The sequence below is a fragment of the Candidatus Tumulicola sp. genome (assembly GCA_036490475.1).
GTDB lineage: Bacteria > Vulcanimicrobiota > Vulcanimicrobiia > Vulcanimicrobiales > Vulcanimicrobiaceae > Tumulicola.
Window position 1 is genome coordinate 1 of sequence record DASXDT010000004.1, and the last position, 57,671, is coordinate 57,671.

58 protein-coding genes, 5 tRNA genes and 1 pseudogene (1 of these 64 running past the window's edge) are annotated in these 57,671 nt (G+C 58.0%); 12 read left to right on the forward strand and 52 right to left on the reverse strand.

Annotated features, from left to right (window positions below):
• Positions 1 to 503 precede the first annotated feature (503 nt).
• The 9 genes from VGF98_02840 to VGF98_02880 all read right to left on the reverse strand — a co-directional run bounded on the left by VGF98_02840 (position 504) and on the right by VGF98_02880 (position 12,460).
• Positions 504 to 923 (reverse strand): hypothetical protein, encoded by a 420-nt coding sequence (locus VGF98_02840; protein ID HEY1680562.1) that lies wholly within the window; start codon positions 921 to 923, stop codon positions 504 to 506.
• Positions 924 to 1,540: 617 nt separating this feature from the next.
• The gene (locus tag VGF98_02845) at positions 1,541 to 2,380 is read right to left on the reverse strand and encodes a hypothetical protein (GenBank protein ID HEY1680563.1); all 840 of its coding nucleotides are present in this window, start codon (positions 2,378 to 2,380) and stop codon (positions 1,541 to 1,543) included.
• A gap of 1,753 nt (positions 2,381 to 4,133) precedes the next feature.
• Positions 4,134 to 4,652, reverse strand: a complete 519-nt coding sequence (locus VGF98_02850; protein HEY1680564.1) for a GNAT family N-acetyltransferase — start codon at positions 4,650 to 4,652, stop codon at positions 4,134 to 4,136.
• Positions 4,653 to 4,989: 337 nt separating this feature from the next.
• Positions 4,990 to 6,042, reverse strand: coding sequence for a hypothetical protein (locus tag VGF98_02855; GenBank protein ID HEY1680565.1), 1,053 nt, complete (start codon positions 6,040 to 6,042; stop codon positions 4,990 to 4,992).
• Positions 6,043 to 6,255: 213 nt separating this feature from the next.
• The gene (locus VGF98_02860; protein ID HEY1680566.1) at positions 6,256 to 6,924 is read right to left on the reverse strand and encodes a hypothetical protein; all 669 of its coding nucleotides are present in this window, start codon (positions 6,922 to 6,924) and stop codon (positions 6,256 to 6,258) included.
• A gap of 135 nt (positions 6,925 to 7,059) precedes the next feature.
• Positions 7,060 to 7,467 (reverse strand): sigma factor, encoded by a 408-nt coding sequence (locus VGF98_02865; protein HEY1680567.1) that lies wholly within the window; start codon positions 7,465 to 7,467, stop codon positions 7,060 to 7,062.
• 394 nt (positions 7,468 to 7,861) lie between these two features.
• On the reverse strand, positions 7,862 to 8,908 hold the full coding sequence (locus tag VGF98_02870) for an NHL repeat-containing protein (protein HEY1680568.1): 1,047 nt from the start codon (positions 8,906 to 8,908) through the stop codon (positions 7,862 to 7,864).
• Between the two features lie 308 nt (positions 8,909 to 9,216).
• Positions 9,217 to 10,257 (reverse strand): hypothetical protein, encoded by a 1,041-nt coding sequence (locus VGF98_02875; protein HEY1680569.1) that lies wholly within the window; start codon positions 10,255 to 10,257, stop codon positions 9,217 to 9,219.
• A 1,816-nt stretch (positions 10,258 to 12,073) separates the two neighbouring features.
• Positions 12,074 to 12,460, reverse strand: a complete 387-nt coding sequence (locus tag VGF98_02880; GenBank protein HEY1680570.1) for a hypothetical protein — start codon at positions 12,458 to 12,460, stop codon at positions 12,074 to 12,076.
• Positions 12,461 to 12,787: 327 nt separating this feature from the next.
• On the opposite strand from VGF98_02880, the gene VGF98_02885 reads away from it, so the two are divergent.
• The 3 genes from VGF98_02885 to VGF98_02895 all read left to right on the forward strand — a co-directional run bounded on the left by VGF98_02885 (position 12,788) and on the right by VGF98_02895 (position 14,673).
• Positions 12,788 to 12,913, forward strand: a complete 126-nt coding sequence (locus VGF98_02885; protein ID HEY1680571.1) for a hypothetical protein — start codon at positions 12,788 to 12,790, stop codon at positions 12,911 to 12,913.
• 14 nt (positions 12,914 to 12,927) lie between these two features.
• Positions 12,928 to 13,590, forward strand: coding sequence for an alpha/beta hydrolase (locus VGF98_02890; protein HEY1680572.1), 663 nt, complete (start codon positions 12,928 to 12,930; stop codon positions 13,588 to 13,590).
• A 381-nt stretch (positions 13,591 to 13,971) separates the two neighbouring features.
• On the forward strand, positions 13,972 to 14,673 hold the full coding sequence (locus VGF98_02895) for a hypothetical protein (GenBank protein HEY1680573.1): 702 nt from the start codon (positions 13,972 to 13,974) through the stop codon (positions 14,671 to 14,673).
• A 39-nt stretch (positions 14,674 to 14,712) separates the two neighbouring features.
• Here VGF98_02895 and VGF98_02900 read toward each other — a convergent pair whose 3' ends face one another.
• From VGF98_02900 to VGF98_02920, 5 genes are all read right to left on the reverse strand, one after another.
• Positions 14,713 to 15,678 (reverse strand): hypothetical protein, encoded by a 966-nt coding sequence (locus VGF98_02900; protein HEY1680574.1) that lies wholly within the window; start codon positions 15,676 to 15,678, stop codon positions 14,713 to 14,715.
• A 458-nt stretch (positions 15,679 to 16,136) separates the two neighbouring features.
• Positions 16,137 to 16,850, reverse strand: a complete 714-nt coding sequence (locus VGF98_02905) for a carboxymuconolactone decarboxylase family protein (protein HEY1680575.1) — start codon at positions 16,848 to 16,850, stop codon at positions 16,137 to 16,139.
• Positions 16,851 to 16,929: 79 nt separating this feature from the next.
• On the reverse strand, positions 16,930 to 17,997 hold the full coding sequence (locus tag VGF98_02910) for a 3-keto-5-aminohexanoate cleavage protein (GenBank protein ID HEY1680576.1): 1,068 nt from the start codon (positions 17,995 to 17,997) through the stop codon (positions 16,930 to 16,932).
• 370 nt (positions 17,998 to 18,367) lie between these two features.
• Entirely contained in the window at positions 18,368 to 19,372 is a 1,005-nt protein-coding gene (locus tag VGF98_02915; protein HEY1680577.1) for a hypothetical protein, read from the reverse strand.
• Positions 19,373 to 19,497: 125 nt separating this feature from the next.
• Entirely contained in the window at positions 19,498 to 20,589 is a 1,092-nt protein-coding gene (locus tag VGF98_02920) for an NHL repeat-containing protein (protein HEY1680578.1), read from the reverse strand.
• Positions 20,590 to 20,685: 96 nt separating this feature from the next.
• Between VGF98_02920 and VGF98_02925 the strand changes: the two genes are divergently transcribed.
• A complete protein-coding gene (locus VGF98_02925; GenBank protein ID HEY1680579.1) occupies positions 20,686 to 21,198 on the forward strand; it encodes a hemerythrin domain-containing protein in 513 nt (170 codons plus the stop codon).
• Between the two features lie 624 nt (positions 21,199 to 21,822).
• Here VGF98_02925 and VGF98_02930 read toward each other — a convergent pair.
• Positions 21,823 to 23,055, reverse strand: a complete 1,233-nt coding sequence (locus tag VGF98_02930) for a choice-of-anchor tandem repeat GloVer-containing protein (GenBank protein ID HEY1680580.1) — start codon at positions 23,053 to 23,055, stop codon at positions 21,823 to 21,825.
• 22 nt (positions 23,056 to 23,077) lie between these two features.
• A complete protein-coding gene (locus VGF98_02935) occupies positions 23,078 to 24,004 on the reverse strand; it encodes a hypothetical protein (GenBank protein ID HEY1680581.1) in 927 nt (308 codons plus the stop codon).
• Positions 24,005 to 24,556: 552 nt separating this feature from the next.
• On the opposite strand from VGF98_02935, the gene VGF98_02940 reads away from it, so the two are divergent.
• Positions 24,557 to 24,913 carry a hypothetical protein gene (locus tag VGF98_02940; GenBank protein ID HEY1680582.1) on the forward strand — a complete coding sequence of 119 codons (357 nt, stop codon included), beginning with the start codon at positions 24,557 to 24,559 and terminating at the stop codon, positions 24,911 to 24,913.
• A gap of 35 nt (positions 24,914 to 24,948) precedes the next feature.
• Here VGF98_02940 and VGF98_02945 read toward each other — a convergent pair whose 3' ends face one another.
• A complete protein-coding gene (locus VGF98_02945) occupies positions 24,949 to 25,293 on the reverse strand; it encodes a carboxypeptidase-like regulatory domain-containing protein (GenBank protein HEY1680583.1) in 345 nt (114 codons plus the stop codon).
• A 68-nt stretch (positions 25,294 to 25,361) separates the two neighbouring features.
• A complete protein-coding gene (locus VGF98_02950) occupies positions 25,362 to 25,697 on the reverse strand; it encodes a hypothetical protein (protein HEY1680584.1) in 336 nt (111 codons plus the stop codon).
• Between the two features lie 711 nt (positions 25,698 to 26,408).
• Here VGF98_02950 and VGF98_02955 point away from each other — a divergent pair.
• Complete coding sequence (locus VGF98_02955; protein ID HEY1680585.1) at positions 26,409 to 27,650, forward strand: DUF2079 domain-containing protein; 1,242 nt, start codon at positions 26,409 to 26,411, stop codon at positions 27,648 to 27,650.
• A gap of 763 nt (positions 27,651 to 28,413) precedes the next feature.
• The gene (locus tag VGF98_02960) at positions 28,414 to 29,424 is read left to right on the forward strand and encodes an aldo/keto reductase (protein HEY1680586.1); all 1,011 of its coding nucleotides are present in this window, start codon (positions 28,414 to 28,416) and stop codon (positions 29,422 to 29,424) included.
• Between the two features lie 264 nt (positions 29,425 to 29,688).
• Here the strand turns inward: VGF98_02960 and VGF98_02965 are convergent, their stop codons facing one another.
• Both VGF98_02965 and VGF98_02970 read right to left on the reverse strand, forming a co-directional pair.
• Positions 29,689 to 30,348, reverse strand: a complete 660-nt coding sequence (locus VGF98_02965) for a hypothetical protein (protein HEY1680587.1) — start codon at positions 30,346 to 30,348, stop codon at positions 29,689 to 29,691.
• Between the two features lie 2 nt (positions 30,349 to 30,350).
• Entirely contained in the window at positions 30,351 to 31,034 is a 684-nt protein-coding gene (locus tag VGF98_02970) for a hypothetical protein (protein HEY1680588.1), read from the reverse strand.
• A 515-nt stretch (positions 31,035 to 31,549) separates the two neighbouring features.
• Here VGF98_02970 and VGF98_02975 point away from each other — a divergent pair.
• The gene (locus VGF98_02975) at positions 31,550 to 32,449 is read left to right on the forward strand and encodes a hypothetical protein (protein ID HEY1680589.1); all 900 of its coding nucleotides are present in this window, start codon (positions 31,550 to 31,552) and stop codon (positions 32,447 to 32,449) included.
• Positions 32,450 to 32,665: 216 nt separating this feature from the next.
• Here VGF98_02975 and VGF98_02980 read toward each other — a convergent pair whose 3' ends face one another.
• The 3 genes from VGF98_02980 to VGF98_02990 are packed head-to-tail and all read right to left on the reverse strand — an operon-like array spanning position 32,666 to position 35,538.
• Positions 32,666 to 33,616 carry a hypothetical protein gene (locus tag VGF98_02980; GenBank protein ID HEY1680590.1) on the reverse strand — a complete coding sequence of 317 codons (951 nt, stop codon included), beginning with the start codon at positions 33,614 to 33,616 and terminating at the stop codon, positions 32,666 to 32,668.
• Positions 33,613 to 34,551, reverse strand: coding sequence for a hypothetical protein (locus VGF98_02985; protein ID HEY1680591.1), 939 nt, complete (start codon positions 34,549 to 34,551; stop codon positions 33,613 to 33,615). The genes VGF98_02980 and VGF98_02985 overlap by 4 nt, the downstream gene beginning before the upstream one ends.
• 18 nt (positions 34,552 to 34,569) lie before the next feature.
• Positions 34,570 to 35,538, reverse strand: coding sequence for a glycine-rich protein (locus VGF98_02990; protein ID HEY1680592.1), 969 nt, complete (start codon positions 35,536 to 35,538; stop codon positions 34,570 to 34,572).
• Positions 35,539 to 35,815: 277 nt separating this feature from the next.
• Between VGF98_02990 and VGF98_02995 the strand changes: the two genes are divergently transcribed.
• Positions 35,816 to 36,565, forward strand: a complete 750-nt coding sequence (locus tag VGF98_02995) for a hypothetical protein (protein HEY1680593.1) — start codon at positions 35,816 to 35,818, stop codon at positions 36,563 to 36,565.
• Positions 36,566 to 36,767: 202 nt separating this feature from the next.
• The gene (locus VGF98_03000; protein ID HEY1680594.1) at positions 36,768 to 37,259 is read left to right on the forward strand and encodes a hypothetical protein; all 492 of its coding nucleotides are present in this window, start codon (positions 36,768 to 36,770) and stop codon (positions 37,257 to 37,259) included.
• A 198-nt stretch (positions 37,260 to 37,457) separates the two neighbouring features.
• Here the strand turns inward: VGF98_03000 and VGF98_03005 are convergent, their stop codons facing one another.
• The 10 genes and pseudogenes from VGF98_03005 to VGF98_03050 form a co-directional block, all read right to left on the reverse strand.
• Complete coding sequence (locus tag VGF98_03005; GenBank protein HEY1680595.1) at positions 37,458 to 38,519, reverse strand: hypothetical protein; 1,062 nt, start codon at positions 38,517 to 38,519, stop codon at positions 37,458 to 37,460.
• Between the two features lie 2 nt (positions 38,520 to 38,521).
• Positions 38,522 to 39,595: a hypothetical protein gene (locus VGF98_03010; protein HEY1680596.1), complete on the reverse strand. Its 1,074-nt coding sequence runs from the start codon at positions 39,593 to 39,595 to the stop codon at positions 38,522 to 38,524.
• Between the two features lie 183 nt (positions 39,596 to 39,778).
• Positions 39,779 to 40,738 (reverse strand): hypothetical protein, encoded by a 960-nt coding sequence (locus VGF98_03015; protein ID HEY1680597.1) that lies wholly within the window; start codon positions 40,736 to 40,738, stop codon positions 39,779 to 39,781.
• Between the two features lie 101 nt (positions 40,739 to 40,839).
• Complete coding sequence (locus VGF98_03020) at positions 40,840 to 41,490, reverse strand: Crp/Fnr family transcriptional regulator (GenBank protein HEY1680598.1); 651 nt, start codon at positions 41,488 to 41,490, stop codon at positions 40,840 to 40,842.
• Between the two features lie 881 nt (positions 41,491 to 42,371).
• Positions 42,372 to 42,971, reverse strand: coding sequence for an urea carboxylase-associated family protein (locus VGF98_03025; GenBank protein HEY1680599.1), 600 nt, complete (start codon positions 42,969 to 42,971; stop codon positions 42,372 to 42,374).
• The gene (gene gntA / locus VGF98_03030) at positions 42,941 to 43,738 is read right to left on the reverse strand and encodes a guanitoxin biosynthesis heme-dependent pre-guanitoxin N-hydroxylase GntA (protein ID HEY1680600.1); all 798 of its coding nucleotides are present in this window, start codon (positions 43,736 to 43,738) and stop codon (positions 42,941 to 42,943) included. Before gntA ends, VGF98_03025 begins: the two co-directional genes overlap by 31 nt.
• Positions 43,735 to 44,703 (reverse strand): glycosyltransferase family 2 protein, encoded by a 969-nt coding sequence (locus VGF98_03035; protein ID HEY1680601.1) that lies wholly within the window; start codon positions 44,701 to 44,703, stop codon positions 43,735 to 43,737. The genes gntA and VGF98_03035 overlap by 4 nt, the downstream gene beginning before the upstream one ends.
• A gap of 245 nt (positions 44,704 to 44,948) precedes the next feature.
• Entirely contained in the window at positions 44,949 to 45,518 is a 570-nt protein-coding gene (locus tag VGF98_03040; protein HEY1680602.1) for an isochorismatase family protein, read from the reverse strand.
• A 115-nt stretch (positions 45,519 to 45,633) separates the two neighbouring features.
• Positions 45,634 to 45,942 (reverse strand): hypothetical protein, encoded by a 309-nt coding sequence (locus VGF98_03045; GenBank protein ID HEY1680603.1) that lies wholly within the window; start codon positions 45,940 to 45,942, stop codon positions 45,634 to 45,636.
• A gap of 288 nt (positions 45,943 to 46,230) precedes the next feature.
• Positions 46,231 to 46,500: pseudogene (locus tag VGF98_03050) on the reverse strand (HU family DNA-binding protein).
• 138 nt (positions 46,501 to 46,638) lie between these two features.
• Between VGF98_03050 and aroA the strand changes: the two are divergent.
• Positions 46,639 to 47,886, forward strand: coding sequence for a 3-phosphoshikimate 1-carboxyvinyltransferase (gene aroA, locus VGF98_03055; protein HEY1680604.1), 1,248 nt, complete (start codon positions 46,639 to 46,641; stop codon positions 47,884 to 47,886).
• On the opposite strand, the gene VGF98_03060 is transcribed toward aroA, so the two are convergent.
• From VGF98_03060 to VGF98_03075, 4 genes are all read right to left on the reverse strand, one after another.
• Positions 47,869 to 48,210 (reverse strand): hypothetical protein, encoded by a 342-nt coding sequence (locus tag VGF98_03060; GenBank protein HEY1680605.1) that lies wholly within the window; start codon positions 48,208 to 48,210, stop codon positions 47,869 to 47,871. The two genes, aroA and VGF98_03060, sit on opposite strands and share 18 nt — an antisense overlap.
• Before the next feature lie 2 nt (positions 48,211 to 48,212).
• Positions 48,213 to 48,533 (reverse strand): FmdB family zinc ribbon protein, encoded by a 321-nt coding sequence (locus VGF98_03065; protein ID HEY1680606.1) that lies wholly within the window; start codon positions 48,531 to 48,533, stop codon positions 48,213 to 48,215.
• A gap of 57 nt (positions 48,534 to 48,590) precedes the next feature.
• A complete protein-coding gene (locus VGF98_03070; protein ID HEY1680607.1) occupies positions 48,591 to 49,094 on the reverse strand; it encodes a hypothetical protein in 504 nt (167 codons plus the stop codon).
• A gap of 65 nt (positions 49,095 to 49,159) precedes the next feature.
• Positions 49,160 to 50,317, reverse strand: coding sequence for a M20 family metallopeptidase (locus tag VGF98_03075; protein HEY1680608.1), 1,158 nt, complete (start codon positions 50,315 to 50,317; stop codon positions 49,160 to 49,162).
• A gap of 83 nt (positions 50,318 to 50,400) precedes the next feature.
• Between VGF98_03075 and VGF98_03080 the strand changes: the two genes are divergently transcribed.
• Positions 50,401 to 51,177 (forward strand): hypothetical protein, encoded by a 777-nt coding sequence (locus VGF98_03080; GenBank protein HEY1680609.1) that lies wholly within the window; start codon positions 50,401 to 50,403, stop codon positions 51,175 to 51,177.
• Between the two features lie 12 nt (positions 51,178 to 51,189).
• On the opposite strand, the gene VGF98_03085 is transcribed toward VGF98_03080, so the two are convergent.
• The 15 genes from VGF98_03085 to recO form a co-directional block, all read right to left on the reverse strand.
• Entirely contained in the window at positions 51,190 to 51,651 is a 462-nt protein-coding gene (locus VGF98_03085; GenBank protein ID HEY1680610.1) for an OsmC family protein, read from the reverse strand.
• A gap of 4 nt (positions 51,652 to 51,655) precedes the next feature.
• Positions 51,656 to 52,159 carry a hypothetical protein gene (locus VGF98_03090; protein ID HEY1680611.1) on the reverse strand — a complete coding sequence of 168 codons (504 nt, stop codon included), beginning with the start codon at positions 52,157 to 52,159 and terminating at the stop codon, positions 51,656 to 51,658.
• A gap of 21 nt (positions 52,160 to 52,180) precedes the next feature.
• A tRNA-Ser gene (locus VGF98_03095) sits at positions 52,181 to 52,271 on the reverse strand.
• Positions 52,272 to 52,291: 20 nt separating this feature from the next.
• Positions 52,292 to 52,768, reverse strand: a complete 477-nt coding sequence (tadA, locus tag VGF98_03100; GenBank protein ID HEY1680612.1) for a tRNA adenosine(34) deaminase TadA — start codon at positions 52,766 to 52,768, stop codon at positions 52,292 to 52,294.
• Between the two features lie 142 nt (positions 52,769 to 52,910).
• Positions 52,911 to 52,987: transfer RNA gene (locus tag VGF98_03105), tRNA-Arg, on the reverse strand.
• An 8-nt stretch (positions 52,988 to 52,995) separates the two neighbouring features.
• Complete coding sequence (locus VGF98_03110; protein HEY1680613.1) at positions 52,996 to 53,232, reverse strand: hypothetical protein; 237 nt, start codon at positions 53,230 to 53,232, stop codon at positions 52,996 to 52,998.
• 55 nt (positions 53,233 to 53,287) lie between these two features.
• A tRNA-Met gene (locus VGF98_03115) sits at positions 53,288 to 53,359 on the reverse strand.
• Between the two features lie 113 nt (positions 53,360 to 53,472).
• Positions 53,473 to 53,546 (reverse strand) — tRNA-Arg (locus VGF98_03120).
• Between the two features lie 26 nt (positions 53,547 to 53,572).
• Positions 53,573 to 53,662, reverse strand: a tRNA-Ser gene (locus VGF98_03125).
• Between the two features lie 48 nt (positions 53,663 to 53,710).
• The gene (locus tag VGF98_03130) at positions 53,711 to 54,265 is read right to left on the reverse strand and encodes a TQO small subunit DoxD (protein ID HEY1680614.1); all 555 of its coding nucleotides are present in this window, start codon (positions 54,263 to 54,265) and stop codon (positions 53,711 to 53,713) included.
• Positions 54,262 to 55,401, reverse strand: coding sequence for a glycosyltransferase (locus VGF98_03135; protein HEY1680615.1), 1,140 nt, complete (start codon positions 55,399 to 55,401; stop codon positions 54,262 to 54,264). Before VGF98_03135 ends, VGF98_03130 begins: the two co-directional genes overlap by 4 nt.
• Entirely contained in the window at positions 55,398 to 55,706 is a 309-nt protein-coding gene (locus VGF98_03140; GenBank protein ID HEY1680616.1) for a hypothetical protein, read from the reverse strand. The genes VGF98_03135 and VGF98_03140 overlap by 4 nt, the downstream gene beginning before the upstream one ends.
• A 19-nt stretch (positions 55,707 to 55,725) precedes the next feature.
• Positions 55,726 to 56,721, reverse strand: coding sequence for an endolytic transglycosylase MltG (gene mltG, locus VGF98_03145; GenBank protein ID HEY1680617.1), 996 nt, complete (start codon positions 56,719 to 56,721; stop codon positions 55,726 to 55,728).
• Entirely contained in the window at positions 56,718 to 57,140 is a 423-nt protein-coding gene (gene ruvX, locus VGF98_03150; protein ID HEY1680618.1) for a Holliday junction resolvase RuvX, read from the reverse strand. The genes mltG and ruvX overlap by 4 nt, the downstream gene beginning before the upstream one ends.
• A gap of 1 nt (position 57,141) precedes the next feature.
• On the reverse strand, positions 57,142 to 57,671 hold the 3' portion of the coding sequence (recO, locus tag VGF98_03155) for a DNA repair protein RecO (protein HEY1680619.1). 238 nt of this gene lie beyond the right edge of the window; the window shows 530 of its 768 coding nt (coding positions 239–768); its start codon lies off the right edge, out of view; the stop codon is at positions 57,142 to 57,144.

Sequence of the window (57,671 nt, forward strand, 5' to 3'; positions counted from 1 at the left end):
CTCCGGCGTCGTACTCACCAACGATGGCGACGATCTGCGCTTCCGTGAAGCGACTCTTGCGCATGCGTGGATCTCCTTACGTGCCCGTTTGGGCGGAAATCCACAGTAATCCCTGGCTCCCGATTCAGGGCCTATCCCAACTGGGCATTCAGCTACTTGAATCCTCCGAAGACCCATCGGTCGAGGTGGCTGCGAATTGGGCGTTGCGAGCGACAAGCACAACCGCATGGCTTCTAGGCGGCTCAATCGCCTGGAGATTTCAGGAATAGCCATCGGAATGTGAATATCATGAACACCACCGGATAAAGCAAGAGCATTTGCACGAGCAGCAAGATGAACGATGTCTTTTCGATGGCGGAGGGACCGAAATAAATACGCGCATCCGAAGATCTCATGAAAGCGAATCCAGCACCGAGTGCTTCATAGTCGGCGGTCCGCAGCACAGGGAAGATCTTACTGGGCTGGACGTCACTATGCATCGACGCATTCGGGGCGCGGCAGTTTTAGGGCGTTGGCAGGCGAAAGCCATTGACAGCCAACGTTAAGCCGAGAGCGAACATTGTCAGAGCGACGGAATAGTACGTTGGGCGCGAGCTCTTGCTGGTGTGCCGCATTGAAGGCAATGATAAAAAGACAAATACTATCACGAACAGTGCAATGCCCACCGTAAAAAGCGACAAAACGCCAAACAATGTCGCTTGGAACAGCGCTGCCAAATAAGCGACTACATCACCTTGCGCCGTAGCTACCAGGTACGTATAAAACAAAAGTAGTCCCTCGCTAAAACCAAATGCAGCTGAGGCGGCGGTACAACAGGCAAACGCGAGTTTTGAATCCGTAGAGGGCGTTAGCAGCCGGAAAAACACGCAGGGCGCCGTACAAATGGCCGCGAGGACGGTCAAGGCACCGACCACCTGAATCATAAAGTTGGAGCGCAGAACTTTCTCTGCGTCCCCTCTTGGGGCGATAAAACTTGGCCGATTAGGCTCAGCGCACGATTTCTCATCTGTCCAGATTTTTACATGGATCGCATGTCGCCTACTGAGCGAGTGCAATCTTTCGTGAATCTAATCCCGGCTAGACCGCCGCGGCAATGGAACGCGGAGTGACGGGGAGGAGCGCGGTTTCTAGACTAGCCAAAGTCATCGACGTTCTCGGCGCTGATCGGCCAACTTCTTAATTGCCTGGCCGGTGCCGAACCGAGGTCGAGAGGTGCCCTTTGCGATGCTCCTCCACGCGCGTTCGCTCAATCCTAATCCGGAAGCGATTTGCCGTTGCGGCAATCTGCGCAAGTACACGATATCTGAGACAATATAGCCGTCTTCATATTCGCACGGACGTTCTTCCCCTAGCGTCGCGCCCTCATCGCCGCTTAAGCGATCCACTTCTTTGCCGATTCGCTTCACAGGCGTCGAACGAACACGCAATCGGCCGAGCAAACCAATAGTGTCCCGCCCGGCTGGTTGACCGTGCGCATCAGCGGCCTTTGTTTCGGGGTGATCCTAGTAACCAACGATATAATCCTGAAGCATCGTAACTCCTATCGTCCGGCCATCGCCGTATAGTGCCAATCTAATCGGACCGGCTTTCCCGACTTGAAATCTACCCATGGCAATCGCATCGATTTGCGCGCATCCTTTTCGAACGGTGCCATCGGAGTCGTCCCGTCATCACGATCCGGCACGACGGTCTGCACGAACCCGAACGGCTTCACGCGCATATCAAAGTTGCGATCCTTGTTGAACGTTCTGCACAGGCGTTCCAAGATCGCCGGCTGGGCAACCTGGAACTTGCGCCGCAGCGGTACATCGAAAGCAATCAACGGCGTCGCGCGGCGCCGTTGCATCGGATTGGCCTCGACATGCTGCATCAAGATCGATAGCCAGATCCGCCGAGCGAGTTTGGGCGTCGATTCGTTTGCCGAACGCCCGATGATTGCCCCTAATCCGCTTTCCGATGCTTTGATGATCTGAATACGATTGCCGGGCCGAAGGCGATACAGGACGCAGCGCTTCGCCGATACCGCATAGCATTGCAGATCCGGATACTGCGGGTATTCGACCTTGAGCAGATTCGGAACGAGCTTCGGATCGTACGCGTTAAGGCAATTGAATCGCTTTACGATTGCATCGATTGCTGCATCCGATAGTCCTGGAATGCCCGATGCCGCATTCGATGCTCGAACGATTGCGAGGCTATCGGTATCGCAGAAGGCATGGGTGCCTCCAGCCTTCGTTACTTCGTGTTCGGCTAGTGCAAGCATCAATCGAGCGCCGCCCGTAACCAGCGTTGCAAGAATGGGATTCGTATAGGCTCCGGGACGTTCATCATGCACGTTCGGTGCTTCGAATGCGATATCCGAATAGGCAAGGCCGGGCATATCAGATTCGTTGTCCTTACGCGGGGAGACATTGATCTCAGCATAAATGCCGTAGGGCCCGCCCGCTGCCAGTTCCTTAAGACCGCGATCCAATGCCGCCAGCCTACGGTCGCCCTATGTCAATCCGAAAGAGCCCGAGTGCTGATCGATAAAATGAGATCCTGGAACTGGTAATCAGGGCCCCCGTCGGGGAAGCTCGACCCAGGGATCGGTACGACATGCACGGCAACGCCCGTAACGCGCATTTCCATTCCTAAGTCCTGAAGTCGCATCACCCTGGTCGCTCCGTATATCGATTTCTGCGCACCTTTGACATAATCGTGCGCCGCAAAAATGAACGGCTCATAGCCATGCCACATGCCCTTCGGCTCCAAGAGGTTGCGTTCGTTTGTCGATGCCTTTTTGTCTGACCTCGCAAGTACAAGGTCTATAACTACAAGATGGTTCCCAACGTCGTAATGCGGAAGTAGAGAAAGTTGATACGTAACACCTCGCGGTGACTTCAGAAGCACAAATGTTGGCGAGAGACCCTTGACCGAGTACCGCAGGGTTAATTGAGGCGGTTGGCCCTTCGCAATAGGGATTGCCGCAGCAAACGCCGGGGTGAAGAGTGAGGCGGCCCAAAAGATAGACAAAACAAGTAAGGTGCTGATCCGGTTAGTGGGCGACATGGCGGTCCAATTGGCGAATGGACTCGTCGTTCCATGCCGAGGACCGTTCCCGAAACAGCTAGACGGGCCGGTCAAAACCGGAAGTTGCAAAGCCCTTGCAGCATCGGAAGGTCAGCTTGCCCGGCACACCTTTGCTTGTTCGCTGGGGGATCGATAGAAAGTGCCCCACGGCCTTCGGTGTGCTTTTCTCCGGTCGTCGTAATACTGAACACAGTTCCGCTGCTATCGCTATTCTCACCACCGACCTAGTCGTGCCGTCGGTTCGCGACCGAATCGATTGACTTTCAGTACGCACTGACGTCCTCGGGTATGCTCGATTACCTAAGCCTGGCGCCTTACTACGACTACTAGGGTTTACTCGTCCGCCGTCGTGGCCTAGGCGGAAATTACACCACTACGCGAGCTAACCCCCTTGCGACGCTGCGACGGAAATGCCAAACGTCGCCGGACGGTGCCGTAAGAGGTGGGCCGGGCTTTGAAGCCGAGGACGGCGTCTCTTCTGGGACCGCATGGCTCTTGTCGATACGACCACTCGCTGGAATCTGGATGCCACAAGATGCGGCAGCCGGATAGTTCGCTGCCCGGACCAACGGCTGAACGTCAGTACCATCTGGAGTCGCAATGGCGAGCCCTGCCCGTATTAGCTGTTCGTGAACTTCGAACGCTAGGCCGTCGCAAGAGCTCGCATGGATCTTGCCATCGATAGTACGGAGAATGAAGCCGCGAGTTCGCTGGTCTGGGCGAAGTGATAAAAGGGACTGCTTGATAATCGCATGTTCCTGCGGCGAAAATCGAGGGTCGATGATCGAGTCGACCTGGGAGTCGGGCACAGCGCGCGGAGTGGGCGTCGGTGTTGGGTCGGAGTAAGCTATCGATCTGTCAAAAAACAATACCAGGATCAGAACGATTACGAGGCTGCGCCAAGCGAACATGCGAGACTTGTTTCGCTAAGATAAAGCTCATTCCGTGGAGCGACGTAAAAACGTCGCGCAAGCCTGCGCTCGGTAGGGCAAAACCGAAAGCTTGAAACCACTTTGTCTTGGAGCGCCTAGCCCGTCGCCGAGCGCTACCGGAGCCTAGAGCTAGTTCAGCAGCAACTTATTGAACCAAACACTCATCGGATCAATCGCATCGTCGATGCGGAATCCGAGCCGTTCGAGAAGTTTAACCGACGGGAGATTGCGTGAATCGACCGACGCACGGGCTGTACGAACGTGTAACGTCACTCGTAGGAAGTCGAGCATCGCATTCACGGCATCGATCGCAAGCCCATGTCCCCAAAATGCCCGCCCGAGAACGTAGGCAATGTCCGCGTGCGAGCGCGATATCGGCACGGACGCTTGAACGACACCGACCGGCCGACCGTCCTCACGTTGCTCCACTGCCCAGTTCAGCCAAAGTTCCTTTCCGTCCGGGCTTCTGCGACTCTCCAGGCGCCGATAGCGTCCTTGCATAGCGGTGAGCGTCTTCGGTTCTTCCCGACCGGTATATCGCCATAGATCAACATCTCGGAAAATCGGAAAGAGCGCATTGGCGTGATGCGCGACAAGCGGGCGTAGTATCGTAAGTCGAGCGTTCAAAGTGGGACAGTAGTCCGTCATGAGAGACTATATGTTCGACTACTGGTCACGGGATCCACTCCGCAGTGTAGCAGCAATACCTACGCGTCTCGGCGCATCGCTGGCCGAAAGACAGCACCGCTAGAGTTGGAGGCCACTGCTTGCTGCGTGGCCGCGAATCGCTTTACTGCGAGCCGCGGCTCGGCAGGGGGCACCACGTTTCGACGCCTGCTTCAATCCCATTCGGCGCGACGCCTCGATTCGCGACGCGAAACAACACGCTTCGGCCAGGGGAGCGATAGCCGTTCGGTCTTCCCGTGGATCGCCGCAAACGAGACGCGACCTTAACGTCGGACCTAGTTTGCAGGAAAGAGCTGGGTTACGGTGCGACCGCGACACCAATCGGCTTCGCGATACCGTTTGTCACGGTCATCACGGGCTTGAACTTTTGATAGACTGAGACGCTTCCCAGATCGCTTTGACCGACGCCGAGATTGGCTACGAACAGCTTATTCGAACTGTCGATCGTGAGGGCGACTGCAGAGTCCTGTGTAAGTGTTTTGATTGGAGTGCCTCCTCCGGGAGCATAAACTTCAACTTTGTTCGTGCCTAGGCCACTAATTGCGTAAAGGTTACCAGACGAGTCAAAGTCCAGAGCCGATGCAGGCGCGGACAGTGATATTGTTTGCGAAGGCGAGGTGGCATTCGGCGGGTAGACTGCGATATTGTTGCCAATCGCGATGTATAAATCACCTTGTTGATCGAACGCCAGGGTATTTATTGAACTCGACTGCGCTGGGATGGTCCAGTACGGTTCAGTTTGCCCGGGAGCAAATGCTTCGATCTCATAGCTGCTAGTTGCGACGGTAGTCTGGACTGCCAGGTCGCCCGATTTGTCAACCGCGAAGTACCCCGCACGTAAACCCTTTAGGCGACGCGTTACTTTCTGTTGCAATGAGCCGTATTCGCAGACGTCGCCACGTTCGCAAGTGGTATACAAGTTATCTGAGCTGTCGAGAGTAATGTTGCCGAAGCCGGACGTTTGTTTCAGCGTTCCGATGACCTTCGCGCCGCGATTGCTATAAATGTTCAAGGTGTTGCCGAGCGACGCAACCAGATCTCCTTTGGAATCGATAGCAATCCCTTTCCGACCTTTTCCGGACCCGCCGAGATCGATCGTCCGCAACAGCTTCTTTCCGTTACCAGCGTAAACGGCGACCTCATACTGTCCCATGTAGTTTGCATCCAGAACATACAAGGTATTTTTTACCATTGCGTTTGCGGTTGCCCTCGATGCTTCCGGCGCACTCAGAAGAGAACCCGACTGTGGTCCACTGGTTCCCGGCGTCACACCTGATGTCGGGCCGGCGCAACCTGCAAGGGAAATGGCAAGCACGACTCCACTTGCTAGACAATAGCGCTTAAAATTCACGGTGACCTTTCTGTGAGCAACGCAATTTAGCGGCAATGCTTAACCCGCCCGCCTGTTGGCATGATAGGTTCGCCTTCCAGCGTCGTCAAGTCTTGGCTTCTGGTAAACGAACCCTGGTCCTCGATACGCATTTCGGAGGCCATTGGATCGCGACGCCGCCGCTCGCAGTTTGAGCGCGTTAGGCGCCCTCCGGCAAGCGCTATCCTTGGGCAATTAACGGACAGGCCCGCGATGTAGTGGAGCATCTACGCCATTCATGGCCGCCTTGATCGCATCAATCTGCGCGCCTGTGAGAACGTCCGAAGATAACGTGACTACTTCATCCCCAGAAAACCAGACTTGTGCCGGATACCTTTTCATTTCGACGGAGCGCCCAGAATCGTCGCTCTTCGCAACTATAAATACGGGCACGTACGCGGTGGCGTTCAACCGCTTTTGCAGCATAAACCAAGCTTTGCGTCCTTGGGGAAGTTGATAGGTGAAAGTATACGAAGTGTTGTCAGGTGTGTTTCTTACGATCTCGATCAAATGCGCCGTGCTAGGTAAACCTGAAGGCAGCACTACCCGGTACGCCGCAGACTTGTGGAGTTCTTGCAAACTAACATCGGTGCCCATCTGCCACGTCCCACCCGCCGCAGGTTTGATATTCCATTGTGCAAGCTGTCGCACTATGGCCTGTTGTAGAGCCGGCGGTACGATGACAGCGGCAGCCGCGAGACAGGGAACTAAGACGAGGAAGACCACCGTGACGGCTGCTCTTTTGCTAGGCCCCGCTGTTTTTTGTAGGGCCTTTGAACGCCGCTCGATGGCTGCGAAACTGAAGCGGGGAGTTGCGCCTTCTTGAAGAGCATCCATGATCTCCTGATGATAAAAATTTGTCACTGTAGGGCCTCTTTCGGTTGCGTTGCATAGTTTTCGTTTTCTCGCAGGAACCGCTGCATCGACCGTCGCGCTTCAGCCAAGCGGAAGCGAATGGTTGCGCCAGGTGCACCGACGATGTGTCCAATTTCTTTACTGCTAAGATCGCAATAGTGGTGAAGAACCATTGGGATTCGCAGGCGTGATAGGAAGAGCAAACAGCGCTGCGCGCACATCTAAGGAAGTTACATAGGAGTCGGTGGGGTCACCGGATCGCGATTGTACGTCAGCAAAGATTTGCGGCTTCTTCAGTTCTGAGAGAGACTGACGGACGACCAACCGGAAGAACCAAGCGCGAAAGGAATTCGGATCACGGACCGTTCCGATGCTGCTTAGTGTCTTTGCACATGCTTCTTGGGCTGCATCTTCAGCAAGAGTGTCGTTCCGCAAGATCGACTTCGCGATTCGAAAAGCATGCGGCCAAGCCGTTTCCAACAGGATCTCTTGGCTGGTTCGCTCCCCAGCCGCTGCCGCCCGGACTATCTCCGGTGCAAAATCTACGGTCACCAACGTCTCTCTTTCTGGGCTGCGTTCACTACTACTAGACACCTGAGACCCGGCGAGTGTTGGGCTTCGGAAAGAAAAAAGCCCGGACTAGGGCTCGCGGCTCCTCAGCAACCTAGCCTGGTGGCCAGACGCCGAGTTCGTTGAGCCGTCGCGTTACGTGGCAGCGAAAAGCCCTTGACCACGTTGCGCCATGCCCGCAATTTCAACACAGGAAAAGAGCTTTCACGGGTGTTCACCAAGTAAGGTACAAGCCGACTGTCGGCCTCGGGATCGCCGGCCGCAGGGCGGCGATCCGCGTCCATGGCAAAGCAAACACGGCCCCGCGAATTGCGACGCCGTGTAAAAGTGAGACGAGCGCACCTGCGCTATGGGGGCTCTTAGCGTCTTCTTTGTTTTAGGGACCGAACGCCAGGGCGTAAGGATCGCTCATACCGCCAGAAATGGTCCGTATCGGCTCGCTCCCGCCTTTTGCATAGACAGTAACCGTGTTATTGCTTTCGTTCGAGACGTACAACTCGCCGGCCGAATCGAACAAGAGCGCGTCCGGGCCGTCGACACCTTGCGAAATCGTCCGGCTCACCTTGTTCCTCGCCGCTGGGTACACCGTGACGGCGCCGCCGAACGAGTTGGCGACATACAGTTCGTTATTCGTATCGAAGGCGAGCGCGTACGGCATCCTTATATCTCGGAAGATCGTTTTGACGAGCGCCTCACCGCCCGGCGCGTACACTTGAACCTTTCCCTCTTTTTTATGCGGAAGGTTGGAGACGTAAAGCCTCCCCTGCTGGTCGAACGCCATGACTTCAGGAGTCTTCACGCCGTCGGTGATTGTCTGCAAGATGGTTCCGCTCCCGGCGCCGTACACCGTCACGGTGTTGTTTCCATTGGACACGTACAGGTTGCCGGACGCATCGAGGGCAAGGCGCGTCGGGCCCGACACGCCTGAAGAAATGGTACGCGAAACTGCACTGCTTCCAGGCGCATAGACCGTTACCGTGTTTGCGCCGGTATTTGCCACGTACAAGTTTCCCGCCGAATCCACGACTATCGATAGAGGGCTCACCACACCGTCGGTGATCGTGCGAGACAACTTGCTCTTCCCTCCGGCGTAGACGGTCACGGAAGATTTAGACGCGTCGTAACAGCCTCCGCAATTTGCGACATAGAGATTGTTCGAAGCATCGAATGCCAAAGCTGCGGGTTGGATCAGTCCCTGCGAGATCGTGCGGTATTTCCCGGAGCGCTGCGTCGGGTACACCGTGACGGTATTAACAGCCGGGTTGGCGACGTACAGTTCGGCCTGCTCGGAAGCATTCCTTAGCATATCGGCCGACTGGAAAGCCCCCAACGGATTCATCGATTGCATCGGGACGCTGCCCTGACTGCAGCCCGCGAGGATGATGCTTGCTGCGAGTGCTGCGATGACCGTTTGACGGTTCACGAATTAACTCCTAACACGAAGTAATGAAGGGCGCCGATTCCTAATAATACCCCTCATCTTAGAACCCACGCGTTACGATTGTCAATTCACCGGCTCAATGGAACGCTCGACGTTTCGCGTTGACTTACTGTCCATCGGTTCCGTCTCGAGAATTCCGGGCAACCAATACTTCATAAGGGCCTTGTAACTTCCGGTTTTGCCGCTGCGGCCGGCTACCGGGGCGCTGCACCGCAAACACGGCCCCGCGATTCGCGAAGCCGTATTCCGCTCTTAGCCGCCACCCTTTTTGTGGAGGGCGCGTACCGAGTTTAGGGCCCGACCGCCACGCTAATCGAGTGCTTGATGTTCTTTGTAATCGTCCGAGTGAGCGAATACGAACCGGCCGCGTAGACCGTGATACTTCCCGGATCATTATTCGTCGCGCCGAAGTTCGCTACGTACAGATTGTTTGACTGGTCAAAAGCCAACGAATCAGCGTTGGCGATGCCTTGCGTTATGACATTCGAGGGTGTATCGCTGCCAGGAGCATACATTGTTACGTTAGTGAAGTTGAGAACGCCGACATTTCCGTCAGAGTCAACGCGGATCATGAGCGGATTGGTTACGCCTTCGCTAATGGTTTGCCTGGGGGAGTTATCATTGGGGCCATAAACGGTAACGTCAGCTGTAAAGTCTGTACCTCCTTCCAAATTCCCAACGTAGAGGTTTCCTTTGTGGTCGACTGCGAGGGCTTCCGGATAGGCAATGCCGCTGGTTATCGTTCTTTTCGGGGACGTGCTGCCGGGGGAATACTCCACCACCTCACCACCATTGACCGATTGATAAAGATCCCCCGACTTATCTGTCGCTAAGGAACCGAATCCGGCGGGAAGTTCGCGTATCGGTCCGTTCTTTCCGATTTGGTACTCGCAAAGCATATGATGTCCGCACGTGACATAGAAGTCGCCCAGACCATCGGGGACAATGTCGTTGCCATAATCTAGCTCTCGTGGTCCGTTCGTAACTGGGAACTTCTGAACCAGCGTCTTCCCAGCGTCAGCATAGACCGTCACTGGAGTGTGCGCGATGTAAGCATTACCCCTCGAATCGGCGGCAACCGCGAATCCGTGTTTGATCTTTCGCGAAAACGTTTCCCCTCCGGCCCCAAAAACGGCAATGAAAGGTTTGCCTGCGGCGTTTAGACTTGCCGCATATACGGTGGGTTTGCCTGACGCAGCCCGTGCGTTTAGACCGGTACTCAGGGAAGGCGTGACCGCGGTAGGGCCTGGAGCGGTGCCGCTTCCTGCACACGCGGGAAGCAAAGCAACCGCCACGGAGCCGATCAGAACAGCGCGTAAACTACAGGACACTGCACCTCCTAGAATGGAAAAAAGATGAAGGACGCCGCGATAACGAGGCTCGCCGTCAGATCGCTGTCATCGTGCGATGATACCGAAATAAACTCGTAAAGCAAGAAAATTGGTTGCTCTTAAAAACCAACCTTCCTCCACTTTCACACTGGAAGCTGAGAATACGTCAATCCTGGAAAGCGGCTAGCGAGAGACTAACTAACCTGCGTCATCTTTTGCCAGGCTTCCTTTCCTTACTTCCCTCAATCCTGCAGCTCGACCGACGTAGAATTGCGAACAGCGCACCGCCGGATCCGTTCCGCTGTGGTCAGGCGCGGCTGCGACGCACCTTTTAAAATGCTGCGCCACGCACGCACCGAGACCAATGTCTACTGCGATCTTCACTTGCGGGAACTGTGCGAGGTAGTCGATACACTCGCGTAGATCGTTGCGTTCGTACTCGACGGGTTGGAGCGGACTAGCTGTACGATCCTACGCCGGAACTCCGGCGGCGTGAGTGGGGCGCTTTGCCATGAGAGACCCTTTCGCTGCAAGAAAGAAAGTCTCCACGGAACCGGGTCAACTCCACGTATTCGCTAACTCGGACTAGAACGAAAAGCATTAAACGCTCGGGTAGTATGGTGGTCGGTCCCTAGGCTTCCCGCGCGTGCTCACGCAAGATTACATGTTCAAGAACGGGATCACTGCTTCGCGATTTCGCGGGCCGTGTTACTTTGTCACGGCCGCGGGTCGCCGACCGAATGGCAGTTGACTTCATGGGCTAACGTTGCTTGCGGGCCGAATCGCCGCCTCATAACTTACAGCGGGTGAAGTCCTTCGGAGTGATCGAACTCACCGTCAAACTTCCAGCTGAGAGCCATCCATTTGTCGTTGTCTAATAATATTGGTACAACCAAGACTGAGTGTGACGAGTCGTCTGTTACGACAACCGATTTCCGGAGCAGCATCTTTCCTCGCTCGCCCGTTGACCGAACCGTAACGTTTCCGAACGCATCGATCGCAAGCAATCGACGAGTGCTTGGATTTACAGCAAGGCCTTCGGCAAACTGGACCCTGCGCTCGGAACTCATGCAGGGCCACTTCATACCTATATCATTGGATTCAACACTCGGGTCGCACGGCCCGGGAGTTTTGGGCGTTTTAGCCGCATTCGAACAAGCAACGGTCACGATGACCGCCAAACAACAGAAGGTTCTCGTCAGCCAGCATTTTAGCATGTGCCCCCCCAAATGGTGGACCGAATAAACGGGACTACCGCTCTCTCAAGCGAGCCTCTTCGGTCTCGCCGATATTAAACTTAGTGATTGAAATATCCGGTTTTGCGTGGCGCCGGCGATCCGATCCACGGGAACGTAGATCGCGGATCCTTAAGGAGGATCTCCAACTGAGCGGGATGCTTCCATGCTCGGCGGTTTCGGTTAACCGTAGCTTCCTCCACTCGCGGCTTGTAAGCACAGTCTGAAGTTCCCATGAAACCTTTTAGAATTAACTCTAAAGAGGATTTGCAGTCGGTTATGTGGTCTTCGAACTGGCTTTCCTTGTGTTAAATGGACGTTCTTCGGTGCTCCCCGTAGACCAATGGGAAAACGTCATCGCCGGGCCGTTCGGATCGTTATCGTCCTGCACGTCACTTGGGCTATCGGGGCTTACATCCGGACCTGCTGGAAACTTTTATCTGCCAGAAGCTTCTATTCTCAGACGCGCACAGGATGTGGGATACCACCCGTCCCGAGCCCGATAGCGTAAGAGCGCGCCAGCCTTGAATCGTATACGCTCACGGCTCTTGGACCATCCTCGACCGCTATGATGTGCGGCTTCAGACATGGCAATTGGTCTCGACGTGGCATCGCACCATGAATTCCGTTCCACTCGTGTGCGAAATCGTTACCTTCGCGATAAACATTACTTTCTCGTATTGGGGTGCCACGAGCGTCGCTACGTGTCCATTAGCAATCGAAACTTCCAGCTGAGGATCGTTGCTTTCAATACTCCAGCCCGACTTCGGCAAAAGGTGAAAGAGCGCGCTAGACACGTCACTCGTTGTGCCGGAAATTAGCGTGATCACGGCTGTCTCGAGGTGCGGAGAGTCCGAGCGTTCTTCCGCGTTGGCGGCGGGTACGACAAGCGATTTCATTTGCGGCGCGCACCCGGCCGCGCCTAAGGCAACCCCGACGGCAGCGTATGCCAACTCTTTGCGATTCAATTCAAGCTCCTTTTAAAGATGTCGCGTAAAGATGTCGCGTGCAGTCCTAGTACGTCGTCATTGGGGGCGCCCCATCTAAATTAACATCCTCGAACAAACGCTGGTCGCCGCGCGACCGGCAGCGCCGCGTCACGCGGCGGCTACGATCCTACACCGTACTTGAGTAGTTTTTACCCCAGCGCTCGTCGTGCCGTAGAGTGAGCCATTGACGTTGAGCAAGACTGCGACAGGATAATAGCCGTCGTGCAGGCCGCCGAAACGATCGAGGCTTGACACGCTTCAACGGCGCGTGGTTGCGCGAGCGAGTCGTTTCTCGAAAGTTGGCTTATGAATATACTCCGAACCTTCTCACTCTTTCCCGCGATGACATTGGCGGCGCCAATGGTTGCCATCGCGCAACCGGCTCCGTCCGGCGGTGATAAGCCGACGATCGTTCTCGGCCACGGCGCGTGAGCTGACGGTTCCAGCTGAAACGGCGTCATCAAGTTGCTGCAGAACGACGGCTACACGGTGATGGCACCTCCGAACGAGCTGCGCGGCCCAGAAACGATGCGAGCGTTATCTCGACGTTTGTAAAAAGCATCCCGGGTCCGGTTATCCTCGTCGGGCATTCTTACGGCGGCTTCGTGATAAGTATCGCTTCCGCGGGTAATCCGAAGGTTAGAGCCCTGGTCTACGTCGATGCGTTCGTTCCGGATGGCAGCGATACGCTATTCAGTCTTTTGGCAAGCAGCCCAGCACCGCCGAAAGATCTGTTCGTTCCGATTCCGTTTACGACGGCGACCGGTAAAGATGTCGACTTGTATTTCAACACCAAGTACTTCGGAGCGGTTTTTGCTTCGGATGTTCCTACAGCGATGTCGTCGCTGATGGCTGTGACGCAGCGGCCGCTGACCGCGAGCGCGTTTAGTGAAAAAGTACCTCCCACCGAAGGTTGGAAGTCGATTCCGTCTTGGTACGTAATCGGCGATGCGGATCGGGTGATTCCCCCGGCGGCTCAGCTATCGATGGCCACACGCGCGAAGGCGCATGTTTCGCACGTGCCGGGCGGCAGCCACCCGAGCATGATTATGCCTCCCGAGGCAACCGTTGCAGCAATCGAAGCCGCCGCCGCTGCTACAATGAAGTAGGTTCGAGAATGGTTGACGGGGAGCCAACGCCGGCTCCTCTTCAAGCCCATTTAATCTACGCACTCACAAGGATGATTTCCAAGCACTTCCTGAACCTTGAACAATTGTTCACTCGTTACGTATCTGTTCTGCCATTTATGATCTTGGTTTAGGAAAAGACGAATCCACTCAGCGGGACGGCGGCAAGGCGAGGTTTAAGGTCCACGCAAATTGAGCGCCCTCGGGCGGATGCGTGGTCAGTCTTGCCGATGCTCAGTGATACACGGCAACGGTCAGCGTTTCGAATCCGGGGTATTAGCCACTGCTCCCGACTGGCGGAGCGCGTCTAGCGGTAGTACTCCCGAGGGCAGGCCAAAAGAGATTGAGCCAAAGGAGCGAAGCTTGGACGTAACGTTCCACTCTGTAGAGGCGAGACGACTGATAGATTTATTGTTGGCCGTATTGTTAGGGTCGCCCGATGCCACGCCGGCAGCGTCACCATCGACGGTATTACCGCACCATCTCGAATATCGGTTTGGCTGGAATACGAAGGTTGCCGATTCGGGACCACTAACCGGAACCATCAGCCTCGATACAACCCCAGCGCCCGATGGCGGCATGACGGTGAGTGCCACCGAATCTTGGTGGAATTCTGTGCGGCCGAGCGCCACACATACGTGCAAGGTCTATTCGGACGGTACCATCAGGTGCATGGAGCGTCCGTACGCGCTCTCGGGGATGGATCTTGCGCTCTTCCCGCTGCTGGGACGAAGCTATTTCGATGGGCTGACGCCAGAAGCAACGTCGACCTGGAAACAGCATTTCCTGTTGAACAAAGGTGTCGGTGTTTGGACGTGCGATTTTACGCTCAAAGGTGAGGGCGCTATCCCGAATGCAGCTCCGCTCGTCCTTGTCGAATCTTCCGGAACGATAGCCCCGCAGGGCGATCGCTACCGGGAACGGAGCGACACTGTCGCGTCGCGCATCGCGTACGACCCGATCGCCAAGCTGCCCGTTCTCGTCAGCGAAGATGTGACGCACCTTGGACTAAACACGACGCACAACGTCGAATCGGTGGAGTTAAAGTTAATCAGCGGGCAATAATACACCGCTGTCGTCGCGTCGAGCCAGCTCGGCTACAGGCTATTTCGCCGCGCTCACCGTTACACCAAAGCCATATGCATCAATGCCTTCGATAGGATCGCCGCCCGCCGGATACCTGTAAATTTGTATCGGCGGTGAATTGGGAGCATCGGTCGCTACGATTTTTCCACCTTCGATCCACGCGTCGGCGAGCTCGAAGACATCGTTTAGGTTGGTCGACCCTTCTTCGACAGCGATGCCATTCTCGATCGTATATCGGACGATATTTACCGGACCACCGATGGCAACATATCGGCCATCCCATTGCACCGGCGTCGGATATTGCGAAGGCTGTCCGGAGCGAAAAGAAATCTGCTTGAACGTGCTCGCGCCCGTTTGAAGTGCGGCCGCCACAAACGGAGGGCGTTCGTTGTATCCAAAGCCATCGATAAAAAGATTTCCCTGATTATCGTAGCCGCAGAACGAAGTCTCACCGAATGATACTTTATACGTTTTCGGAGTGCCACTAGCACCCGAATAGACTAAGATTCGGCCTCGAACGTTCGGCTTTTCAGGCCCGTAGCCAACTACGGCCAGGTTCCCCGAAGCTGCGTCGATCGAACAATCTTGCGGAGTTAGCGTTTTCGCCGTATCGAGCGTGGCGATTGGTTGGGTTCCGCCATGTGCGTACTCGGTAACGGTTCCTCCGCTCACAAACTTCGTAATCCAGACGTCTCCGTTTCGATCGGTGCACATCCCCGCCGGCTCCGTAAGACCGCTCAGCATTCCAACGAGCTTACCGCGCGGAAACGTGTACATGAGCACATCGCCTGCATAGGTGCTGCCACCATCAGCATAGAGGAGGTCTTCACTTTTTGCTTCCGGCAGCACCCATGACGTACCATTGGCGTGCGCCGCGATCGCCGAAGTTTGCTGCGGGGCACGCAACGCGCCAACCGCCGGCTGCGATGCGGCGCACCCGAACAGCATCGCAACCGCTGCGGAAGAGCCGAACGCGTAAGCCATATCTCCAAATTTCACCCGGCTTGCTCCCTCGTCTTAGTAGAAGGCGTGTGGACCGGCGAGCGCACCGACCGGCCGGCGTACGCTTTGGGGCAAAGCGATCGTATCGAGCGTTCGGCCTCGGCATCAGGGTTGTACGACCGCTGGTAATAGTAGCTAGCTATCGCGATGCTACCGGATTGCTGGGTGGCGATTTCATCCTGGATCGTTTGTCCGAACCATGGGCGCCACTTCGCAAAAAGTGCGGGAACCCCTTCGGCCCAGCCGCGGGGTGCCTGGAACAGCCACTTTGACACGAGGCGCGGGTCGCTGTGTGCTCGCGGAGCCTGGCACCCTCCGGCAATTATGAGAGCGACGATCACGAAGACGCGCATCCCGCAGTATTCGCCCGCGACTGGCGCAATCATCGCGTCGTTAGCCGAGGTTGCGTTCGGTAGTGGTTCGCACTTAGTTTTGATCCACTACGTACGACTTCGGGAGAGCTCCTCGTCGAGAATCGGTACGCCCATGTTAAGTGCCTGAACGCCCTGAGCGACGCAAAGCTTAAGGACATCCATGATTTCGTCAATCGTTGCTCCGTGTAGGAGCGCGGCCTTAATGTGACGGCGCGTACCCGGAGCGTACATGTGCGTAATCGACGCGTCTAAAGCAATGCTCAATAACTCCACGATCTTCGGTTCGAACACACCGCCGGTGTAGACCGTGACACCGCAGGCCATCACCGCGTCGGTCCATGCTGGGTCGAGCGCGTAGAACGGGTCCCATGCGGCGTTCCATTGTCCGGCGGCGCGCATCCGATCGCAACTCGGTGTCGCGACGTTCTTCACGTTGCTGGCTACGCCGGCATTCTTCGATTCTTCCAGTAGAATCGGAGCGCCGAGACTGCACGTGTGAATAGATAGAAGCGAGGCCATCATTAGCACGGTCAACAGCTCGTCCCGCGTCGCTCCCGCCGCCAGCGCTTCTCGGATATGACGCCGCGTTCCATCCTCGTTGAGATTCGTGCACGCCGCGTTAACGGCGACGCAAACGAGCTCGACAGTCTTACGGTCGAGCGCTCCAGTCCATGGGTCGTTGGTCACCTTTTCCAGCGCTGCGGTCATCGCCGGATTCCAACGCTTCAATCGATCGAAGGCCGCCGCGTCCCACGGCCCGGTTTCGTCTGTCGTCGTCACTCGTCCACCACCTCTTCTCAGAATTGAAGGAGTTCGCGCGTTTCCTTACGGGAGATCGCAAGTCGCGCAAACCCACCACTTATGCCAGCAAGTGTCCATCGGAGCCCGCAAAAACAGTCTCGCGCAGCTTCCCGTCGGACCTGTGAACTAAGAAGCCCTGGTGCCCCGCTTCACGGTTGGGTGGCAGGCCGAGGTTCGCGAGGGTTTCTTCGATGGAGTTGTACGTCACGCCGATCTTCAGCATTTGCCGCGCTTGCTCGGGCGTCGCAATGTCGCGGCCGATCTCGCGAGCCATCCGCACGTGCTTTTCGATCATCTGCACCGTATTCATTCGAACGCCTTTTTTGACGTCCCAGAGATTGTCTTCAATTCCGGCACGCGTGTGCTGTCCGAGCGCGATCATCATCATCGATATCGGGTGGGTTAAGCGAAAGGTCGTTTGATACGTGAAGAACGAGCCGTGCGGCGTCCTGCGCACGAGCTCCATCAAGTCGAACGGGTTTGCCCCGCAGACGCCGCCCCCACCGGTGCTGAAAAAGCCGTTCATCGGACCCATGTACTGGCCACGCCGAACCATGCGCTCGACGAGCTCGAGCCCGTGGATGTGCGGAAGCGCGAAATACGGCTGAATCCCGTGCTCGACGCACAACTGCGTCTCTTCAACGTAAAAATCGGGCGTCGAGTCCGCCACCATGTTGCGGATCCCGTGCATCGCGTCTTCGTTGCACAGACGTGTCCCCGCGAACTCATCCATTGGGTGCAACGCGGTCAAGTCGAAGAGCGAGGTGCCGCACGTAATGGTGATCTGATCCGGCTTGGGTTCGATCGTGGTGAGCTTGTGCCGCTGTTCGTACGATCCGAATGCCCCGACCTCGCCGGGTTCCGGGGCGAATGAGATCGAGCCGCCAATCTGCAGGATCATTTTCGGAACGGCCTCGCGTACGCGTGCGATCTGTTCGCCGTATTCCTTAAAATTTTTCGAAATGTGCCCAGTCTTGGGATCGCGGACGTGAATGTGTAAGAGCGTCGCACCGGCGTTGTAACAGTCTATGGCGGCTTGAACCTGCTCGTCCCAGGTGAGGGGTATATATCCCGGCGGCCCATCCTGTGGCATCCACACCGGCCCGTATGGGGCTGCCGTAATCATGAGCGGGGCCATGTTCTCGGGAAGAAGCGAGTCATCGGTAAAGTACGCCACGGTCAAACCTCCGGGCTGTCGAGCGATAAAGCGATAATATGATCCCGCTATTCGAGTCGTCGCGGGATAACTCCGGTGGTTTTGCGGCACCTTGGCGCCCGTCTTGTTTGCCAGCCAAGAAATGAGCCAGCTTCTTTGCTCTCGGCCGCTAACTTGAATCGCTTCAGCTTCCTATGAGCAGTTGCACTAGCTGCAGAATCGGTTACCGGAACGTTACCGTCTTACCGCCGTAGCAGTGGTTTAGTGCGTCAAACGCGGGCGCGTACGATTCTTTTATCTCTTGGAAAATCGTTTGACGAGCTAATCGATACTCACCGCGTTACGAGCCCGAGCCGGCTTGGCTAACGACAACTGAAACCGGATTGGAAATCGCTTGCGTGAGGGTCGAATACAAGGCACCCCCGGGGAAGGTGTAGATTTCGACCTCATTCGCAACCGGATCGGGGACGACGATCCTTCCGGCGCGCCGGTAAAAGCCCGCAGCCTGCTGCGAACTCGGGAATGGCACTTGGCCAACGATCGTTGCGGTTTGCCCGGAAATAAAAAGTTTATCGGCGAATGGGGCTACGCTATCGCTCGTTTCGTTCCCCATCAACAGCGTAGGTTTGATCCATTGGATTGCGCTAGGTGAATTAAGAGCACCGCCCGCAACCGTTAAACGGACGAAATACGAGTCGCCCTTCGTCATTTCGAGTAGAGATACGTTATGATTGTACGCGTTCTGGGCATCGACGAACAGGTTCCCCTTATCGTCGTACGCGAGGTAGTAAGGCAGTATTTTACCGACGTAGTACTTCTTGCCGTTCCTCTCACCGTCGGTATAAATCTTGACGAGACCAACGGGTTTGCCGTCTCCGTTGAACTGATCGGCGGTGGCAACGTCTCCGGTCGTGGGGTCGACGGCGCAAGAAAACAGCACTGAGCTGCCTCTCTCCTGAATGATAGCGACCCGTTTCGTGCCACCATGGTGATATCGATAGACCCTTCGCGCGTCCGAATCCGTTATCAGGACGTCGCCGCTCTTGTCGGTGCACATGCCACTGGGCTTCAGGAACCCGGTGAGCGTTCCGACGAGGTTCAAGCCGCCGCCGTCGGAATACGCGTACACCGTAACGTCTCGCGCACCCTGATTCGACACGTACAACAGGCTCGATTGTTTGGGTGCGTCGAGAACCATCCACGAACTTGCGCCCGCAACCGGCTGCGATGGCGTCGACGGGGAGACGGCAGCGGATTCCGAACAGCCGGCGAACGCCGTTGCTATGGCTAACGTGAAGCTTAGTCGTAGGCATAGACTCGGGCCGATAACCTGACTGTTCTGCATACATTCCTCCGAAAATCGCTAAAGAGGCATCGAAGCACTTTGTAATCGAGGTGACATTGGCCTCTCATGGGGCAGAGTAAGCGGCTTTGTCATTTGGTTTTCTATCAGTTCCGACGGTTTCGGATTCAGCTTCCTATCAGCAGTTGCACCGGGTGCAGAATTGGTTTCGCAAATCGGTGTACGAACATCGTTGTGCCGGCCGGATAAACGGGAATGTTACCAGTCTTATTACCATAGCAGTGGTTTATGGAATTCATTACGTACAAATTATCGGATGCATCGATGGCAACCCACGTCGCGCCGTGGACGCCGTCAGTAATCTTTTCATACGGCTGCGTTTGGCCCTTCGCGTACACCGTTACACGGCAAGGGGTTTTCACGTCACCGGCGTTTGCCTGCGCGACGAACAGATTTCCGTTCGAATCGAGCGCAATTTGCCTCGGGTCGCGCAGCTCTTTGGTGATCGTGCGAACGATCGTCTTGGAGTGAGGTGCGTACTCGGTGATCCTGCCCTCGACGCATTTGATCCCGCAACCGACGACATAGACGTCATCCGACTTGTCGACCAAGATAGAGTTTGGGAAGCCGCTGGCGAGCGTCCGCGACACCTTGTTTAAGCCTCCGTTGTATACCGTCACGTTATCCGTTCCCTGATTTGCCACATACAGATTACCGGACGAATCGAAAGCGAGCGATACTGGATTTGAGAGACCGTGGGTAATCGTTCGCAATAGGCTTCCGTCTGGCGAATAGACGGCGACGTTCGGACCTTGCGCCGTGGCCCCACCGTTGAGGACGTAGAGATTCCCGGAGGGATCGAACACTAAAGCGTAAGGCCCATGCATTCCCTTGCTCAGCGTCTGGAGCGTCGTCGTCGTCCCGGCAGCGAATTCGACGACATCGTTATCGATCGGATTCGCGACGTAAAGATTTCCCGCTGTATCTTCAGCGAGCGCTTGGGGGTAGTTCACGCCTTGCGATGCGCCATACGTTCTTTCGAGCGCATAGGAAGCGGTGTTGAATGCTGCGACTCCCGACTCGCTGGCGACGTACAGCGTCTGCGCGCTGCCAGACCGGCCTGCGCCGGAGTGCGCGACGTGGTCCGCGGACGCAGGTACCGGCGAGGACGGGCCAGGGCCGCCGCACCCGGCGAGCGTAAAGCAGCCCGCCAGAATAAGCGTTGCAGTAAGTCTAACACCGAACGGCCGATAGTTCACATACACCTCCGGTCTCCACTGTAAAGCCGGCAAGCGCGCTCGTCAATCCCAAAACCGACCACCAGGTTTGGTCGAAGCCTCGCGGAACGGGACGACATGGACATCACGCAGCTTATCCTCGACGACCATCACGAACAGCGGCGGCTTTTTGCAATTATCGAGCAGATCGGTCGCGATGATACGGCGGCGCTCGGTGCGCTATGGACGCGCCTCTCGGCCTTTCTCGAAGTTCATGCACTTGCTGAGGAGAAGTTCTTCTATCCGGAGCTGTTGCATGTCGGCCGGGGCGCGGGCGGCAAACACGACGCGGCCGACGAAACCGAAGACGCGATCAAGGACCACAACGAGATCCGAGACGCAGTAGCAGAAGTTTCGAAGCACGACGTCGCCAGCGACGGCTGGTTCCGAGCGATAGCCGCAGCGAATAAGGCGAACAGCGATCACATGGGCGAGGAAGAGCGGCAGGGTTTGACCGACTTCCGATTGCGCGCGAGCCTCGAACTTCGCCAACAACTAGCGGTTGAGTTCGTCCACTTTGAAGCGAACCACGTGAATGGTGTCGTCGCAGTCGATCGGGATCCAAAAGACTATATCGCCCAGAACTCCTAGAGGCTTCGAGTGGTGATTTCCAGGGTTAGATCGTGAAGTTTGTACTCGGGGGTCCGCGCGGAGTCCCCCGCAGTCGGGACGACATGCACCCTCGTGACCGTAACGCGCATCTCCATTCCTAACTTCTTGAGCTTCATCACCCTCGTTGCGCCGTATCCCGATTTCTTGGCACCATTGACGTAGTCGAAAGCCCCGAAAGTGTAGGGCTGATAGCCATGTAGCATTCCGGTCGGATCCAAGAGGGACCCATACAGTGTCGCCTGCTCGCTCGGTCTGTGAAGAACGAGCTCTACAACGACGACACGCTTACCAATGTCGAAATCCGGGATCAAAGAAAGTCGATACGTAGCGCCCCTCGGCGACTTCAGAATAACGGAACTCGGATGCGAGCGTTGCGTTGCTGAGTACGCCAGGGTTATTGGTGGCGTACCGGCAGTTTCGCTTCTCGCAGACGCGATGGTTATCAGCGCGAGAAACACGAGGGTCAACGCAACGCGCCGATTCTGAGGGTACCAATCGATCGCCCGTAATGGTCGAGGAGTTTCTGATTTCTCTCGTCGAGATCTGGATCCCACACGGCGGAACGTCGTTTCCTGCAACATGGTATTTTAGAGGCTCAATTCTTCACTGTGATGGTACAGCGTAGACCGTGCCGTAGTCGCAATCGTAGCCGGAATCAGTACATGTTGGGTCTGCAGAGCCGCCCTCTTGCGTTGTGCCGTAAAGAGCTCCGTTCAAGTCTATAAGTCCGCCAAATGGAGATTCTCCGTCAGATCGATCTCCTTGCATGAAGTTGTGTAAGATGGACTCTTTTCCGGATGTCGACATTTCAAAAATCGTCCCGAAATTCATTGAGCCTCCGTGGGAAGTCGTGCCGTACAAGCGTCCTTTTATCGCGAGCACTTCAGACTCTGGGGCCAAACCGTCTGGAGCAATTCCGAAGCTGTGCACTACGCGCTCGTTCGAACCATTCGGAGCAATAGAAAAGACGGTTCCGCCGCCAAAGGCTCCGCCTTGCTCGGTTGTGCCGTACAACGTTCCACGCAGTAACGTAAGCGACGCATTGGGATGGCTCCCGTCGGTTCCGCCAAAATTGTACAGAATCGCCTTATGGCCCCCGGTCGTTAGTTGAAAAATGGTACCCAAACCGGACGCGCCACCTTGGGACGTCGTTCCATAGAACGAGCCGCCTACGGCCCTCAGACCTCCCGTTGGATACATCCCATCGGAGTATCCCGCGAACGAGTAGATGGAGCGTCCTTTTCCGGACGTCAAATCGACGCTGAAAACCGTACCGTCGTTATACTTTCCGCCAATAAGGGTGGTTCCGTACAGTTTTCCATTTTTGACAATTAATGCGCTCGACGGCTGCAATCCGTCCTTTCCGTGTCCGAAGTTGTAAAGGATTCGAAAGTTGCTTCCGTTCGCACCCAGACTGAAAACCGTTCCGCCACCGAAGGAACCGCCATTCGAGGTTGCACCGTATAGCGTGCCATTAATTTCCAACAATGGTGCCTTGGGGGCGCCCCCGTCGGACGAATGAAAGCTATGGAGCACAGTTTGTTTGCCGCTGGTCCGGATGCCGAACACCGTGCCATCTTGGTTGGCGCCGCCGTACTTTGTAGTTCCGTACAAAATGCCGTTTACGGCGATCAAGCTGGCTTGTGGATCCTCGCCGAACAGGGCGTGCTCGTTCTGACTGAAGCTGAACAATACTTTATAACCGTGAGCTGCAGCTTGCGGCCTAGCCAGCATCTGTAGCGTAGCTGCGCCGTACGGCGTTTCCGAGGACTGGCCCGGCGCGGCGCAGCCGGCGGCGACAACGGTAAGCGCTATGGCCGTTAGGCGTCTATACAATCGAGCTAGGCCTCTCTCGAACTTATGTTCCAAAGACTACTTGAAAGGGAGCCTGCAGGCCGGTGGTTGTTCTTGCACTGGGAACAGTCGCTCCGGGATCGTAGACAACCATTCCGTATTGCGAGCTGCCTTCGTACTCGATGGCAGCAACATGACCGTCCTTGCTAACGCCGATTGTAGCAAACTTACTGCCTGGATCCGGTTCGAGAACCTTGGCGGGAATCGTGGCCCCGGGTGCATAGATCGAAATAACGTCGATCGGGTTCGTTCCACAATTTGAAGTACAATAGTCGAGCACGTACAGATTTCCGGAACCGTCGTACGCGAGCTGCACCGGCGCATATGTGTCGCTCATAATCGAATAGGTTGGCGTCGATGCGCCGCGAGCGTAAACGTAAATGTATTCGGCCGGGACGCTTATCACTTGTTGGGCGATGGCCAGATCGCCGGACCCGTCGAAGGCGGCCGCCGTGTAGCTCGTATTCGTTGCATTCAGCACCCAGAACGGGCTCTTTGATTCCTTCGTATAGGCCGTGAAGCCGTTGGCTCCGCCAGCCGAGCCGACGTCTCCCATCGGATCGGTCACGATATAGTACGACACCGCCGGTCGTCTCACAAAGGGCTTCAGTGCCAGCGTACCATCGCGATTAGCTGCAAACTCATCGAGTGGACCGCCGTATCTTTTCACGTTTCTAGCCATCGCATAAAGATTTCCGGAATCGTCGAGAGTTAACGCACTGAGAATCTTATTTTGATATTGTAGCGTCTGTTGAAGAACCGCGCCGTATTTCTTGTAGACCAGAATCTGACCGAGGTTCAGAGCAGTATAGAGATACAGGTGGCCGGACGCGCCCGCAGCGATCCCAGGATAGTTGTCTACGCCCGGGCCACTTCCGACGTCTCCAAATTTGCGATCCAACGTCGCGCCGGCGGCGGAATAAGCGCTCACCCAACCTGCCTTCTTACCAACCTGCCGATTGAGAACATAGACTGTAGAAGGTGTTGACCCAGCATGTCGCGCGCGAGACAACGCGGGTTTTGCTTGCTGGGCCGGCGACGCTCCGCCGTTGCAACCTGTTAGGACGAGAGCCGCCAAACTCGCGGCTACAAGGGCGCTCCGATACATCGATAACCTTTCGAACAATACATTAGTTTGAGAACGACTCCCGGTAGATCCAAGTACAACGCGGCTAACGATCACTCGCCAATGTTGGAGCCTAGAGCTACCAACATAGATGTTTGGCTCCGGCCAAATATCCGTTCGAACCAGCCGACGGCGCCCCCTGCGGTTAGCGTTTCACCTGAGTTTTAATGGAACCAACATGGTTTGGGGGCAAGCACGGTTCAACAACATGCGCCTCCAGGGGAGGCCAGCAGTAGGTCCCGAACGGCTAGTTCCGATACTTGTGGGGTATGCCAAATGACGTTGTCGGCTTTGCAAATGCTCTTTCTGTCAGGGGTGTTGGCCGTTGGCCCTTCTCCCGCACCGACCACTGCGCCCATGAGTTCGCCCGCGCCAGATGCGCTAACGCAGTTCGTTCCGAGTGACGCGCAGTTCAAAGCCGATATCGATCGCGAGATCAACGTTCTGCCGACGCCTCCACCCGACGTTCTAGCCAAGGCGCAGTACGTGTACGAGGAAAAGCTCACCCAGTTAAAGCGCTGGTGGCTCCTTCCGCTTTTGCCCGAAGAACTCTACGTGCAAATGTACGTAACATCCGTGCGTCACGTGGGGCCGTTAGTGGTCTGCCGCGGCTGGGCGCTTCGCGTCCCGATGGTGGGAGCGCCGATCGTAGAAACGGATGTGTCGTACATATGTATGGGGCGGTTAAAGCCGATAGCAAAGTCTACCCAGTGATGAGCGCTTGCGAGCCGCGAAAGGTTACGCCCTAGTCATCCATGGTCTAACGGGGCGATTGCGCTATCACACAAGCCTTTCGTTAGTCGAAGGTGCACGACGGTGGTAAAGCCGTCGGCAGCCTCGATCGCACTGGACATTGCACAAGCCGAACTGGTCTTCGCGAGAACGCCATAATAGCCGCCGGGGATACCCGAAAAATTGAACGAGCCATCCTTTGCGGTCACAGTCTTGCCGACGTCTGGACCGCCGATAACTGGCTCGACCGAAACGGTTACTCCGGATACCGGCTTACCGTTGTCGCCCACGACGGTGCCGGTTATTTCCGGATTCGGCGACAAAGCTGCGACTGCTAGCAATAGGCACGTGAGAATATTCATTCTGCAATTCCCCTCCGTCGTACAGCGATTGGGGTTTTAGCCGAGTGACATCCGACCCTTCTACAGGCTTAAAGCAGCTCGCGCAAGGCTTGCGCTACGACGTCCGGAGCCTCGATCATCGCAGCACTCCAAACATCGGGAAGGACGGTAGCCTGCATGCGCGCTGCCGTTTTTTGATCTAATGGAGACGTTCCCAAGAGGACGGTCCGAAGCTGCACTTTAGCATCGACTGCCGGATCGATCGGTTTGGTTATCTCGAGAGCAACTTCAGCGGTTCTTTCGATCGCATGCGCGGTACGCCGATCGGCCACGCGCTCCGCGGCTTCTCCGAGGATCGCATCGCTGATGTGGGCCTCCCCGATCAGCAGCGACATCTGCTTCTTCAAGAATTGCCGATCGTTCAAAAGGCGAGCTTGTTTGGAGCGAGCGAGAGCGGTCAGGACTTGCCTTCCGATATTCGAGTTTATGACCGATCGCACGACTTGGAGAGCAGGCGTAGTATGTCGAACGAGCATTGGAGAAAGCAACAGGACGGGGAGCGAGCGCGACATTTGGGCGATAGCTTCGATTGCCGGCTTCGCTGCGGCGTTGTGAGCGACTACGCAATGGGCGTCGCGCGCAGCTTCAAGAATAGCCTGCCGGCAGGCGATAGAGATGTCTGCGGAGTCCGCAAAGTCTAGCGTATCTACTTCAATAAAGCTGAGGTCCGGTGCCGCTTGACGCAAGGGAAGCCACGTGGATGGCCCACCCAGGTAAGGAGCAGCACCAGTTATTACTACAACGCGCTTTTCGTGCATTCACATCCTCAGCAAAATCTCGGCAAGCGTCCAGGCGATTACCAGTATTACATGATTAAACAGTAGGTACGCACCCCAATGCAAGGAGACCGCCCCGAATGGACTACCAAAGACCAACAGTCTGTTCGACCCGATAGCTACTAGAGGTTAGCGACGAGTTCCCGCGCTGGGAACACCTTTCTTCTACCCGCACTAGCCGGCCTATAAGGAGGCTTCTTTCCTATTATCATTCGAACGAGTGGCACAGCGCTAACCTCGGCTCGGACTTTCGTTTTGGTCGCGTCGTGCGTCTTTTTCGCAACGTACGTCGCTATCGATTTGAATAAGTTATGCGCCTTGCGGGTTGGTTCGAACACAGGCGAATATCTGCAAACCGCCGTCAATTTCATTCGCTACGGATCTACCTATAACTACGTAGATTGGAACTCTACGTTGGCGATGCATGACCAATGGATGACGCTGGCGATCGTTCCTTTCGTCTTGATCTGGCCTCACCCGGAATCCGTCATCGTGCTCCAGGTCCTAGCCTTGGCCGCGACCGCCCCGTTGCTGTTCGTCCTCGTTCGGAGGTGGGGCGGAAATGCCGAGACTGCAGCCATCGTTGCGATAGTCTATCTGCTACAGCCGTCCGTTCAAGGCTTCGCTAATGCAGAATTCGTTCCGCTTGACTTCGTTCCGTTGCTGAGCGTTGGGCTTGCGATTGCCGTGACCGCTCGATCGCTCGTTTGGAGCTTGCTCCTCGTGCAACTGCTGTGTGGAACCAAAGAAGACGTGGGATTGTTCGTGTGCTGGTTTGGACTCGTTTATGCGGCCTTCGGCCATTTGCGATTCGGACTAAGCGTCGCGGCTTTGTCAGGCGCAAATTTGGCTGCGTACTACGCCCTCGCGCATGGCTTTATTGGCGGGACGGTGCACCCGACGTATTCGGCTGTAGACGTAAACTGGCCGCAACAGTTAGCGTTTCTAAGCGAGATTTCGGCACCCTTTGCGTTCGCCGCTCTAGCCTTGGGATGGCGCGTTTTGCTTGCTTTTCCGTTACTAGCGGAACTCTTTTTTGCGCATTGGAATTTTCCGTTGTACCAGGCCGGAAGTTACTACACTGTCATGATTGTGACCGCGGTGGTGCTAGCGTCGGCGTATGTCCTAGCGAGGAATGCGGGATGGGCACGACTGTCGATAGCTACCGCCCTTATTATGGCTATGTTTTTTAACACGACCGTGCTGCACTTCGGCAGGCATTGGTATTCGTGCGATCCGTTGTACAGTCGCGCCCTCGCCTGGAGCTTTACGCAACAGGGAATATATTTTCCCTGTGAGGATCAAGGCGCTTGGACCGTAGCAGCCGCTGATACGCAGGCACGACTCATAGGGTGCGGACATCATCGTATGCTCCGGCACGCAAGAGCGGCTTGGGGGAACGAAGCGTTGTTCAGCGATTCACCGTGGACACAAAGCCCCGGCACGCTCCTCGGCCCTCCGCAGCAATGGAGCCTTAACAAAGCCTGCAAATGGTTCGCTCACGCCGGCTCACGATGCCGCTGTCGGGCACCCCACGTGTAACAGCAAATGTTGAAGATGGAGCGGAACCGTTTACGGCTGCCTCTCACGCATTCCATTTTGCCATAGACGTTTGGAAGGCCGGCGCCTTGAATGAGTCGTTACACGCGGAGTCTTCTATGGCAGCCGCGGAGCCCTCACGTATAAACGCAATTATTGCGCGGTCGCCACACGAGAACCACAAAGAACCTAGCCGCTGGCGCCAGTAAGGAGTGCGCGTAATCGTCAACAACCAATAGACCTGCTCGTTTCTGAGTGTGGGAACTCCCGCTTTGCCGACGTCAAGCACGCGGTACACGGGGCGATAACCGCTTTGGGAAGATTGCGCGCGCCCCGAAACCACCGTGCTTGCAAACGATGCGGCCAACGCCGCCGTAAGAAGTGAGTAGCGCGGTATTTTCGACACAATCTTAGACAATCGCTTCGCCGCTTGCTTCGCTTGATCGCTCTCGCAATGCGACAAGTGCCGTCGCGGCCACGTCGCTTTCTTTGATCGGCGCGGGCAGTTTTCCACCGCCGATGGTTCCGGCGTAAATTTGGTTCAACAAAGACGCTAGCTCAGCCGCTGAAGCTCCCGTATTAAGCAAATCGCATATCTCCGGAGCGTAGTCGTCGTACTCGTCTGATGCACTCGACAAGCCCCGCACTTGAAGAGGATCCCAAACTTCCCATAAGACGCCGGCAACGGCTGCTTCTGTAACCATTCTACCCTTTTGAGCTTGGTGCGTGTCGTTAGGCTTCTTGCGAGACGGGAATAAGCGTGCGAATGAACGCCTTTGAAATCTTCCCTAAGAAAACCTTTGGACTCGGCGGCGTGCCTTTCGGCAATGAGTTCGCATACGTCACCGATGAGATCGCGTATTCCACGATCGAAGCCGCGTGGGAGGCCGGGGTGCGGTACTACGATACTTCCCCGTGGTACGGGCTCGGGCTCGCGGAGCGGCGTCTGGGTACCTTCTTACACAAGCAAAAGCGCCGCGACTACGTGTTATCGTCGAAGGTTGGGAAATTGCTTACGGCGTCGCGTGATAACGACGCGAAGAAATACTATCCGTTTACCCCTTCGCCGAACAATCTTCGTTACGACTATACCGGCGACGGCGTTAAGCGCTCGATCGAAGACAGCCTGCAGCGGTTAGGAGTCGATGCACTGGACGTCGTTTTCGTCCACGATCTGTCGCCGGACAATCCGTGGTTGCCGGGGCCGTGGGAGGAGCACTTCGAGATCGCTCGCAAGGGCGCATTTCCGGCTCTGAGCCGGATGCGAGATGAGGGCGTGATCAAGGGCTGGGGTCTGGGCGTCAACTCGCCCGAGCCGATTCTGAAGCTCATGGAGGTGGCCGACGCCAACGTCTGCCTCCTGGCGCGACAATATTCGATGATCGATCATGAGAACGCGCTGCATCAGGTCTTTCCAAAAGCCCGTGAGCGAGGGATGGGCTTCGTGGTCGGTTCGTCGCTCAATGCGGGCTTTATTAGCGGCAGCGCGCGCTTTAACTATGGAGAGGAGAACTACAAGATTCCGGCTGCGGCGATCCAGAAGCGCGATCGTCTGCGCACTGTCGCGGACCGTTACGGTGTCGACCTTCGAACGGCGTCGCTGCAGTTTTCGCTTGCACCGGATGTCGCGGCTGCGCTCATCGTCGGATGCGCGAATGCGGGGCAGGCTTTGGCGAACTACACGTCAGTCCAGACAAAAGTTCCGGCGGAGTTCTGGTCGGACCTTCGATCGGAGGGATTGATCGAAAGCGACGCCGCGGTTCCGCCAGAGAAGTGATCAGTGCGAAAAGACGGTCGTTCACACGTTTACCGTTGCGAATGGCGTGTTTCCGCAAGGTCCGATGCTCCATACCGGCGGTACCTTCTACGGAGTAACCGCCGGCAACGTCGAGCAACAGTTCAAGACGAAATACGGGACGATCTTCTCGATGACTCGGTAGATGGAGGTTAGTTCTAAACTCATGGTATTCGCGCCGTGTTTTGCTCGATGGCATTTCGGAGTTACGTCCAGCTCCTTAGCCTCTTGTTTCGGACTGTCTCTTCACGTCGCCGAGCCCTCTACGATTCGCACTACGGTAGGCAGCGGGTCGGCAGATAGTAGCGCCGCCCACAGATTCGCTTTTTGCCAAGTCAACTGTCCCCCAACGATTTGTTCCGACCCAGTTTCTCCCACCAGGTCATGGATTGTCGGTATGAACTTCACATCACCGTCGAGCATGATTGCCACATTTCGACCGATGTATCGTCCGATGAAACGATTGTATGCCTTCGGGTCGGCAAACTTGATAACGAGCGCAGGATAGGGCATGTACGGTAGTACGAAGGCATTTGAAAGCGCGCGATCGTTGACGGATGGGTACGTCGGACCGTGCGGCATTATCTTAAATGCGATTTTTCCGGTTTGTGTGAAGATCAACGTATTATAGTTGCGCGCCGTTTGGAACGTGATGCAGATTCCATCGAACTTCGTTGCATAGGCGGTAGCCTTCATGCCGCCGGCTTTCATCCGTTTTCGTTCGATAAGCAGAGTTTGCTCAAGCTGATTCGCAGATGGGGCGGCCCCATCTGCCGCTCGAACGCTCAATAGGATCGAGCACGGCACAGCTTGGCCCGTTTCGGCTGCACGAGGCGGAGTCGAAACGGCCAGCGCCGCGATCAACGTTATGGCAGCGGCGAAGACGAACCTGACAATAGCAATCATGTTCATTTAGGTTTCGTCGTCGAGATTGGGGATGGAGACGGAGAAACGAATAGTGGAACGAATCCACGTTCGCCCGTCGAGGGATAATGGTACGGGAAGCCGATGCAGCGTTGTGCTAGCTGTACGTCGACGTCGAGCCTCATCCCGTGTTCGGGGATGTCGACCGGGATCCGGCACTCCAAATCGTCTCCGTACGATAACTCCAAAAGCGACTTTCCTGGAAAAGCGAATTCGACGTAATAGGCGGACCCGTCGATCTCGACCGGAAGCTCGAAGTCCTTTACAACTAACTTTCCGCGGGTGAAGCCCGCGAAGGGCAGCGTCCCGTAAATCGCAGCGTGTACATCGTGATGCCCGGACCCCAGGGGCGATACCTGGACACCGACATCGCGGTCGTGACCCGGTAGAACGGTAATCAACGTATCACCCCAGCACTTCCCGTCAACGTCGAGCCCGACGTCGTACCGGCCCGGATAAACCATTGCGTGGCCGGCGTAGAAGTATGGGCCGAGGCGATTGAAAACGAGATCTGTGGTCGGGTAACCGTCCTGCGAGACCATATCGGCCTTTCGAAGTACCGTCGCGCTATTGCAACGCGAAACGACCGTGACATAAACTGTCTGCTGCCCGGGATCTGCGCTGGCAACTGTGGGCTGCATTAGCGCGACGGCGACAACGAGCGCCATGGCGGCGGTACTCAACGGCTGGCAACTTGGTTTCGAAGCACAACAACAGCCCCCACCGACGAGCGACTGCAGCAACAGCTAGATGCCACAACCGCTGATTCGTGGAATCGCGTAGCAATCTTCCTCGAGCCAAGAGAGCCACAAGCGCGAACAACCAAATCGTTCGTAGATCCGAGGAATTAATCGAGAGCGACGCCCCCGGTTCCGCCGGAAACGTGATCAGTGCGACGAGGCCGGAGCCGAATGCGAGCAGCACTGCGCCTAAGGAAACCGTTTGAACGTTCATGTTGAGACCTCGTCTGGGCCGTTGGGATCGATGAAATGCGTGATTTGCGGCTCGCCTTCGAGCAGTTTGATGACGCGTTCTTGCAGCCCGCACCGTACATCCAGCTGCCGATGTTAGAAACCACGGTGGCGGACGCACGCAGGAAGCTCAATTAACATCCATAAGCGATGAGGTGATGCCCCTAACAATTTGTCGCGCTCTCGCTACGACTGCGCTACTGGTATCGTCGATGACGGCGTCCCTCGGCGCGGCCGCTCCGGATCGAAGTATCCACGTTACGATTGGAAGCGCCAGCATCGATATCGGCGCGATACAGCGCCTGCTTCGTGGAATTTTCCAGGCCGCTGGAGCCGATACGAGCGGGGGAATGATGGCCGCACTGGAGGGCAAGCCGCTGCTTCTCCGTGCAAAGATCGTCGATACCGTCGAGACGCCGACCGCGAAGATGCCCGTGGGGTTTCAGTATTTCTATTACGCGGGTCGCGACCCGAAAACGGAGCGCGAGATCGTTTGGCAGTCGCCGGCGACAAAACATTTCTGTGTTGGAGCGCCCGGATGCCCGCCCAATGATGACTTTGTTGCCGCTTACGCGCTAGCCGCCATGGACGCTTACTACGTCGACGGCGAGCCCTGGCGGACGCTCTACAAGTCGGCGCCCGATGCCGCGTCGCGCCTCGCGCTCGGTAAAGCGATCGCAACAGCGATTAACGAGGTCGCCGCTCAAACGCAGGCCCGCGGTGTCGCGGACGTCGCGTGGATCCGCGAACGCATTACGATCGGTACGCGTCGCAACGACGCCTACGACGCTTTGCGCTCCTTCGGGCTAGTCGCGTACAACCACGCGTTCAACCCTGGGGTTCCGATAGAATCGCCGCGGTGGAAGGGGTGCGATTACACCGATAGGACCGCGGCTGCGTGGCCCTACCACGGCGAACCGTTGCCGAAACGATCGGGTCAATGCGCGACCATGGGTTCGGATGATCCGGGACCGTTTCCATCGGCATACGTGGATGTTTCGGGCGGTTTCACGATCGCATGTGGTAGCGAAGCGTCGGTCGCACTCAACTTCGACACTTCCGATAGGATCAGTAACGTTAATATCGGCAAATTCGAATGGACGTGCATATAATGGACGCTACGCCGTACACCGACTATCGCTGCGATCGCTGCGGCCAACCCTGTCGAATCCCCGATACGGTAGAGTTGGCGCGAAAGAGTCGTTGCAGCGTGCCGGAGTGTGGCGGGAGCCTACGTGAAATCGAATTGGAGATGGATGACAGGTAAGCCGCAGTTGCAACGTTACGACTAGCCACGCAGGACCGTGTCCGCCGGCGTGCCGGGCCGGCTAGCGGCCGATCACGGCACCGAAAGCGAACTTGAACCCCGTTATCGTTTCGATCGGAAAACCGCCGGCCGGATAGTTGTAGATTGAAACGTACGACGCACCGTCGCAGTAACCGGGAACGATCACTTTATCGCTGTCGATGAAGTACTGATTTACAAGGCAGTCACCCTCAAGCAAGGTCGATCCAACTGATTTCCCGCCAACGATCCGATAAATGAAAGGTTTTCGCATATCTCCGACGGTCATGTTCGTTCCGTCGTACTGGATGTTTCCCGGAAATGCGATTTGCGGGCCACGCCAGCGGATGTTTACGAGATGTTTTGCGCCAGATGGCAGCTGGTCGAGTCGAAAGTCCGAGTAATCTACGAACGGCGTGCCATCAACGAACAGATTCCCGTTCGGATCGTAGCCCAAGAATTCGTAGAAAAACATGCCTTTGTCGGAATACGTTCTTGGCTTCGAGGTAAGCGCATCAAAAATTACCACGTCGCCGGGATCGTCTCCACCGAACGTGCTGTTCGCGACCGCTACGTCTCCGTTCGTCGGATTGACGGCACAAGCGTTCGCCTCGTCCTCTGATCCTATTTGCAGCGTACGGATCGATTTGGTTCCACCATGACGGAACTCAGCGACCCATGAAGTGTATCCACCTCTTTCCGCGATCCAGACGTTTCCTGTCTTCGGCTCGACGCACATACCCGCCGGGAGACTGATCCCCGACAGCATTCCAACGGGCGCGAGGGAGGGATAGGAGTAGACAAATACTTTCGAGGCGTCTAAATCGGAAATATACAGCAAGGCACCCCGTTTTGCGCTGTTATGGGCCGCGACGGTTGGAACGACTGTTTGCGGAATCGCACTCGGCAAGCCGGTCGTCGTGCGCGAGCCGGCGCATCCCGCGAATATGGCGGCTACGGCATAAGCGGCGGCCTGGCAGGCGATGCGGTTCATCGGCTGATTACCGCGCCGAACGCAGTACTGAATCCGGTTAATGTCGCTATCGGCGCGCCGCCGGCCGGATAGTTGTAAACCGACACTGTAGCCACGCTGCTGCAGTTACTCGGCGCGATCACCTTGTCGCCGTCGATGTAGTACTGGTCCACACTGCAGGCGCCACCGAGGGCGGTCGTCCCCAATACCCTTCCGCCGGCGGTCTGGTAAATGAGTGCGTTGTGCCCGTCGCCGACCGCTATGTTTGAACCGTCGTACTGAACGTTCCCCGCATAGGCGATTTGCGGACCGCGCCAGCGAATGTTGACAAGTTTGTTTGCGCCATTCGGTAGCTCGTCAAATCGAAACAGCGACTGGTAATAGGTCGGGGTGCCGTCGACGAACAGGTTGCCGCGGTCGTCATACCCTAGAAACTCAACATAGTACAGGCCCTTTTCGTAATACGTCTTCGACTTGCCGGTGCGAAGGTTGAAGAGTATGACGTCACCGGGGTCGTCTCCGCCGAATGTGATATTCGCGACCGCTAATTCGCCCTTCGTCGGGTTGACGGCGCAAGCATCGGCAATGTTGTCTTCTCCGATCTGCAGCGTGCGTATGGGTTTGGTTGCACCATGAGCAAACTCGACGGCTCCAGCAGCATACGGGCTCGATTCGGTAATCCAAACGTTACCCGTTTTTGGATCCACGCACATGCCCGTCGGGTTGTTGATCCCCGTCAGCAGGCCGGCGGGCTTCAGTGACGGATACGAGTACATAAACACCGTCCCGGTGTCCTGATCCGATATGTAGAGCAACGCGCTGCGTTTAGCTTCGTCTAGCGTTTGCGGTATCGCACTCGGAACGTCGTTCGCCGCGCGAGAGCCGGCGCAGCCCGCGAGCGCTGCGATTCCTACAAAAAGGACGATCTGGCGAGCAAAGCAATTCAAAACGTTCATTTTTGTAAGCTCCTCACACTACCAAGATAGTACGACCTTTCCGTTGCCGGACGAAGCGCCGGCTTGAATGTTTTTTACGTGGGTCGCGCCGGGCTCGACGTATGAAGAGCCGCCGCCGCCGCCACCACCGCCGCCGACGCCGCTCGTACTCGGCGTGCCCGAACCGCCGCCACCACCGCCGTAGTAACCGCCGCCACCACCACCGCCTCCGCCCGCGTGGAGTTGCTTTCTGCCGCCTCCGAGGCCGCCGCGGCCGAGCTTGCCGGGATCACCCGGAATGCCTTGGGGGAAGCCCGATCGCTGCCCACCTGGTCCCCCGGCCCCGCCGGCGCTCTGCGTACCGCCCAAACCGCCGAATCCGCTGGGATTTCCGGGAAAACCGCTTCCGCCAGGTCCCCCGATATTTCCGCCACCCAATCCGCCTGCGCCGCCACCGTAGAAACCGCCGCCGATGCCGGGTCCACCACCCCCGCCAGCAACGATCACGCGATCCTTTAGGCGATCGCCGCCGACGCGAACATCCGAGGCGCCCGCGCCGCCGCAACCTCCGTCAGTAAAAAAAGCGCTGTAATCGATTCCTACGCCACCAATCCCACCACCATTGAAACCGCCAAGGCCGCCGGCACCTGAAAGACCGAGCTGGCCCTTTCCGCCGACGAAGATCGCGAGACGTTCTCCCGGCTTAACGGGGATAGTGGCTTGCACCAGGCCTCCGTTACTTCCGGTAAAGTACGGGCCGCTCGAACCGTAATCGCCGCTCGGCGTGCCTCCACCGCGCGCCAAAACGGTTATCTCCGTAACGCCGCGCGGGACCCTAAAGACTTGTTCGGCGCCCGTGTATTTAAACGTTTGGCTGCTGATTTGCGCCGCGATTTGCGCGCGCGCGGCCGGTGTCGCCGTCGGCGGCTGGTAGGCGCTGCAGCTTGAAAGCGCGGTTGCGGCCAAACATAGAATTAACGCATCGACCCCACAAATCGAGTTCTTCATGCGTTCGGCTCCTCGTCCGGATTTATCGCGTCGCTTGCGATGATTTCGTGGCGCGCAGTTTACCTCTCCTGTGCCGAAGTGGTAGGTTTAATGCGGGAGGTTCTATACAATGCTACTCCGTTTTAGCCGCACCTTCGGGCTTGTCACTTCCCTTGTGCTCGTTAGTTGCGCGGGCTCCACTTTTACACCGGGACCGGAAGTAAGGGTAGCGACCCAACACGATGCCAAAACAGCCCCGCTGCTATACGTATCCGATCCATCCGTTAACGAAGTGCTGGTGTACTCGTATCCGGCACTACGACTCGTACAGACGCTCAGCGGAGAACTGCGGGAGCCAGCCGCTCTGTGTGTGGACGATACGACCGGCAACATTTGGGTGGTCGCCGCCGGCAACAACAAACTTTTCGAGTACGCCCACGGTGGCGCGACCCCGATCAAAATCATAAAAGTGGCGAGCTACGGCACAGCCCTCTCCGGCTGTGCAATCGATGCAACGAACGGCGACGTTGCGGTGGCCATTCGAGGAATCGCAGAGGACCCGGGCGGCGTACTTGTTCTAAAGAGCGGAGTTCGGAAACCGCAGCTTTACTTCGACCGCACCCAACGTCTTTATGCGTATTTTCTTGCATACGATCCAAAAGGCAATCTTTTTGTCGACGGGATAGCGCACAGGCCGTTCGTTTATGATGAGTTGCCGGCCAACACTAAAACGTTCACAAATATAAACCTCGAGGGCGCCAAGGTTCGTGCGCCCGGAGGCGTTCAATATCATGCGGGCAACATCGCTATCGCGGATCATAAGAGAGGGATCATCTATCGAACGTCCGGTGCAACGGTGACGGGAAGCACGACGCTCAAAGGCTCTTGTAACATCGAACAATTTCTAGTTCGAGGAGACAAGGCAGTGGTGGCCAGCAACTGTGCGGGGAGCAGCCGAATACTCGTTTATAATTATCCAGCGGGGGGCTCGGCGATCGGCCAGATTTCGGGCCTCAGCGGGACGTTTGGCGTGGCGATCAGCTACTAATCCAGTACGACCGTCTGAGCAACAGCAGGATGCCTAGTTGAGTAATTGAGTGCGCATAACGCGCGGTGGCGCTGCTCATTAAACAGCTCCATCAATGAGCTCTGTTGCGGCCAATGGGTCTCGATCGTGACATCGACTTATATTTCGGCGGCGAGCTGCGCGTTAAGTTTGGCACGCGTCACACCGTGGTAAGGAAAGACATATGAATGACTCAAGCGATTTCGAATCGGGAATCTATTATGATCCGGCGAGTGCTGAAGCGCGCATTCAGAGGCTTTACGAGCTAGGCTATTCCGACAAAGACATAAGCGTCATGATGCGCGACCAGGAGAAGGCGAAAGCCTTTGCGGCGCACACCGGCGGTCATGCTGCCGAAGGTGCCGTGACCGGCGGTGCAATTGACGGCGGCCTCGGCGCGATTATCGCCGGCCTCACGGCGACCGGCAGTATAGTCGCTGTTGTAGGAACGGGCGGTCTTGCCGCGCCCGTCGTGGTCGGTCCGCTTGTGGCCGCGCTTGCGGGCTTAGGTGCCGGAGCTGCTGCAGGTGGCATCGTCGGAGCGTTGGTTGGAGCCGGCATTCCAAAAGAAAAGGCGGAACAGTACAGCGAGGGTCTCGATCGCGGCGGTATTTTATTAGGCGTGAACGCCCGACCGGATAATCGCGATAAGGTGCGCGGCGTTTTCTCGGACTAATCCGAAAGCATTCGATCCAAGCCAAAAAGGAAGACCACGCTCCGGCGCCTAGAAGCCTTCAGTCGACCGGAGCAGACCTCCGTCGATGACGCAGGTTGCGCCGTTACGTGCACGCCGCTCTTGTCGTTTCGTGGGGAATCAAGTTCGCGCGCGCGTTCTGCGGATCGCGAGATCCTCGTGGACCGAAGAAAATGTTGATTATGCGACCACTTCTGCCCGTACGGCTGCAGCCTCGAAGTCGATGGTAAATCGTGCGAGTGTGATCTTCGCATCTGCCGCACCGTAGTAGACGTCGTACGTTCCGTCTTCCCGAACGTCGAGGCCGGTTGGAAAAACGACATCGTCGACGATTCCGAAACGTTCGTCCGGAGTGACAGGCCCAAGCACCGGGACCGGCGACCGGTATATAATGTGGTGCGGACGCTCGAGGTCGTGTACGATGATGCCCGCTCGATAGAGCAGTCCCTGACGTCCATCGCGCTTGACTGGATCGACGCCATGAAAGAACGACAGCCAACCGCCAAGACACCGCACTGGCGGCGTGCCGGCGCCGTTCTTCAGCCAGCCCCAGCGTTCGTCGACGCCAAGAAGCTCGACGCTTTCGTGCGCTTCACACAGCGCCGAAATGTCGCGTTCTACTCGCGAGACGGGGATGTATGCGAGATACGTCGTTTCACGGTGGCTTGGATCAAGGGCCAGGATCACGGAGATTGGCGTCTGCCCGTTCACGCTGCCCGGCAACATCGGGCGATGGTAGAACGCATAGGACAGCACGCCGGTAGGCGAGAGCACCGGCTCTGGGAAGATAGCCGCGTCTTTGTTGTCGCGAGCGTTGAGCGGATGGTTTACAAACTCGACGAGCCCAAGCCGGCGCCACGAATATCCATCGCTGGATACAGCTAGCGCGATGCGAGGACCCGCGTCGCCGAAGGCGGTGTACGCCATGACATAAGCGTCGAGTCGGGGGACGAAGGTGACGCGAGCATCCTCGCAACCGTGTTCGCCATCGCGCAGCTCGTAGGGCGCTTCGGGTTCCAGCACGTATCCCAAACGCTCGAACGTTACGTTGCCATCAGATTCATCGCCTTTCGTCAGTCCGATTCGTGAAACGTTGCCTTGTGCCACGATGCGTGGATACATGAGCAAAGCTCCGCTGCGATCGCGCGTGACACCGGGATTGAGTACACCTTCTATTTCGTTCGCGCTCCCGTCGGACGCGAGCACGATGCCCAAGCGGGTGTAGGTCGAAGAAACTTCCACGATCAAGCGCGCTTCTTTTTAGTAGGCGTGAAGCGGATTTCGTACCGCGTGTCGCCGTTGCAATCGTAAGTCGCGTGCCCTTCGACCGACGTGGTTCCTTTGAGGCGGCTCGATTGGCCGCGTTTCGTAACCAGGTGCGGCAACGCGGGTTTCTCGGCGTCGATCGGAATGACGCGCAGCCGGCATTCTCCACGCGTATCTCCGCCGACGTGAAAGCTCGCCAGCGTTGCATTACCCCGCTTCTTCGTGGCGAAATCGTAGATAGGGTAGCTACAGAATATCATGCAATTTGCCGAGTTTACGAGGGTGTAATGGCGCCCCGAATAGACGAACGGCAAACCGGAACCGTAGAGCTCCTGACCGACCTCACCGGATAGTTTGGCGCCGTCTTGAAGATCTTCGAGCGGTATCGATAGTGCGCGTTCGACCTTGCCGTTGCGGCTTTTCTCGGCGACGCCATCGACGGGCAGCGCGTCGGGATAGTAAAACCAGCCACGATCGAGGCTATACTTTTGGTATTCGGCAAGCAACAATCGAACGGATGGGCGAATGCCGGCGCCGCCGAGCGCCAAATAGTCGTGGAACTTCGCCTGCGTTTCCATTTCCTCGTACGCCGCCAAATACGGCGCGTCGTGGAGGGGAAACAGGCCGAAAAACGTGGTGTAGTATTGCGCTTTGCCGTAATCACATTCCCACAGCCACATGTTGTCGAAGATGTTGGCCAGACAGAATTCGCTCAGCTCGAGATACGAGCGTTCTTTCGTAAGCAACCAGAGCCGTAGAGCCGCTTCGGCAGCAAATCCGGTCGTGTTCGTTTGATACCCAATCGCGAAGCCGAGGCCCTCCATCGTTGCGATGGCGCGCTTTGCTTCGTCCAGATATTCGGGTTCTCCGAACATTTCGTGAGCGTCGAGCATCACCAACGCATACAGGCCCGCAACGTCGCGCTCGCCGCCTTTGCCCGGCGCGGACTCCGCTCTTACGACCGCGAGGGTTTTGAGGTTGAAAAAGATGGGCCAACGATAATCGAATCGCCGGGCGACGCGCACGGCAAACTCGAGCGACTTTCGAAACATCGCGCGTGCCTTTGCGTTCCCGAGCGTTGCGAGACGCGAGACGTTGAACAGCGAGTGGTACAAAATACCAGCTGTCCATCGCCTCGTGATTCATGTTATCTTCGGACTGATCGCCGAAATCAGCGCCCGGCAGCCAACGCACGACCGAACCGATCGCCGGATCGAAAAACGCGTCGATCCCTTTCATGAGCGTGGCTGAAAGCGGGCTGCGATAGCCTCTCCACTCCTCATATTCGAGGGTGTTGACCAGCACGGTGAGAGTTGGACCATGCTTTCGGGCGGCTTGGTGGTGTCGCCCACGTACGGCATGATGTACCGATGGCCGTCGCGCTCGTACGTGCACGCCGGCGAAAGGCAGAGGTCGCGCATCGTTTTGCCGGCGCGCTCCGGCCAATCGTGGTATGCGGCGGGAGGCCGTTGGAGCGACAGATAAATGTCGGCTAACAAATCGAAGTATTCGCCAGCTAGTTCGTTCGGCGCCGGATACCGGCCGGGTACGACGGCCAAGAACGCGTCGGACAAAACGAACTCGCGCGAGCCCGGCAGCGGGCATCCCGCATTGACCGGGGCTACAAAGCCACCCTCCTCCAGCGTTCCGCCGACTGTTCCGGCGGGCGACGTTTGTGTTGTAGCAAACAGATCCGTTAACGACGAGAAATTTTGCAGATAGAGTATCGAGGCCGTGACCGGCGCGTCGTAGCTGGCGTACACAATGCCGGTGCGTAGACCGCGCTGCGTGGTATGGACTTCACCGCTGCAACCGTCGGCGCCAAACAGATCGCGCATCGGCTGCAGCAAAGCGTCGCGTGCGGGTAGCAGCGACGTCGTGCAACGTATTGCCAGTTCTGCCGACTTCGGAAAGGCGATCCTTAACCGAACGGCGCCGAGCGACGTGCACCAATCACAGACCCACTCGTCATCGACGCGTGACAGTGAGGGCTCGCCTTCTATCGGTGCGCCGACGCCGCAGCGCAGCGCCACGATGTCGGAGGTGCCGTTTGTTGCAACCACCCAGAAATTCTCGAGGCCCGCGCGCAGCTCGTAGAAAACCTCGCCGCGCTGACCAAGTTCGATCAACCGCATGGCGCGGAACGCGTCATTGTTTCTCGCACGGCGTAACGGTGGAAGCATAGTCTCGGGCATGACGGTCGACCTCCGTTGTTCGTGCGTGTGAGGGTTGGAGTCGTCGGCTCACCGATTTACGCGCCATCTATACCGCGGACGCGTTTTTCTTAAACCCAGCCCTAGTAGGCCAAGAACTGCACCGGATCGTCGCCGTTTACGGCCGCGCGGAGACTGTGGGTAAACTGATCCGCCGTGATCTGGTAGCACTCGCACGCGGCCGACTCCAGCCCTTTACGATCGCGAATTTCCACATGCCCTCGGATATATTTGATGAAGCCCGCCTGTTGTAGCGAAGCTGCGGCAATGCTTACCCCCGGCCGATGCACGCCAAGCATAATGGCCAGAAACTCCTGCGTGAGGTCGAACTGATCTCCGCCGACGCGATCGTGCGACATGAGGAGCCAGCGGGCACAACGTTCGTCGACCGTATGCAAGCGATTGCAAGCGATCGATTGGCCCATAAAATTAAACAGCGCTTCGGTGTACCTGCGGACGATGCGCTGGAACGTTCTGGCCGTCTTGAGGTGCCGCAAGAACCGGTCGACGGGCATGCGTAACGACTCGCCTGGAATTTGACAGATCATTTGGCTCGGTGCGCGATCGCCTCCAAGAATCAACTGCGCGCCGGAGAGCCCTTCCAGCCCGAACGTGCCAATCTCAACGGCCGCCCCGCTTTGCATGACCGTGAGTACAGAAAGCACCGCCCCTTGCGGAAAGTACACGTGCGACAGAGGCTCGTCGACCGGATATAAAATGTCGCGGACGCGCAATGTTATGCGCTCGAGGTCTGGCCGGATTGCGGCCTGCTCTCGCTCCGGTAAAGCCGCGAGAACCCGATTCTTGAAGGGTTGGATTGCGAAACACCTACATGCTGACTGTCGTCAAGCAAGTAAGCGCTGTGTGCTTGCCGGAGAACCAATTAAGCATAGCACGGCTCAGTCCGCTTATGTACGAATTACTACAAAGAAAAATGTTTGCCGCTGTGTTTGATTTCATACAGAACCGAAAGGCGTTTTCATTTACTATCGGCGTGCGCGATCTCAAGGGAGGTTTCGATGCACGACAATCGACCGCTAGTAATCCGGCTTACCGATGACGAGTGGGACCTGTCGAAGCGGGGAAAGCTGCAGTTTCTTCTCTCCCCAGCGACCGAACGACCGCGCGTATGCATCGACATGAGCGCGGTCACATTCATGGACGCTAGTTGTCTTGGAAAGCTCGCTAATATGCAAAGAGAACGCCGCCGTAAGGCCGGTCTAGGCCCTGCCACGTTCGTCGTAATGTACCCGGCGGTCCGGAGACTTTTTAAACTGGTTGGCTTTGACAAAGTTTGGCCGATTTTCGGCACCTTGGACGAGGCGCTCGCCGGTGATTCGCCGCAGGACGATCTGGACTACAAAGCTGCGATATAGATTTTAGGAGACCTTTTCGTCGCCCCGCGTCGCATCGCGAGCTGCCTGCTTGACCTCGTCGGCGCCCGAAGCGCAAACGGAGTGTTCGCACTGGCAGCTCGCGTTATCGTTTGACGCCTTGCATTTGGGATCGCAGTACTCGCCCTCAGCGCCGGTTTGGCACTTGCAACCGTCGCCACGGCAGTTGTATTTGGAACCTTCCATCGCTCCCTCTTACCCATCTACGGGCGTTATCGGCGTCAGTTGCGTTGTGCCAGTACTTCGTAGGCGATCGGCTTGCACTGTCCGGCGTTGGTCAACTCCGACGAACATGCAGTGATTCCAACGATAAGATCCCGCTGGGCGCGTAGCTCGAAGCGGTCGCCAACGCGCGACGGCGGAGGATGGATCGTTATGCGCCCGTCTGGATCGACACGAACGTCCATAAACACGTTGAGCGTCGCGACGATAGCATGCGGGCCGATTCCGAAGGGCGCAAGCGATGCCGTTAGGTTTGCGTGGCAGCTCGGGTGGCCGAACTCGCCGCGCTTGGCAAACATTGCCTGGCTGCACGGGGCGAGCAACATATCGTGAACGCCGACGTCGTCGCGCGTTATCACTGCGAGTTCGTTGCTGCGTTGCGAGTAGAGCGCATCGTCGACGCGCACTTTGATACGTTCGAGATAGTCGATGGTTCGGCCGGGCGAAAACGACTCTAACACGTCGGCGGCGCTGAACAAGGCGAGGTCGGCGACTTGACCGCCGACCGTATCGATGATTGCAAGCGTGTCACCGCGACGCAGCTGCACCGCAGTGCCGGTTTTGGGCGCTAGGAGTGTTGTTGGGGACGAAACGGGCATTTCCAGTCATCCTCCGTCGCGCGGCCTGCGTACTGGCGCGCCTCACTGCGGGTTCCGAATTCGCGAAGTTCGGGATTTAGCGATCCTTGCAGCGTGAGTTCGCGTTTGCGAACGGCCGTTACGATGCGATCGAAGTCTCCCGTTTGTCGGGCGGTGTCGAACTGGTCGTGCGAGTTGAACGCGAGGGCCGGCATGAAGAACCGTCGCGACGTGCGAGACGCGTTAGGATGCATGCCGACGATAAAAAATGCGGTTCCTGCGAAGCTGAATGAGAATTGTGGGTTTGCGGGATCGCTGGCTACGGACGCGTTGTACGGATTGTGGCGCGCGTCGAGTTCGTGGAGACGTTGTAGAATGCGCCAGAGATTGCGTTCGAACCAGCGTTCGTCGCCGCAGCTGAGTTCCTCGAACGTGGCGACAAATGTGGCGTAGCGTGAGTGTATGGACGGGCGCTCGGCCACGAAGGCCGCGAGGTCTCTTGCGACGCCTTCTATCGCTTCGGAGGGTGCGAAGCCGGGATAATAGCCGAAGCGGTAACCGCCGGCAGTTACGGCGGCCTTTGCAGCCACGCACGAGCAGTTGTCGCTTTGTACGAACGCGCGCAGCGATGCATCGGTAATGCGAGCGCGAGGCGATGGCTCGCGTCGATCGATCAGCCGCGTGAGCGTGTCGTTTTCGAAGGCGCTGTAGTTGCTGAACCTGCGCGCTGCCGCCGATACGAACGGTGAGGATATAGTGTATTCGTCGAGCGGAGTATCGGCGTTCACGGTGTGTTTCTTGTCAGGCGTGCGGGTGGTGTTGCGGCATCGCGAATCACGTTCCCAGCGTAGCGAATGCCGCCGCGGGAAACGCGTTGGTAGATGGCGATCCACGCGCATAGTCCGCGTTCTACCAGCCAGAGCGGGGCGGCGGCGACGCTCCAGAGTGAGAAGTGCGCCCAGGCACCGTCGCGGAGCCAACCGGCGAATGCGAGAGCGATTCCGGCGATCGCTAGCGCTTCAGCGACGGCGGGCGCTTTTAGCAGCACTGAGGCGCAGAGTAGTGGGATAATGGTTAGCGCTACGGCGAGTCGCGCGGGCCGCGCGAATTCGTCGTAAGCTTGGCGCACGCGCTGGCTCCAGTATTGCTGGGACGTTGGGGCTAGACGGCGCACGAAGATGTCGCGAGCGACACGCTCTCTCCCGCCGTTGGCGCGGATGGTTCGGACGAGTTCTAGGTTTTCAAACAGCACGTCGGCGTTGTAGCCATCGGGCAAGGCGCTCTTGCGAATTGCGAGCGTACCGGGCCAGTCGCCGTCGAGGCTTCGATTGATCAGCGAGCGCGCACCGTCCAAGATCGCATGCCAGGGCGTGGGTTTGAAATAGTTCTGCGGGCGTACGACTTCGGCGCTGCCCAGTGCTTCGATAACCGCGCGCAAAGCGTTTTGGTCGTAACGAACGTCGTCGTCGGCAATGACGACGCGCTCGCGCGTAGCGTGCTGTAGACCGGTGAGGACGCCGCGCACTTTGCCGTTAAGGCCTCGCAGGGACGGATCTGGCGACAGATGCTTTACTGCGGTGGGCAGAGCGTCGCGCAGCGCGTCGAACGCGGCGGCGGGCGAGCCATCGACGACGATGATTTCGGAAATCGGGAGCGACGCGAGATAGGCGGCCAGCTCTCTTTCGTGAGCGGGTTTTTCGCGCCGGATTGGGAGCAAGTAGGTAGCGTCGATTCTTGGCGAGGGTTCGGTCACGGTTCATCGCTTCTGCCCGGCGCGTCTTCGCATCAAACGTATTTTGGCGTAGAATAAGAGACATGAATCGTTATAGACGGGCGGCTTTTGCCTTATTGGCGGTGCTTTTACCTGCCAGCACGGGCTGCCCCATGACGATTCGCCGGCGCAGCCAATGGAATCTCTGCACGTCGTCGACGTTTCCGTGCAAACGTTGAGCCGTTGGCTCGACGTTTCACATCAACGCGGACTTATCTGCCGGGTAATTAGCTGTTGAGAAGCGCGAGTGCTTGCTTCGAGCGACGGTCGTTAAAATCGTGGGCGAGTTCGCCGAGAATGGCCGGTACCGACCACATTTCCACGCCGGCTTGTTGCATTCGCATGACCGCGGCCCACTCGCCTCGCTCGGATTTTCCGTTGCAGGCGTCGAGCGCAACCATCACACGGTAGCCTTTGGCGAGGCCGCTTAACGCGGCACGCTGCACCGCAATTTCGGTGACGACGCCGCAGACGATAAGCGTCTTGCGGCCGGTTTGTTCGATCACGCGCGCGATGTCGTGATCCTCGAGTGAATCGGTGCCGTTGCGGATACGGACCGGCACCGAGCCCGCGAGCGTCTCGCGAAGTTGGTGCGTTAGTTGCGGCTCGCCGTTTACGACGACCGTGCTGACCACGATCGGCATGTCGAATAATTGCGCGGCACGAGCGAGCTTTCCGGCGGCGTCGTCGACCGACTTCTTATCGGCGGTCTTCGCGCCTTCGACGATTCCGTGCTGGTGATCGACGAATAGCACGACTGCGGCACCCTCGAGGGGCGGAGTAGCGGATTCTGGCATACGCCGCCTATACCCAAATCCCAGTCGTATTCGTCAGCTCGACCGCGTGCCGTCTTCGGTGCGTTTCGCCAATACCGTTGCGCTTCTAGCCTTCATACGGCCGCCTTTATTTGCATCACTTCCGAATCAAGAAGACGCGGCGGTACGACCAACAGTGGCGGATGGCTGCACCCAATAAAACGGCCGCGCCGAGTGCGAGGCTAAAGCGCGCCATCAACGTCGGTGCGAACGCGGTGCAGCCCGCCACCAACGAAGTGGCGCATATAAGCGCAGCTGCGAGCAGCAGCACTTCGCGGGCGGTCAAAATCGGCAACCCCCGATTCTTACGGTGCAAATAGATCAGCAGGATCGCGTACAGATTGTAGCCGCCGAGCAATCCGATCAAGGCGATTGTGACATACGCGGCGGTGAAGTCTGCATTCATTTGTAAGGAAAGCCGGACAGCGCGAAGGGACGCCGGTTTAAAACCGTCGTCCCCATCGTACCTTTTTTGACACTACGCGCGTACGCGTCTTGCCGTTTAGCGGCGCGTCTTGCGACCGCTGCTGGTCTTTTTCGCTGCGGCCTTACGCGCAGGCGCTTTTTTCGCGACGGGACGAGCCGAGCCGCGCGCCGGAGCCTTCTTGGCCGTGGATTTTGCTGCCTTGGATTTCTTACGAGCGCCGGCCGCCGACTTTGCGCCGCCTGCCGATCTCGCGCCGCGCTTCGACATCACGGCTTCTTTCAGCGCCTTCGCTGGCAAGAATTTGAAGACGCGTTTCGCGGGAACTTTAACCTGTTCGCCGGTGGCCGGATTGCGAGCCATGCGAGCCGCACGATCGCGCACCTTGAACTGGCCGAACCCCGGGATTTTCACCGGCTCGCTGCCGACGACTGCCGCCTGGATATCTTCGAAGACTCCGTCGATCAGCGCGGCGGCGTCCTTACGCGAGAGGCCTTCCACTCGCTCCATGGCCGACCGGGTCAAGTCTACCTTGTTCATCCGTACCTTTCCGTTTGAAAGCAAAGCACTTGGGGCGTCATCTACCCCTTCAACGTTCGATTTCCTATGGATTTTTCAAGAAAAATGCGGTTTTTTCGCGCGCAGGGAACGCACCGTGCGACGGTAATTAGCTGCCCAATGCGCGGCGAGGTTACGATTCCGGGAGACAAATCCATCTCGCATCGAGCGCTTATTGCCGCCACTCGTGCTAGCGGCCCGGTTTCCATCGACAATTTGAACGGCGGCGCCGACGTTTCGGCGACGCGTAACGCATTGAGGGCGCTGGGTGCACGCATCGAAAAACGCGACGGAGGCCGCATTTTGGTGCATCCGGCTACGTTGCGCGACGCGCTCGAAACGCTGGAATGCGCCAACTCCGGATCCACCGCGCGGATGCTGCTGGGCGCGTGCGCGGGCGCGGGCGTGCGAAGCCGCTTCGACGGCGATGCGTCGTTGCGCGTCCGACCGATGGAACCGGTGGCCGCGCAGCTGCGCGCGTTCGGTGCGCGGATCGAAACGACCGCCGGAACGCTGCCGCTGGAATTGGGCGGAACGCCCCAAATTCAAACGCGAAACTTCATATTGCTCGGCCCGTCGGCGCAGGTGAAATCGGCGCTGTTGTTCGCCGGATTGTTCGCGGGAGTGCCGGTTACGATTCGCGGAGATCGCGGCTCTCGCGACCACACCGAGCGGCTATTGCGCTATATGGGCGCCGAGATTTCATGGGACGCGCGCGGCGTAGAACTGCAGGCCGGCGCGTTGCATTCCGACCCGATTCGGGTTGCGGGCGATTTTTCGGCCGCGGCGTTTTTCCTCACGGCGGCGGCGATTTCGCCCGGCGCGAGCGTCACCGTGCGCGATACCGGCGTCAATCCGACGCGCACCGGGTTGCTGGATGCGTTGGCATCGATGGGATCGGTCGTTCGCCGTTCGAACGAGCGCGAGGTGTGCGGCGAACCGGTCGCCGACGTGACCGTTACGCACGCGCCGCTGCGCGCGGCCTCGATCGACGCGGATCTGGCGCTGCGCGCGATCGATGAAATTCCGTTGCTGGCGCTGGCCGCGGCATTCGCCGAGGGAGAGACGATGATCGCGGGCATCGCCGATTTGCGCACCAAAGAGTCGGATCGCGTCGCGGGAATCGCGCGATTGCTGGGCGGTTGCGGGATCGACGTTGTCGCGCAGGCGCGAACGCTAGCGATTCGCGGGGGCGTTCCCCGTTGGCAGGGCGGCGTTTTTGCAACGCACGGCGATCACCGTTTGGCGATGGCGGCGGCAATTTTGGCCTGCGCCGTGGGGCCGGTCGAGATCGACGATCCGTCGTCGGCCGACGTGAGTTTTCCGGGCTTCTTCGAGAAGCTCGAGCGTTTACGCGTTAGCGCGTAACGTCGCAGCGAGCGCGCGAATCGAGAGGGCGACGAGCGCGATTGCCGTGCGTGCGCGACGCATGCTCAGCACTTTAACGCCGGTCCGTATCGCGAGTAGCGCGGCTTGCGAGCGTGCGATCATCGCGGGCATCGCGTCGACGTCGGCGCGGATGCGCTCGACGGCACGCTCGGCGCGCGCGGTATCGAAGAACGAACCGAGCGCCGAGAGGCGCCGGCTGCGCGTGTCGAGAGTCGCTTTTTGTTTGAGCACCGCGCCAATACTAACGGCGATCGCGACGATCGCGAACAACCCGCAGGCGGCCGGGATTATCCAGAAATACACGGCTATGCCGCGGGCTCTGAGGCCTTCGGTTTGGGCGCTTCCGTTTTGGGAGCGGCGGGCGCGGATTCGGTCTTGGCCGGCTCGGCCAACTTACTTTCCGCCGCGGGCTTCGATTCGGAGGGCGCCGGGGAGTTCGACGACGACGATTTTCTCGAATCGGTTACGTAGAATCCCGAGCCTTTGAACACGATCGGCGCAGGGTTGAACACCCGCGCCAACTTGCCGCCGCACGAGGGACACACGTCGGTGTGGGTTTCGTCGAAGCCGCGACGAATTTCGGTGGTCTGGCCACATTGCGTGCATTTGTAGTCGTACAGGGGCATATCAGGTTCGATTATACCCGATTGCGGTTTGCGGTCAACGACGCCCGGGGCTTGGACCTAAAGATCGGCCAGAATGAGGTCGTCGCGACGGAATTCGACCAGGCCTTTGAAATGGACCAGGCCATCGTCGAGCGCCGAATTCAGCTTACGCTGGTTGCGCCAACCCTCCATCAGGTGACCGATCCGGCCGTGGTACGACGGATACGAAACGCGCAGATGCACGCGCGAACGCGACGTACGGTTTTCGATGCGGAACTCGATCTTCCGGCGGCACGAATACGCACCGACCAAAGAAAGATGGTGATTCGTTATGAACGACTCGACTTCGTAGAGTTGTTCTTCTTCGCCCGGAATCGAGGAGCGTACGACGATTTCGCTGCCAAGCGCGATTACGTCGCCAGCGTTTTGCAGGCGTGCGCTTCGTAAAAATGGCAACCACACCGGCCATTTTTCGACCGCGCAGATCAATCCGAACGTAACTTCAGCGCTGCTCTCGACGTCCAGACTTCCGCTGAGCCAACGGCGTCCGGCGTCGCTTTGAAGATCCTTAGCGACCGCCATACGCCAAAATTCGCTGTAGGCATAAGGCTCCCTGCACCGCGATCCTTCCACAGAGTTGTGCACCGCTATCCACCAATTCCACCAATTCCACCGCTTCCGACCGCTGTGGCGAAGGCCACCAGCGTTTGCACGCCGACCGGCAAGGCGGCCTCGTCCATCACGAACTGCGGACTGTGACCGGAGTGAATCGCGCCGATGCTCTCGTTGCGCACGCCCAGCCGAATTTGCAAGCCGCGGACGCGTTGCGCGAAGTATGCAAAATCTTCGCCGCCCATCGTCGGCATCGGCCGTTCGACGTTTATCTGCGTTTTTTCGCGCACGTAGTTGGTGAATTCTTCGGCAAGACCCGAATCGTTGACGACCGGCGGATAACCGCGCACGACCGTTACTTCTGCGGTTGCATTATATGCGCCGGCAACGCCATTGGCGATGCGCTCGACACGCGATTGCAGCGCGTCGCGCACGTCTGGATCGAAAGCGCGCAGCGTTCCGGTCATTTCCACCGCATCGGCGATCACATTGTTGCGATAGCCGCCGCGAATCGTTCCGATCGTAACGACGACCGCGCCGAGCGGATCGGTCTCGCGCGCCGCGATGTTTTGCAGCGCGGTTACGACCGCTGCGGCGGCGGGAATTGCGTCGACGGCGTTGTGCGGATACGCGCCGTGGCCACCGCGCCCGCGAATCGTCAGATGCAGCTCGTCGGCCGACGCGTTGACCGGCCCGGGCGTTATGCCGATCGTTCCGGCATTCAATCGAACGTCGACGTGCAACATCGCGATCGCGTCGACTTTGGGATCGTCGAGCGCGCCTTGCGCGATCATCGGCTCCGCGCCCCCCGGCCCTTCTTCAGCCGGTTGGAAAATCAAAACGACGGTGCCCTGGAATGCGTCGCGGCGTTCGCTCAAGACGCGTGCCGCACCCAGCAGCATTGCGGTGTGCGCGTCGTGCCCGCAGGCATGCATCGCGCCGGCGATCTGCGACGCGAACGGCAGACCGGTACGCTCGTCGATGGGCAGTGCGTCCATATCGGCGCGGAGCGCGGCCACTCTCCCGTGGCGCCCGCCACGGAGAATTCCGACGACGCCGGTGCCGGCGAGGCGGCGCCGCTCGATGCCGAGCGCGTCGAGTTCTCGCTCGATCAGCGCGGCCGTTTCTGTTTCTTCAAATCCGAGTTCGGGACGGCTGTGAATCGCGCGGCGCAGCTCTACAACGCGCGCCACGGTCGCTTCGCCCGGCATGACGATCATTTGCGCAGGGTTAGGCGGCGGTACCGGCGTTCCCGCCGGAGAATACGGCAGAACCGATGATTCCGCCCGATTTAGCTTTCGCGCTGCTGATCAACCGCACGACCGCGTATTACCAATCGCACGTGCCGCAATACATGACGTACAGCGAACGCACGCACGTCAGCGCTCCCTCTCTCGGGCGAGCGCAGGATATCAATCGCTCGGTCGCGGTGCGCGTGGCGGATAATTTTGCGGTGATGCGAGACCTTCCGAACGGCGGCGAGCGCACCGGACAAGCCTTCCCGATCCTTTCATATTTCGACCCGTTGTCGGAGTTTCAATTTTCGTATTTCGCGAACCTCAAACGAGTCGACATCACGATCGTCCGCGGACGTCCGTACACGCTGACGATTCCGGCGCCCGACCCGTCGGTCGACATGGTCGTACCATACAATAGCTATTGGGACGCTCGTTACGCGCCCGATTCGACCGAGTCGGCGATTCACCTGATCATCGATCCGACGGCGCGGCTTACGGGTTTTTATCCGAGCGATATCGTCGAAGATTCGGCGTCGCAGCTTCCGTCGCACATCGAGATGCGTCTGACTGGCGGCGACGACGAGCATATTTCGCTGGATTACAAGATTATCGATGGATACTGGGTCATAACGCACGGCGTGTTTTCTGCGACCGAACACGCGGTATTCATGACGTTTAAAGTCGTTGCCGATATCACGTTCGACAACATCACGTTTATGCAGACCGCGCCGGATCCGCGACTTGCGGGAACGCCGAGCCCTGCGACTCCGACGCCGGCGGCTTCGCCGTTGCCGTCATCGGGCGGTGGCGGCTAGGTTTCGTTCGCACTACGTTTCGACGTACCGCGCTTCGTAGTTCACGGGAAAATTGATCGATCGCGCGATAAAGCAGTAGCGATGGACTTTCTCATGCAGCGCATCGGCTTTCTTTAGATCGGTCCCGCGTTCGACGGTAATCACCGGGCGTAGAATCGCACGTTCGAATTGCCCCTCCCCGGCTTTTCCGCTAATACCGATGCCCAGCGGATCGTCTTCGTATCCGCGCACGATAATCTTCGCGCTGCTGGCGAGATGCAAGTACCAAAGCATGTGACAGCCGGCGAGACTCGCGAGCAGCAGTTCTTCGGGGTTGTATCTCGTCGGATCTCCGCCGATTGCCGGATCGTTCGAACATTCGACGGACGTTTTCTCCGACGGTTCGATCTTCCAAGTGCGATCGTAGCTGCGATACGCTTGCGTTCCGTCGCCGCGATCGCCGGTCCATCGAATCCGCGTTGTAAAATCCGACATTCGCTTAACGGATAAGCGTGCCGGTGGCTATTGGATGGAAGGTCGTGCTTCCGGGAGGCGCCAGTTCGAATTTCACTGCAAGGGTCGTCGGATTGGAGAGCTCGTACGATAACCGGAACATTGGTGCATCGGCGCGAGTAGCGCTAACGAATGTTACGGATCGACCCGCCACAACGTCGGCCTTGATGTAATGGATTACGTGCGTTCCATCCGAATAATCCGCGCGGACAGCACCGCCTTCCGGATAGATCATCATGATCTGATCGAAGCTACCCGCGGGCTGGCCCGACGCGGCGAAAAGATCGGTGTGATCCTTACGCACTATGACGTTGCCGCCGGCTTCCAGCGTAAATGTCGAACGACCCTTCGACGTTTCTCTGGTCTCTGCGACATTGCCACTACCCGTCCGCCAGTCTCCAATGAGAAACGACAGACCGGCTAGCTGCGGGCTAACGCTCTGCGCAAGCGCCGCACCCGATAACAGAACGCCGAGGGCGATTAGAATCACCAGGCCGCTTGCATATAAAGCTGGCGGAGAGGGAGAGATTCGAACTCTCGGAACGCTCATCACGTTCGCCCGCTTTCGAGGCGGGTGCCTTCAACCACTCGACCACCTCTCCGCGATGAGCGACCGCCTAAGCTACGGCGCCGCCCGCTCAATGCCTTCCGCGGCCCGACGGCCCTCAAAAAAGCTCCGCAATTGCTCGGCAGTTTCCGCTTGCAACACGCCTGCGTCGATAGCGATACGGTGGTTGGTTTTCGGCGAGCGCAACACGTCGAACGCGCCGCCGTCGGCTCCGCCTTTTGGATCGTTTGCTCCGTATACCAGGCGGCCTACGCGTGCCGCGAGGATCGCGCCGGCACACATCAGGCATGGCTCTTTTGTGACGTACAGTGTCGCATCGGATAATCGCCACCGCCCCAGGCGCCGCGCAGCTTCACGGAGCGCAAGCATTTCCGCGTGCGCAGTTGCGTCGGCGGTCTTTTCTTTTTCATTGTGCGTTTCGATCGTCACGTCGCCGCAAAGCAAAACTGCGCCGACGGGAACGTCGCCGTCGAGCGCGGCGATGTCGGCGAGGTCGATTGCGCGACGCATATAGCGTTCATCGTCGTTCACTCGATTCCGAGTCAGCCACGCCTTTTTAGAAACGACTGAATTAATGAATGCCCGATCCCTTCCAGCGCCATCAGTTCGTAATTGTGTTTGGTATGAGCAACTCGATCCTGACGGTATTCATCAGCGTATTGCCTCGGGGAAATGGTGCGCCCGGAGGGATTCGAACCCCCGGTCCCAGCCTTCGGAGGGCTGTGCGTTATCCAGCTACGCTACGGGCGCAGGCGTCGCTACCGCGGAGTTTCTCCGGCTGGGCCAGCACTCGGCATGTGCTTGAACAGGTCGAGTTTGTGGTCGACCAGCGTTCGGTAGAACTTCCGAACGCAGTCCGGATGTCCGAAAAAGTAGGTGCGCGCGTAGGCGAGATCGTCGCCCGAACTGTCGGGAACGTAGTGCGAAATCTCCACTTCTTCCATTTGCACCCGGTCGACCGGGTGCGGGCAGAAATCGCACGGGATAGTTGACATTATAGGTTTTCCTCGGTTCGGACCGGCCCGGTGTCGGAGCCGGTCCTTTCAAACTTGACTCGGGGGTGATTTGAACACCCGACCAAGGGCTTATGAGTCCCCTGCTCTACCGCTGAGCTACCGAGCCGCGGCTGCGCGAACGTAGTCGCTTCGACACCGTACTGTAACAGAACCCGCTCTACTCCCGCAAGGTTCGGATAACGAACTGCCGCCCGTTTAAGGGCGGCTTTTCGCAAGATCTGCGGTCGGAGGGACTCGAACCCCCAACCTACAAGTTCGTAGCCTGTTGCTCTATCCAATTGAGCTACGACCGCACGATATTTTTTGTCTTACGCCGATTCGGAGAGAGAGGGATTCGAACCCTCGGTACGACTTTACATCGTACAACGGTTTAGCAAACCGCCGCCTTCAGCCGCTCGGCCATCTCTCCCTTGCGACGACCGACTATACCACAGGCTTGCCGCTCGTCCCTCGCGACTCACGGGTTCGGCGGCGCTGTCGGCCGGACCAGCGGCGGTTCGGGAACGAACTCGGCGCGGACCGTCGCGGGCGGCGGGGGACGCCGGCTCCTTATGAATACCGCATCGACGCCAAGAGCTCGTCCGGTTGGCAACACCAAGCTGATTGCGGAGAGTACGAGCATCGCCAGGTCCAATCCCTGAAGCGTCGTCAGCGACAAGATCCCGCCCTTTGATGCTATGAAGTTCAGCGCCAAGAAAACGCCTACGAGCCCCCCCAAGCGGGTCGCGGCGCCAAGAATGAGCGACGCCCCTACTAGGACCTCTGCCAAGCGTTCGAGTTGAGCGAAGAGGCCGATATTCGGAACGACCATCGTCGTGAGAAACGTGTGATATCCGCCCGTCGAGGCAGCGACGGCTTTGTCGAGGAAGCCGGACATCATTCCGGTTGGCGGCATGAACGCAGCGGCGTCGGTAAATTTTGGAACTCCGTGAGCGATCCACATGCAGCCGGTGGCGACACGCGCGATAGCCAGCCAAAACGCGTACGTCCGGGACGAAGGAAGAATGGTCATGCGACGACCGCCTTTCGTAAGGAGACCAAGCGTGCAATCATCGACGCAGCTTCACCTGCAGCGTTCGGCCGCGCCAGTTTGCGAGCTGCCAGAGCAATGTCATCCCGCAAACGGCTATCGGTCAGCACGCGTTCCAACGTTTCCGCGAGATCGTTTAAACGCCGAACGCGCAGACCGGCGCCTGCTTCAGTGATGACGCGAGCGTTCCGCTCTTCTTGCCCAGGTAACGGCTTATAGAGCACGAGCGGCACCTGCGCGACCAACGCTTCGGCGACGCTTAACCCTCCGGGTTTCGAAACGAACGCATCGGCCGCATGCATATAATCGTACACGTTATCAACGAACGTTAGCACCCGAACTGGGAAACGCACTTTCTGTGCCGTGGCCATCACCTGGCGTTCGCTACGCGCGTTTCTACCGGCGATTACAACGAGCGTGAGCGGAAGATCGAGAGACTGCAACGACCGCATCATTCGCTCTAACGGACCGATTCCGAGACCGCCGCCCATCATCAGCACGACGAAACCGTCGCGCGGCAAGTTCAAACGTTCGCGCAATCCGTTGCGCCGATCGGGAGAGGGCGCGAACTCGGGCTTGACCGGAATTCCGCTGGCGGTGACGCGGTTCGGGTCGATGCCGCGGGCGATCATGGTCGAGCGAACCTCGTCGCTCGCGACCGCATATGCATCGATATCGGCATGCAGCCAGAAACCATGAACCGCATAGTCGGTAACGATTCCGACGACCGGTGGCGCGGCGGAATACATGCGTTTGTATTCTGCCATGGCGCCGCACGGAAATGCGTGCGTGCAGACGACCGCATCGGGTTGCCAGCGCTGTATCAGGCGATGCAGGTTTTCTGCCGTAAATTGATGCGCCCACGTTCGGAACGGACCGACTTCGGTCGCTCGTTCCGCGCGATTGTAGATGTACCGATACATCTGCGGGATGGTTTTGACCATTTGGATGTAGCCGTCGGATACGACACGCGATACGACGAGCGCCGCATATTCATATGAGTCGACAATTTCGGTCTGGACGGACGGATCGACGGCACGTAATCCTTCGCACACGGCTCCGGCCGCGGAAAGATGACCGACTCCGACACTCGCGGACAGAAAAAGAATGCGGATCAGCTGCCGCCGTTCTCGTCGTTCGACTCATCGACAATCTCGAGGAAATCTTCGAGGATTTCTTGGGCGAGGTCATCGTCTTCGATCAGATTGCCGTACAGATCGGTAACGATCGCCTGACCCTCTTCTTCGGGATTTGATTCGTCGGTCGCTTCGGGCATCAGCACTGCGTACGAAGTTCCGTCGTCGGGGTCTTCCAGAATTCCGACGACCGTAAACTGGTGTTCCGCACCGTCGGTCGTTTTTATATGCAGTATATCGCTGAGTTCGAGCGCTTCTTTGGGCGTTTCGCCGTTATCCGTCGTCACCGTTCGTTCAATCTTTCTTTTAGTGGAGGCAGCGCGCTACGTTGGATTGATGCTCGGACAGCGTCCGGGCGAAAACGTGATGGCCGCTACCACAATAGACGTAGTAGAGAAAGGGCGTCTTCGACGGATGCAGGGCCGCTTCCAGCGATGGCAGGCCCGGGTTTGCGATCGGCGTCGGCGGAAGGCCCGGATGCAGATACGTGTTATACGGCGAGTTCAGCTTGAGGTCGGAGAACGACAAGGCTGTCTTATGGTGCGGGAGCGCGTATTCGATCGTCGCATCCACCTGTAGCGGCATTTTCAGACGGAGACGGTTGTAGATCACGCTTGCGATTAAGGGGCGGTCGGCGTCTATTTTGGCTTCGCGTTCGACCAGCGAAGCGACCGCTACGGCTTGCACGACGTCCACGCCCTGGCGGCGAGCGGCCGCGGCCGCATCGTGTGGAAGTTCGCTCGCAAACTGGCCGGTGAGCTGCGCGGTCACTTGTGCGGGCGTAGCGTCGAGCGCGACCAAATAGGTGCTCGGGAACAGGAACCCCTCGAGATTGCGCGTTCGCGTGCCGGCCACGATGGTCGTTTGAGTCATGAACGCGCGCTCCAAATCGCCACGCTTCCCTATACCCGCCTTCGCCAGCCGATCCGCGATTTGGGCCGCGGTGAAGCCTTCGGGTATGGCGACCCAGGCCGCGACCTGCGCACCGCCGCTTTGAAGCGCATGGAGCACTTCGTCCTGTGTTTCATGCGACGGAAACCGATATTCGCCGGCATGCACGTCGCCCTCGCGTTTGCTCAAGCGGGCCAACACTCGAAACGTGAGCAGGTTTGAAATCGCGCCATCTTGCCGCAGTTGCCGGGCGATTTCTGCAAAGGTCGCGCCGCGCGGGATAACGACCTGCACGTCGTGTTGCGGTGCCGTGCGATCCCGAAATGCCACGTACCAAAACCAGCCGCCGATTGCAGCGAGTAGCAGAACGCAGACGCCGGCAAGCGTCGCGAATCCGACACGCCAGTTCATTCGGCCGCGCGCCGCTTGCGCTGCAGGTAGGTGTCGAGGATTAGCGCTGCGGCCATTTTATCGACGACAGTCTTGCGCTTCTTACGGGAAACGTCGGCGGCGATTAGCGTCTTGGTTACCTGCGCGGTGGTGAGCCGCTCGTCGACGCGATGGATGGCACCTGGAAACGCCCTCGCGAGCACGGCGACGAACGCGTCCATCTTGGTCGCTGCGGGGCCGCGCTGGCCCGACAGGGTTACCGGATCTCCGACCACGATCTCGCTCGCGCCATATGACTCGGCAAGTTCGACGATGCGTGCGATGTCGAGCGCCGACGACGAACGTTCGATCGTCGTCAATGGCATCGCGAACGTTTCACTCGGGTCGGCCACGGCGACACCGATACGCTTTTCGCCGACGTCGAGCGCGATGACCGGCACGCTACTGCTGTGCCAACTCGGCGAGCTGCGTCCCCGCTTTCGGACGGCGGCCGAGATGGTGCGTTATCAACTCGTCGATGGCTCGCGCAACGGGAATACGAGCGTTCATCGTAGCGCCGGCGCCGCGATCGGCACCGACCGCGCGGAAGTTATCGCGGTCTTCAAGCGTAATGGAAGGCAGGTCGCGCCAGCGCTCCCGGCATCGATCGTCGATGAATCCGCCGGCCTGCGCGTCGACATAGACGACGTCGGCGCCGAGCGGTGCGCCACAGCGCACGCAATCATCGCACGGAGGCCCGAGCCCGAGCATTTCCAGCAGCCGTAAGGAAAATCGCGGAATGACCGATTGCGGAGTGTCGGAATGGGCTATCGCCTGCAGCGTACCGACGAGCAGCGAATAGATGTCGGGCACGGCCAGGTCGGGTTCGCAGAACGCATCGATGAGCTCTACGGCTAACGACGCAACGGCAAATCGCTCGGGTCGAACCAAATCGATCCACGGAGCACTGACGATTTCGGCGGCGACGATCA

What these genes read in the sequence shown, in the direction of transcription:
- VGF98_02840 (HEY1680562.1), bottom strand. Translation starts at nt 923, where the DNA reads ATGATTCAGGTGGTCGGTGCCTTGACCGTCCTCGCGGCCATTTGTACG.
- VGF98_02845 (HEY1680563.1), bottom strand. Translation starts at nt 2,380, where the DNA reads ATGCCCGGCCTTGCCTATTCGGATATCGCATTCGAAGCACCGAACGTG.
- VGF98_02850 (HEY1680564.1), bottom strand. Translation starts at nt 4,652, where the DNA reads ATGACGGACTACTGTCCCACTTTGAACGCTCGACTTACGATACTACGC.
- VGF98_02885 (HEY1680571.1), top strand. Translation starts at nt 12,788, where the DNA reads ATGAATATACTCCGAACCTTCTCACTCTTTCCCGCGATGACATTGGCG.
- VGF98_02900 (HEY1680574.1), bottom strand. Translation starts at nt 15,678, where the DNA reads ATGGCTTACGCGTTCGGCTCTTCCGCAGCGGTTGCGATGCTGTTCGGG.
- VGF98_02910 (HEY1680576.1), bottom strand. Translation starts at nt 17,997, where the DNA reads ATGATTACGGCAGCCCCATACGGGCCGGTGTGGATGCCACAGGATGGG.
- VGF98_02915 (HEY1680577.1), bottom strand. Translation starts at nt 19,372, where the DNA reads ATGCAGAACAGTCAGGTTATCGGCCCGAGTCTATGCCTACGACTAAGC.
- VGF98_02925 (HEY1680579.1), top strand. Translation starts at nt 20,686, where the DNA reads ATGGACATCACGCAGCTTATCCTCGACGACCATCACGAACAGCGGCGG.
- VGF98_02940 (HEY1680582.1), top strand. Translation starts at nt 24,557, where the DNA reads ATGAGTTCGCCCGCGCCAGATGCGCTAACGCAGTTCGTTCCGAGTGAC.
- VGF98_02945 (HEY1680583.1), bottom strand. Translation starts at nt 25,293, where the DNA reads ATGAATATTCTCACGTGCCTATTGCTAGCAGTCGCAGCTTTGTCGCCG.
- VGF98_02960 (HEY1680586.1), top strand. Translation starts at nt 28,414, where the DNA reads ATGAACGCCTTTGAAATCTTCCCTAAGAAAACCTTTGGACTCGGCGGC.
- VGF98_02965 (HEY1680587.1), bottom strand. Translation starts at nt 30,348, where the DNA reads ATGATTGCTATTGTCAGGTTCGTCTTCGCCGCTGCCATAACGTTGATC.
- VGF98_02970 (HEY1680588.1), bottom strand. Translation starts at nt 31,034, where the DNA reads ATGGCGCTCGTTGTCGCCGTCGCGCTAATGCAGCCCACAGTTGCCAGC.
- VGF98_02975 (HEY1680589.1), top strand. Translation starts at nt 31,550, where the DNA reads ATGACGGCGTCCCTCGGCGCGGCCGCTCCGGATCGAAGTATCCACGTT.
- VGF98_02980 (HEY1680590.1), bottom strand. Translation starts at nt 33,616, where the DNA reads ATGAACCGCATCGCCTGCCAGGCCGCCGCTTATGCCGTAGCCGCCATA.
- VGF98_02985 (HEY1680591.1), bottom strand. Translation starts at nt 34,551, where the DNA reads ATGAACGTTTTGAATTGCTTTGCTCGCCAGATCGTCCTTTTTGTAGGA.
- VGF98_02990 (HEY1680592.1), bottom strand. Translation starts at nt 35,538, where the DNA reads ATGAAGAACTCGATTTGTGGGGTCGATGCGTTAATTCTATGTTTGGCC.
- VGF98_03000 (HEY1680594.1), top strand. Translation starts at nt 36,768, where the DNA reads ATGAATGACTCAAGCGATTTCGAATCGGGAATCTATTATGATCCGGCG.
- VGF98_03010 (HEY1680596.1), bottom strand. Translation starts at nt 39,595, where the DNA reads ATGTTTCGAAAGTCGCTCGAGTTTGCCGTGCGCGTCGCCCGGCGATTC.
- VGF98_03015 (HEY1680597.1), bottom strand. Translation starts at nt 40,738, where the DNA reads ATGCCCGAGACTATGCTTCCACCGTTACGCCGTGCGAGAAACAATGAC.
- VGF98_03025 (HEY1680599.1), bottom strand. Translation starts at nt 42,971, where the DNA reads ATGCCCGTTTCGTCCCCAACAACACTCCTAGCGCCCAAAACCGGCACT.
- VGF98_03040 (HEY1680602.1), bottom strand. Translation starts at nt 45,518, where the DNA reads ATGCCAGAATCCGCTACTCCGCCCCTCGAGGGTGCCGCAGTCGTGCTA.
- VGF98_03045 (HEY1680603.1), bottom strand. Translation starts at nt 45,942, where the DNA reads ATGAATGCAGACTTCACCGCCGCGTATGTCACAATCGCCTTGATCGGA.
- aroA (HEY1680604.1), top strand. Translation starts at nt 46,639, where the DNA reads ATGCGCGGCGAGGTTACGATTCCGGGAGACAAATCCATCTCGCATCGA.
- VGF98_03065 (HEY1680606.1), bottom strand. Translation starts at nt 48,533, where the DNA reads ATGCCCCTGTACGACTACAAATGCACGCAATGTGGCCAGACCACCGAA.
- VGF98_03070 (HEY1680607.1), bottom strand. Translation starts at nt 49,094, where the DNA reads ATGGCGGTCGCTAAGGATCTTCAAAGCGACGCCGGACGCCGTTGGCTC.
- VGF98_03080 (HEY1680609.1), top strand. Translation starts at nt 50,401, where the DNA reads ATGATTCCGCCCGATTTAGCTTTCGCGCTGCTGATCAACCGCACGACC.
- VGF98_03085 (HEY1680610.1), bottom strand. Translation starts at nt 51,651, where the DNA reads ATGTCGGATTTTACAACGCGGATTCGATGGACCGGCGATCGCGGCGAC.
- VGF98_03110 (HEY1680613.1), bottom strand. Translation starts at nt 53,232, where the DNA reads ATGTCAACTATCCCGTGCGATTTCTGCCCGCACCCGGTCGACCGGGTG.
- VGF98_03130 (HEY1680614.1), bottom strand. Translation starts at nt 54,265, where the DNA reads ATGACCATTCTTCCTTCGTCCCGGACGTACGCGTTTTGGCTGGCTATC.
- mltG (HEY1680617.1), bottom strand. Translation starts at nt 56,721, where the DNA reads ATGAACTGGCGTGTCGGATTCGCGACGCTTGCCGGCGTCTGCGTTCTG.